The sequence below is a fragment of the Microbacterium sp. MYb54 genome (assembly GCF_002979515.1).
GTDB lineage: Bacteria > Actinomycetota > Actinomycetes > Actinomycetales > Microbacteriaceae > Microbacterium.
On sequence record NZ_PCPA01000003.1, the window covers coordinates 168526 to 226196 of the forward strand.

Genomic DNA, 57671 nt, shown 5'->3' on the forward strand with positions numbered 1-57671 from the left:
CTGAGAGTTGCAGTGCGGGCACGTGCATTCGGCGAGGGCGGCTCTGGAGCGGGGTGAGGGGCAGATGCACCGCTGATATCCCGGCATTAGATCGAACAAAACTTCTAATGTCTGCCTCGGTCGCGGTAAAATCAAGTATGTCGAAATTGACCGCATTGCACGAGGCGGTGTCCCGCCTCGATGAGGTGTGGTCTGATGCGGGTGACTCGGGAGAACTGTCGAGAGAGCAGCTGATCGCGGTGAGCGAATCGATCGGAGTGCTGCGGCGTCGGCTGGACGCTGTGCATGTCTCGGTGGCGGCGTGTATCTCTCGCGAGTCCCGCCCGAGCTCGGGGCCGAGAGCCTGGCCAAGCAGCAGGGCTTCCGCAATCCGGCGACGTTGATCGCGGCAGCCACGGGCGTGTCGACGGGCGATGCCTCGCGTCTCGTCAAGGTGGGCGAGGCAACGGCACCGCGTAGCGATCTCCTGGGCGCACGTCTGCCGGCGAAGTATCCGTTGGTGAGTGAGGCGCTCGATTCGGGTGCGCTCGGCGCCCCCGCAGCGGCGATGATCATCGCCGCGCTCGATCGGTGCCGCATCGTCGCCGGGGTGGAGCGCATCGCTGAAGGGGAGCGGATGCTGGCGGAGAAGGCGGCAGGATTGGCGCTCGATGACGTGCGCAAGCTCGTGGTCAGGGTGGAGGCGTGGCTCGATCCTGATGGTCTGGAGCCTCAGGAGGAAGACCGCCGCAACAAGCGCGTACTTTCGCTGTTCGAGCGGGATGGGATGGTGCATCTGAACGCGGTCCTCGATGTCGAGACCGCGGCACCGGTCGTGACGGCGATCCGGGGGTTCGTGACGGCGGCGTTCGCTGCGCGGAAAGACACTCCCGACGCGGATGCTCCGGATGCCGATCGGCGGACGGTCCCGATGATTCAGGCTGATGCCCTCGCGGTGTTCTGCGCGCACGTGCTCGGGTGCGAGCGGCGGGTTCCGGTGGCGGGCGCGACCGTGATCGTACGGATGAACCTCGACGATCTGGAGGCCGGCACCGGGTCAGCGACTGTGGACGGTGTCGATCAGCCGGTCAGTGTCGGAGCCGCGCGGTGGATGGCCGCCGGGGGCGGCGTGATTCCGTGTGTTCTCGGTGGGGACAGTGAGATTCTCGACTGGGGGCGGGAGAGACGGTTGTTCACCCGAGCCCAACGGTTGGCGTTGGTGGAGCGTGACGGGGGATGCGCGATGTGCGGATTGCCTCCGGAAATGACGAAGGCGCATCACATCCGGTGGTGGAAACGTGATCTTGGGCCGACGGATCTCTCCAATGGGGTGCTGTTGTGCGAGACATGTCATCACCGCATCCATGACAACGGGTGGGAGATCCGCATCGATGCTGCCGGGAGCGGGAGCGGGAGCGGGAGCGGAAGCGGGAGTGCGGCGCAGGTGTGGTTCATACCGCCGCGATACGTCGACCCTGAGCGGACCCCGAGGCTTGGCGGTCGCGCGCGCTTCGACATCGCGGCTTGACGTCACCACGGCCAGACGTCAGCGTAACCGGACGTCAGCACAGTCGGGCGTCAGCACAACCTGATGACCCGGCCGCGGATTCTCGACATCCGGATTCGGCACGGGTTCCCGCGACTTGTACGCTGGACGCATCCCCCGATTCACCCGGCAACTCGCGCGCCGGCGATCTCGGTGCGCGCTCACACATGCAAGGACGCAGATGAACGATTCCGCGGCACACCGCGACGACTGGACCGAGAGCGAAGAGCTGGCTGAGCGGATGATCCCGCTCATCGGGGCGCTCCGACGCGAACACGACGTGGTCACCTCCCTGCATGGACACCGGCTGCTCGGGCTGTCGGCGACCGGCCTCGTCGAGGTGCACGAACGTGTGGCCCAGCTCGGACACGAACGGCTCCCGATCGAAGACAGTCTCGCCGTGCTGGAAGCGATCCACTCGCTCTCTCCCGGTGCGTCCTCCCTCGACCTCGCACGCCTCGTGGCAGAGCACGCCGAGAGCGGCCAGTCGCTGGACACCTACCTCGCCGAGGCGCTCTCACCCGCGATGGGGGCTGTCGCCGCCGAGCCCACCGATGTCGTGCTCTACGGCTTCGGGCGCATCGGCCGCCTCCTGGCCCGTATCCTCATCGCCCACACCGGCGGCGGCAGCGGACTGCGGCTGCGCGCGATCGTCGTGCGTCGCGGCGCCGAGAACGACCTCGTCAAGCGCGCCTCTCTGCTGTTGCGCGACTCGGTGCACGGCCGCTTCGCCGGATCCGTCACGGTCGACGAAGAAGCCGAGCAGATCATCGCCAACGGCACCCGCATCCAGGTGATCTACTCCGACGACCCGGCGACCATCGACTACACCGCCCACGGCATCCACGACGCGATCGTCGTCGACAACACCGGACGCTGGCGCGACGAGGCCGGCCTCTCGCAGCACCTGCGGTCGAAGGGTGTCGCCCGCGTGCTGCTCACGGCGCCGGGGAAGAGCCCGCTGAAGAACATCGTCCACGGCATCAACGACGATCGCGTCGTCGAGAGCGACCGCATCCTCTCGGCCGCCTCCTGCACGACCAACGCGATCACCCCGGTGCTCGCGGCGATCGACGAGGCGTACGGCGTCGTGAAGGGACACGTCGAGACCGTGCACTCGTTCACGAACGACCAGAACCTGATCGACAACTTTCACAAGGGCGACCGGCGCGGACGCTCGGCCGTGCTCAACATGGTCATCACCGAGACCGGCGCCGCGAAGGCCGTCGCCAAGGCGCTCCCGCAGCTGGAGGGCAAGCTCACGGGCAGCTCGATCCGCGTGCCCACCCCCGACGTCTCGCTCGCGGTGCTGCACCTCACGATCGAACGCCCTGCGACCAAGGATCAGGTCAACGACTACCTGCGCCGCGTCTCGCTGCACTCGAAGCTGCGCCAGCAGATCGACTATGTCGAGAGCCCCGACGTCGTCTCGACCGATTTCGTCGGCTCGCACCGCGCGGGCATCGTCGACGGACTCGCCACGATCGCCGACGAAGACACCCTCATCCTGTACGTCTGGTACGACAACGAGTTCGGCTACTCGTGCCAGGTCATCCGCGTGCTCGAGGTCATGGCCGGCTCGCATCCGATCGTGCTCCCCGAGCGCCGCGAGGTGACCCTGCAGGGCTGAGCGCAGCCGTGCGCGGCGTCGGGGCGCCCGGCATGATGGGGTCATGAAGACTGCGACCCTGCTCGCCGAGCGTCTCCGATCGCACCGCCTCACCGCGCCGACGCGCACGGTGACGGATGCCGCGCACCACATGCTCGCCGTGCAGAGTCAAGACTTCACAGCCGGCCGGTGGGCCCTCGCCGTCCGCACCAAGGATCCGGTTCGACTGCGCGACGTCGATCGTGCCTTCGATCGTGGCGACATCGTGCGGGGCTGGACCATGCGCGGCACGCTGCACACCGTCCCGGCACGAGACCTCGGGTGGATGCTGCAGGTCACCGCGGGGCGGCAGCGCCAGCAGGCGGCCTCGCGGCACCGCGACCTCGGCATCGACGACGACATGATCGCCGCGACCGTCCGTGCCCTGACCCCCGCCCTGCACGACGGCGGACGCACCCGCGCCGAGGTGTTCGAAATCCTCCAGGGCATCGGCATCGACCCCGCAGGCCAGCGCGGCATCCATCTGCTCTTCACCCTCACGATCGACGGCCTGATCTGCCAGGGGCCCGTCGTGGCACGTGAGGGGATCGCACGCGAGCAGCGTTTCGTCCTCGTCGAAGACCACATCCCCGAACACGACCGCCCCGCCGACCCGCTCGCCGAGCTCTTCGTGCGCTACATCGACGGACACGGTCCGGCCGGTGTCGCCGACTTCGCCTGGTGGTCGGGGCTCACGCTCGGGCAGGCGCGCGAGGCGGCTGAACGTGCCGCTTCCCGGGTCGACGAAGTCGACGCCGGACTCTTCGCCGCGCTCCGACGCCCGCGACGCGCGACCGGTGCGGCATCCGCTCACGCCCTCGGTGCGTTCGACGAGTACTACATCTCCTACGCCGACCGCACGACCGTCTGCGCTCCGGAACATCTGGCAGCCGTCGGCCCAGGCAAGAACGGGATGGTGCGTCCGACCCTCATCGAGCGGGGACGGGTCATCGGCACCTGGTCGCATGCGAGCGCGACGAGGGATGCACCGCCCGCGCTGTTCGTCCAGTCCGAGGATCCTGCCGCCGTGGCCGCAGCCCTCGCCCGCTTCGCCCGGTTCACCGACGACTGAGCGGGAGCAGCAGCGTCAGTCATCGGCCGCTGCGACTACTCGCTCGCGTGACGCCCGAGGAAGTTGTAGACCTCGTTGTCGTCCACGCCGGGGAACGCACCGCGGGGGAGAGGGGAGAACATGTGCGTGTGCACGCGGGCGCTCGGCCAGGCCCGCCCGTTCCAGCGCTCCGTCAGCTCTTCCGAGGGGCGTCGGCAGCACGACTCGTCGGGGCAGGTCGACACGGCGCGGTCGTTCGTCTCACGTCCACGCCACCAGCGTGCATCGTCGAACGGAACCCCGACCGTGACCGAGAACTCCCCGTCGCTCGACGAGCCGGTCTGTGTCGAGCACCAGAACGTGCCGGACGGGGTGTCGGTGTACTGGTGGTGCTCGGTGGTGCGGTTCTGCTGCGTGAACGCGGCGCGGGCTTGGAACTTGCGGCACACCCGCTGGCCCTCGACGGCGCCGGTGACATCCATCGGCAGCGGCAGGTCGTCGTTCTCGTACACGCGGGTGATCGCGCCGGTGGAGTCCACGCGCAGGAAGTGCAGCGACATGCCGAGGTGCTGCGTGAGCAGGTTCGTCATCCGCATGCCCGCACCTTCGTGCGTCACGCCGAACGCGTCGCGGAAGTCTTCGACCGCGAGGTTGCGGTCCTTCTTGGCCTGCTGCAGGAACGCGACGGCCGCGGTCTCCGGCATCAGGCAGCAGGCGGCGAAGTAGTTGATCTCCAGGCGCTGCTGGAGGAAGTCGGCGTAGTCGGTCGGAGGCCGGTGCCCGAGGTACCGGTGAGCCATCGCCTGCAGCGCCATCGAGCGCAGACCGTGACCGCCGGGGATGGAGGCCGGCGGCAGGTAGATGCGTCCGTTCTCGAGGTCTGTGACCGAACGGGTGGAATGCGGGAGGTCGTTGACGTAGATCAGTTCGAAGCCCAGCTTCTCGGCCATGATGCTCACCGTGCGGTGGGTCAGCGCGCCCTGCACGTGCCCCGCGGCCTTGAGGTGCTTCTCCGCGAGCTTCTCGATCTCGGGGAGGTAGTTGTTCTGCGCGCGCATGCGCAGCCGCAGCTCGGTGTTCGCGCGCCGTGCTTCTTCCGGCGTCGCGATGGCTTCGCGCTCCCGACGTTCCAGCTCGCGGTGCAGGCCCAGGACCGACTCGATCGTCTCGTCGCTCATACCTTTGGTCACGCGCACCGGCGCGACGCCGAGCTGACGGAAGACCGGGCTCTCCTGTGCACGTTCGAGCGCGATCTCGAGTGCGGCGCGACGGTTCGGCGGCTCGCCGGAGATGAGATCGGTCACCTCGGTGCTCGTGGCGTGCGCGATCGCCTGCAGCAGTGAGAGCTTGGGTTCGCGCTTGCCGTTCTCGATCAGGCTCAGCTGCGAGCCCGCGACGCCGACGAGCGCACCGAGCTCGTCGAGGGTGAACCCGTTCTCGAGCCGGTGGTGACGGATGCGGTGGCCGAGAGTCGTGAGGTGGATGCCGGAGGACGCCATTCCTTGAGTGTAGCGAAAGAATCCATGTTCTTATCGCCCGTTTTGGCCGAAAGGCACCCTCGAACCGGAAGAAGATAGGTGCAACGCCCCACACTTCAAAGGAGCACCAGTCATGGCCATCGCCGAAGTCTTCACCCCTCGCACGTCTCCCGTCGCACCGACGCGTACGTTCGGCGCGACTCCGACGTATGACACCCCTGCCATGGCCGAGCTGGCCGCCTGGGTCGAGGAGATCCGCGAGCTCACCCAGCCCGACTCCGTGCACTGGGTCGACGGCTCGCGCGCCGAGAACGACTGGCTGCTTCGCGGACTCGTCGACGAGGGCAAGCTGATCAAGCTCAACCCCGAATGGCGTCCCGGTTCGTACCTGGCCCGTTCGCACCCCAGCGACGTCGCCCGCACCGAGGGGCGCACCTTCATCGCCTCCGAGCGCGAAGAGGATGCCGGTCCCACGAACAACTGGGCGGCCCCGGCCGAGATGCACCAGAAGATGGACGAGATCTTCGAGGGCTCGATGCGTGGCCGCACGATGTACGTCGTGCCGTTCTCGATGGGACGCGTCGGCGGCCCGCTCTCGCACATCGGAGTCCAGATCACCGACAGCGCCTACGCCGTCACCTCGATCGGCATCATGACCCGCGTCGGCGACGCCGTCACGCGTCAGATCGCCGAGGGCGCGCCGTGGGTCAAGACCGTGCACACAGTCGGCGCACCCCTCGCCCCGGGGGAGCAGGATGCCGAGTGGCCCTGCAACGACGACAAGTACATCGTGCACTTCCCCGAGACGCTCGAGGTCTACTCCTACGGTTCCGGCTACGGCGGCAACGCGATCCTCGCGAAGAAGTGCTTCGCGCTGCGCATCGCCTCGGTGATCGCCCGCGACGAGGGCTGGCTCGCCGAGCACATGCTGCTCATCCGAGTGATCGACCCGCAGGGAAAGGCGTACCACGTGGCCGCCGCGTTCCCGTCGGCCTGCGGCAAGACGAACCTCGCCATGCTGCGCCCGACCATCCCCGGCTGGCGGGTCGAGACCCTCGGCGACGACATCGCCTGGATCCGTCCGGGTGAAGACGGCCGCATGTGGGCGATCAACCCCGAGGCGGGCTTCTTCGGCGTCGCACCCGGCACCGGCGAGTCGACCAACGTCACCGCGGTCGAGACGCTGTGGGGCAACACGATCTTCACCAACGTCGCGCTCCGTCCGGACGGCGATGTGTGGTGGGAGGGGCTGACCGATGAGGCTCCCGCGAACCTGATCGACTGGGAGGGCAACGACTGGACTCCCGAGTCGGGCAGGCCCGCCGCGCACCCCAACTCCCGCTTCACGGTGTCGGCGGCGCAGTGCCCGCAGATCTCCGAGGACTGGGAAGAGGCCGTGCCGCTCGACGTCATCCTCTTCGGCGGACGCCGCGCGAGCAACGTGCCGCTCGTGGTCGAGGCCACCGACTGGACGCACGGCGTCTTCCTCGGATCGAACATCTCGTCCGAGCGCACCGCCGCCGCCGAAGGAACCGTCGGGGAGCTGCGCCGCGACCCGTTCGCGATGCTGCCCTTCTGCGGCTACAACATGGCCGACTACTTCGGTCACTGGCTGAAGGTCGGTCGCGGTCTGCGCTTCGACCGTGCACCGCGCATCTTCCAGGTGAACTGGTTCCGTCGCGGTGATGACGGCCGGTTCCTGTGGCCCGGCTTCGGCGACAACTCGCGTGTCGTCGACTGGATCATCCGCCGCATCGCGGGTGACGTGACAGCGGTCGACAGCCCGATCGGACGCCTGCCGCGCGTGGAAGACCTCAACCTCGACGGGCTCGACATCCCCGCTGCCGACCTCGACGAGCTGTTCTCGGTCGATGCCGAGGCGTGGAAGACCGAGGCCGACCTGACCGAGGAGTTCTACGACACTTTCGGCGACAAGGTTCCGGCGGCACTGCGCGCCGAGCTGGCCTCGCTGCGCTACCGCCTCGACAAGGCGTAGTTCCCCCAGACCGGTGCCGGTTCGGGGGAGCCGGCACCCTCACACCCGCGAAGGCGGGACATCAGAGACGAACCCATGGCTGAGTGGTCTCCGACGTCCCGCCTTCGTGTTGTCCGGGAACGGACGTGAATCAGGTGAGCAGCTGATGCCTGGCGAGGTCGCGGTACAGCGGCGTCGATTCCACGAGCTCCGCGTGGGTGCCCTGGCCGACCACGACGCCGTCCTGCAGCACCACGATCACATCGCTGTCGACCACCGTCGACAGGCGGTGGGCGATCACGATGAGCGTGCGGTCGGTAGACACCGCGTCGATCGCTTCGCGCATGCGCTGTTCATTGACGCCATCGAGCGACGACGTCGACTCGTCGAGCAGCAGGATCGGGGCGTCGGTGAGCAGCGCGCGGGCGATCGCGAGGCGCTGACGCTCGCCGCCTGACAGCATCACGCCGTCTTCGCCGACGGGGGCCTCGATGCCCAGCGGGTTGCGCTCGAGCACGTCGCCGAGGTTCACGGCGCGCAGCACGCGTTCGCAGTCGGCATCGGTCGCATCGGGCGAGGCGAGGCGCAGGTTCTCGGCGAGCGTGCCGGCGAGGGTGGGCGCATCCTGCTCGACGTAGCCGAAGTTGGCGCGCAGGTCGTCGCGCGGGTAGGTGCGCGCGTCGTGGCCGTGCAGCCGGATCGATCCGCCGGTCGGGTCGTAGAAGCGCTCGATCAGCGACAGGATCGTGCTCTTGCCCGCGCCGCTGGGGCCGACGAGGGCGACCCTGGCGCCGTGAGGCACGGCGAACGACACTCCGCGGAGCACCTCGTGGTCCTGCACCGTGGGCGCGGCATCCTCAGCAGACTCCAGGTGCGCATCAGCGAGGAGGTTCCGCGCTGCCTTCGCCGCCGCCTGCCGGGCGGCGACGACGTTCGCGGGGTAGTGGAAGTGCACGTCGCGGAACTCGATGGCCGGTGCATCGGGGGCTGCGTCTTCGTGGGGAAGCGACGCGGCGATCTTCTCGTCTTCCTGCGATTCGGTCGGCAGGTCGAGCACCTCCTGGATGCGGCCGAGTGCGCCGAGCGCCTGGTTCACCGAGGTGATCGCGCCGAAGGTGGTGGCGAGCGGCATCACGAGCAGGAACAGGAACATGATGAACGAGATGAGCGAGGCGATCGTGATCGCACCGGCTGCGACCCGGAAGCCGCCGACGCCGAGGACCACGAGCAGCGAAAGCTGCAGGGCGATGCCGGAGACGGGCACGACGAGGGACGAGATCTTGGCGATGCGCACGCCGATGCCGTAGGTCTCGGAGGCGAGCTCGGTCACCGCGGCGGCCTCGCGCTCGGTCGCTCCCGAGGCGCGGATCGTGCGGATCGAGCCGACCGCGCGTTCCACACCGGAGGCCAGCTCGCCGACCTTCTCCTGCTGCGCGGTCGACGCCGTGCGGATGCGTCCGCTCAGGAGCACGACGACAGTGACCGAGACGCCGATCACGACGACGATCAGCAGCAGCAGGACGGGGTCGATCACCAGCATCGCGATGAGGGCGCCGAGGAACAGGACGGCACTGCCGACGGCATCCGCCAGTCCCTGCGTGAGCACGGCGTACAGCAGTGTCGTGTCGGTGCCGACGCGCGAGACGAGGTCGCCGGTGCGCCGGGCGTCGAACTCCGAGGTGGGCAGGTGCAGGATGCGGGCGATCAGCTGGCGACGACTCGAGTAGACCACCGCCGTGCCTGTGCGCTGCAGCAGATAGTGCTGGAAGCCGGAGATGATCGACGACACGATCACGAAGCCGACCAGGAGCCAGACGAGGATCCCGATCCCGGTGTCGGATTGCACGGCTTCGATGACCTGGCCCACGAGCAGCGGCTGCACGAGCGAGGTCGCGGCGCCGATGACGCTGAGCACGGCGACCACGATGAGGGTGCGCTTGTGTTCGAACAGGAAGGGGAGGAGCTGGCGGAAGGTGGCGCGCGGGCCTTCAGGCTGTGCGCCACGTCCGCGGCGGCGTGCTGTCGCCGAACCGGACATGCGGGACCTCGATCTGGAGATGGTACTTCGACCGTACTTCGTTCGCGGTCGAATTCTATGGAGGGGCTGTATGCGGCCTAGGAGCGGCCGAATCGCCGGTGAGCCGCCTGCTTGCTCACGCCGAGGGCGCTGGCGATCGCCTGCCACGAGTAACCGAGGTTCCGGGCGCGACGGACGTTTCCTTCTTCGGCGCGGGCGACCTCCTTGCGCAGTTCGGCGAGCCGGTGCAGCGCGGCCAGGGGCTCGCTCCCGTCATCTTGTGCGATCGCGGTCGGCATTGTCATGATGCACCTCCTCCGTCAATAATCATTGACGGATGGGCGGTTGTCAATATCTGTTGACGTGACAGACTGGATGGATGCTGTCCGCCACCAAGCTCATCCCCGGCGATCGCGTCGCCATCCTCTCGCCCGCGTTCGCAGCTCCGGCGGTCGCACCCGCACTGCATGAACAGGCGCTGCGTCGCCTCACGGAGCTCACCGGACTGATCCCGGTGGAGTATCCGACCACGCGCGAGCTCGGGGCGACCCCGCAAGCGCGAGCGGCCGACGTGAACGCCGCGTTCGCCGATCCGAGCATCCGGGCGATCCTGGCCACGATCGGCGGGGACGACCAGATCCTCGTCGTCCCGCACCTCGACCCGGCGCTGCCGGCGGCCGACCCCAAGCCGTTCGTGGGGTACAGCGACAACACGAACATCCTGAACTGGCTCTGGAGCCTCGGGGTGCAGGGGTACTACGGAGGGTCGACCGCCGTGCACCTGGGCCCTGGGCCCGGCGTCGATGACCTGCACCTGCGGTCGCTGCGCGCGCTTCTGCTCGACGGCGGCGAGCTCGAGATCACCGAGCCGGGGGAGTCGGAAGACGTGGGGCGCCGCTGGAACGACCCCCGCTCACTGGTGGAGTTCGGCGAGCGCACCCCGACCGAACCCTGGACCTGGGCCGGGCCCGCACGACGGGTGGAAGGGGCGACCTGGGGCGGCTGCCTCGAGGTGATCGACGGGCTCGCCTTCGCCGACCGGCTCCCCGCGACCGAGGCGCTCGAGGGGGCGATCCTGCTGCTGGAGACGAGCGAGGAGCGTCCGCCCGCAGGCTGGGTGGCGCGGTGGCTGCGCGGGCTGGGCGAGCGTGGCATCCTCGGCGCGGTGGCGGCAGTGGTCGTCGCGCGTCCGCCTGTGAGCGATTTCGAGTTCCACCCGACACCCGCTGAGGCCGCCGCTCTCCGCGCGGCGCAGCGAGACGCGGTCATCGATGTCGTGGGCCGATACAACCCTGAAGCTGTGGTCTGCGTCGGTCCGCCGTTCGGGCACACCCGGCCGCAGTGGATCCTCCCCTACGGCGGCACGATGGTCGTCGACGGTGCCACTCGGACGATCGTCGCCGAGTACTGACCGACACGGGCGCCCTGAAACGCAGAGCGGCAGCATCCTCGTGGGGATGCTGCCGCTCTTGCTGGTCAGAGTTCGACGGCCGCCGCGACGCCGAGGTCGTCGTCGTAGTCGTTGTCCTTCGTCTCCGGACTCAGGAGCAGGGCGATGAATGTGAGCACGCCCATGGCCGACAGGTACAGCCCCACCAGCCAGGGAGCACCGTCTCCCAGTGACCACAGCCACAGAGCGATCAGCGGCGCGACAGCCGCGCCGAGGATCGACGACACGTTGTAGGCGATCGCCGACCCCGTGTAGCGGACGTTGGTCGGGAACAGCTCGGGCAGCAGGGCGCCCATCGGCCCGAATGTCACGCCCATCAGCATGAACCCGAACACGAGGAAGGCCTGTGCGAGTGCACCGGTGAACTTCGGATCGACGGCCGGGAGCAGGAACGTGTTGAACGTGAAGCCGAACACGATGATCGCCCCGGTCACCCACAGCAGCAGCTTCCGGCGTCCGATCGCATCGGCGATGGGTCCGGAGAGCAGCGTGAAGAGGCCGAAGAACACCACGCCGATGATCTGCATCAGCACGAAGTCGGTGTAACCGAAGCCGAGACCGGGGTAGAACTGCGCTGCGAACTTGATCGGGTCGAAGTCGGCGCCCGTCGCCTCGGCAGCGGCCTTCGCTGCTGCAGAGGCGGTCTCAAGCGTCGCTGGTTTGGTGCCGTAGGCGAGCGTGAAGTTCGTCATCAGGTAGAACAGCACGTACGTCGCCAGCATGATGAATGTGCCGAGGATGAGCTGCTTCCAGTGGTGACGGAACACGGTCGCGAGCGGGAGCTTGCGGATCACGCCCTTCGTCTCGGCCTTCTTGAAGGTGTCGGACTCGACGAGCTTGAGTCGCACCCACAGACCGATGATGACCATCACCGCGGAGAACAGGAACGGGATGCGCCAGCCCCAGGAGAGGAATGCCTCGGACTTCAGGACCGGGTTCTCGGCGTGCGGCAGCAACCAGTTGATCGCGAGGAAGAGGAAGTTGGCGATGATGAACCCGAGCGGTGCGCCCAGCTGCGGGAAGGTGCCGTACCAGGCGCGCTTGCCCTTCGGCGCGTTCTCGGTGGCCACCAGAGCAGCGCCCGACCACTCGCCGCCGAGCGCGAAGCCCTGAGCGAGGCGGAGGAACAGCAGCAGCAGGGCGGCCCACCATCCGATGTCCTGGTACGTCGGCAGCAGGCCGATCACGAAGGTCGCGATGCCCATCGTCAGCAGCGACGCCACGAGCGTGGCCTTGCGGCCGAACTTGTCGCCGAAGTGGCCGAAGACCACGGCGCCGATCGGACGGGCGACCATTGCGGCGCCGAACACCGCGAACGAGGAGAGGAGCGACGTGGTGTCGTCGCCGGTGGGGAAGAACAGCACCGGGAACACGAGCACGGCCGCTGTCGCATAGGCGTAGAAGTCGTAGAACTCGATCGTGGTGCCGACCAGGCTCGCGGTGATGACGCGCGAACGAGGATTCGCCGGCGCAGTGGCAGTACTCATGAAGCTCCTCCGATCAGCCCCCGATATCGCAGGGGACTCGGGCGAGTTTACGCCTTCCTGAGTGTTGCCTGTGTGCTCTTACTCTTCCGTGTCGCCGAGGGAGGGGATGGTGACGAACATCGCTCGGGGCTCCACGAGCTGCTCGAGTTCGAGGACGACGAGACGGTTTGTTCCTGCTCTCGTCGTGGGCGAGGGGACGTAAAGCGTGCGCTGTGGGCCGTTGCGCCAATACCGGCCGAGGAAGAAGCCGTTCACGAACGCGAAGCCCTTGCTCCAGGACCCCGCGTCGAGGAAGAGGTCAGCCGGTGCATCCAGGGCGAACTCGGCGGTCCATGCAGTCGGTCCGTTCCCCACGATCTCGTCGGTTGCGTCCGCGCCGATCTCCGTGGCGACATGTGTGGCGATTGCGGCGACGTCAAGCGGTGTCGAACTCCACCCCGACAGCGGAGCGCCGTCGAGTGTGACGGCACCGATCAGACCCTTCTCCTCGCCGAGGCGGTGGTCGTAGTTCACTCGCCCCTGATCCTCGACCAGGATGCTGAGGCTGAGGCCATCCGGGATCCGCATCGCTCGGTCGTGTCGGGTGCGGGAGAGCGTGCCGACCACGAGACCGTCGACGCTCACCCAAGCCAGGTCGCGCACCTCATCGACGACGAGGAGTCCGCCCTTCCCGCCCGGCAGGTCGGCGTCGTAGCGCACCAGGGCGCTCAGGTGCCCGAGCGCGTCGAAGGTGTCGGGCCGCGGGCTCACCGAGGCAGACCCCGCGACCTCGGTCCATGCCCCCGCCGAAGCGAGCGGAACCTCGAACGCCGGAGCAGCATCGGCCGCGGCTGGAAGCTCGTCGGGCACCGGAGCGTACTTGGCGATCACCTCGCGGAAGGCGAAGAACTTCTCCGTCGGATTCCCCGCCTCGTCGAGCGGGGCGTCGTAGTCGTAGGAGGTGACGAGCGGCAGATAGCGCCCCTTGTCGTTGGCGCCGTTGGTGAGCCCGAAGTTGGTGCCGCCGTGGAACATGTAGATGTTGACCGATGCCCCGGCTGCCAGGAGCTCGTCGAGGTCGGCTGCCGCGGTGGCGACGTCGGTCGTGTGGTGCACACCGCCCCACCAGTCGAACCAGCCGTCCCAGAACTCCGAGCACATCAGTGGCCCGGTCGGCTGGTGCCGGCGCAGCGTCGCGAGCCGTTCTGTGCTCCGGGAGCCGAAGGAACCGGTCTTGTGCAGCTCGGGGAGGCTCCCGTCGCTGAGCATCCGGTCGACAGGCTGATCCACGGTCGTGAGCGGCACCGTGATCCCGGCATCGCGCGTGGTGGCGACCAGCGCCTCGAGATAGGCCCGGTCGGAGCCGTAGGCGCCGTACTCGTTCTCGATCTGCACCAGCACGACCGGACCGCCGCGGTCGATCTGCCGCGGGGCGACGATGTCGTACACGCGGCGCAGGTAGGCGCTCACCTCCGCGAGGAACGACGGCGCAGACGAACGCAGCTCGTCCAGGCCGCCGGTCAGCCAGACCGGGAGCCCTCCGTTGTGCCACTCGGCGCAGATGTAGGGTCCGGGCCGCACGATGGCGTCGAGACCTTCCGCGTGCACGAGATCGAGGAAGCGCCCGAGATCGTTCCATCCGCTCGCGTCCCACTCGCCACGTCGGGGCTCGTGCGCGTTCCACGCGACGTAGGTCTCGATCGTGTTCAGGCCCATCAGCCGCGCTTTGCGGATGCGGTCCTGCCACTGGTCCGGATGCACGCGGAAGTAGTGGATGGCGCCGGAGATCACCTGGTGAGGCTGTCCGTCGCGGAGGAAGTCGGTGTCGCCGAGGGAGAAAGAGGTCACGGGGGAGTGCTTTCGATGAAGGCGGGCTGAGCCGGTCCCGACGGGGGACCGGGACCGACTCAGCCGCGGGTGTTACTTGTTGACGGTGAAGCCCTGCGAGTTGCCGTACTCGACCAGCGCGTCCTGCCAGGCGGTGAGGCCCTCGTTCAGGTCGGTGCCGTTCTGGTACGACTGGCCGACGGTGTCGCCGAAGATGCTGTTGCCGTACACCTGGTAGGGCAGGTAGCTCCAGCCCTCGACCACGTCATCGGCTGCGGCCGCGAGCACCTCGTTGATCTTCTGGCCGCCGAAGTACTCCGGGGCCTCCGCGAGGAACTCCTTGCTGGACAGCTCGGCGGTCGTGGACGGGAAGCCACCAGACTCGAGGGCGATCGAGATGCTCTCCTCGGAGTTGTTCAGCCACCAGAGGAAGCCGGCAGCGAGCTCCGGATTCTTGCTCTGCTTCGTCACGGCCTGGCCGCCACCGCCGTTCTCCGCGCTCGCCGGGGAGCCGTCGTAGGTCGGCATCGGCGCGACGCGCCAGTCGCCGGAGCCGTCGGGGGCGCCGGAGATGAGGTTCGCCGGCATCCACGCACCGATCACGAGGCTGGCGAGGCTGCCGTCGCCGAGGGCGCGGAACCACTCGTCGCTCCAGCTGCCGTAGGGAGCGATCAGGTCTTCCTCGACGAGGCGGTTCCAGTTCTCGGTCCACTTCGCAGAGCCGGCATCCTGCAGGTCGATCGTGACGTCGGTGCCGGAGGTCTCGAACGGCTTTCCGCCGGCCTGCCAGATCATCGAGGTCGCGAAGCCCGCATCCCCGGTGTCGTTGGTGATGTACGCGTCGGGGTTCGCCGCGTGGATCTTCTTGGCCGCCTCGTAGTACTCGTCCCACGTGGTGGGCACGGCGACACCCGCGGCGTCGAACACCGTCTTGTTGTAGAACAGCGCCATGGGGCCGGAGTCCTGCGGAAGGCCGTAGATCGCGTCGCCGTCGGTCACCGAGTTCCAGGTGGAGGCGGTGTAGTCGTCTTCGAAGTCGGCGAACCCGTACTGCGACAGGTCGGTGAACGCATCCGTCAGCGCGAACTGCGGGAAGGCGTAGTACTCGATCTGCACGACGTCGGGGGCGCCGGAGCCGGCCTTGATCGCGTTCTGCAGCTTGGTGTACTCCTCGTTGTTGGTGCCGGCGTTCACCAGCTTGACCTTGGCGTTCGGGTACTCCTTCTGGAAGGCCTCGACCTGGGCCTCGGCGGAGGGCGTCCACGACCAGTACGTGATCTCGCCACCCTTGTCGAGTGCGGCCTCGATCGAGTCGAACGAGCCGGAGCCCGCGCTGCCGCCGGAACCGGCGTCGCTGCCGGTGCCGCATCCGGCCAGCGCCAGCGCCGCCACGGTTCCTGCGGCGAGCACCACGAGGGTGCGCCGCGTCGGTGAGGGAAGGTGCTTCATTGCTGTGTCCTTTCGGGAGGTGCGATCCAGCGTCGGATCGCAGAGGTGATGCAGGAGAGGTGCGGGGAGCTACTGCTTGACGCTTCCCGCGGTGAGACCTGACTGCCAGAAGCGCTGCAGCAGCAGGAAGGCGATGACGATCGGGATGATCGTGAGCAGTGAGCCCATGATCACGAGGTTGTAGATCGGCTGGGATCCGGCGCCGATGGCCTGGGCGCTCCACTGGTTCAGACCCACGGTGAGGGGGTACCAGGCGGGGTCGGACAGCATGATCAGCGGCAGGAAGTAGTTGTTCCAGGTGGCGACGACCGTGAAGAGCGCGACCGTGACGATGCCGGGTGCCAGCAGCCGCATCGAGATCGTGAAGAAGGTGCGGAACTCGCCGGCGCCGTCGATGCGGGCGGCCTCGAGCAGCTCGGTCGGCACCGATTCGGAGGCGAACACCCAGATCAGGTACAGGCCGAAGGGGCTGATCAGCGAGGGGATGATCACGGCCCAGGGCGTATTGGTCAGACCCAGCTCGCTGAACAGCAGGAAGGTCGGGACCGCGAGGGCGGTACCCGGCACCGCCACCGCCCCGAGGACCACCGCGAACACCGCACGACGCCCGGGGAAGCGGAACTTCGCGAGTCCGTAGCCGGCCATGGTGGCCAGCAGTGTCGCGCCTCCCGCACCCACCACGACGTAGAGCAGCGTGTTGCCGAGCCAGCGAAGGAAGATGCCGTCGCGATACGAGAAGGTGGCGACGAGGTTGTCGAAGAACGCGAAGTCGTCGGCGAACCACAGTCCGAACGAGCTGAAGAGCCCCGCCTGCGTCTTGGTCGAGCTGAACAGCAGCCAGACCAGCGGCACGAGGGTGTACAGCGCGTAGACGATCATCACGATCAGCAACGTGTTGGACTTGCGCGGATTCATCGGATCGTGACGCGTGCGCGAGGAACGGGCGAGGGGGAGTGCCATGTCAGCGCACCTCAGACTTCGAGCCGCGCAGCTGCACGACATAGGCGATGACCGCGGTGATGACGCCCATGATGATGGCGATGGTCGCGGCGTAGTTGAACTGCTGCCCGGCGAACGACAGGTTGTACGCGTACATGTTCGGGGTGAAGAACGTGGTGATCACGTTCGGGGCGAGCGGGCGCAGGATGTTGGGTTCGTTGAAGAGCTGGAAGCTGCCGATGATCGAGAAGATCGTCGCGATCACGAGTGCGCCGCGCACGGACGGGATCTTGATCGAGAAGATCGTGCGCCATGCCCCGGCGCCGTCGAGAGATGCCGCCTCGTACATGTCGGTCGGAATCGTCTTGAGCGAGGAGTAGAAGATCAGCATGTTGTAGCCGACGAACTCCCACGTGACGATGTTGCCGATCGAGAGCAGCATCCACTCCTTGGCGAACGGGGTGATCGCATCGACGCCGAGGAAGTCGTTGATGTTGCTCGTGAGGCCGAACTGGTCGCCGTAGATGTAGCCCCACATCAGCACCGCCACCACGGCGGGCACGGCATAGGGCAGGAAGATCAGGATGCGGAAGAACGATGCTCCGCGCAGGCGGGCGCTGTCGAGGGCGAGGGCCGCACCGAGGGCGAGGAGCAGCATGATCGGCACCTGCACCACGAGGAAGATCAGCACGCGGCCGAACGCCTCCCAGAACTGCGGGTCGGTGAGCGCACGGACGTAGTTGTCCAGCCCGACGAACGCGGTCCCGCCGATGAGCTTCTCCTGGAAGAAGCTGAGGTAGAGCGCATAGGCGAGGGGTGTCAGGAACACCAGGGCGAAGACGACCATGAACGGGCCGACGAAGGCCCAGCCCTTCCAGTCGCGCTTGTCGCGGCGCCGGATGCCGCGGGCACCCAGGGCAGCGGGGATTTCAGTCGTCATCGACGAGTCCTTCTCAAGATCCGGGCGCATCGTGCGCCGTGTGTCAACGTCAACATATTGGATCGACTGGTAGTGTGTCAACGTCAACATATGAGGGGATGGGTGATCGTGATCCCAGAGCATCCGACAGAGGCGCCGACGCGTCGACGTGAGCCCTCGATGGAAGACGTCGCCCGTGAGGCGGGTGTTTCCGGCCAGACCGTTTCTCGCGTCGTCAACGCCAGAGGCTATGTCGGCGCCGCCACACGCGAGCGCGTCGAGGCGGCCATGCACAGCCTCGGGTACCGCCCCAACAGTGCTGCCCGCGCGTTGCGGTCAGGGCGCTTCCGCACGATCGGCGTCGTGATGTTCTCGTTCAGCTCGTACGGCAATCAGCGCACACTCGATGCGATCGCGGTGCGCGCCGCGCAGCTCGGCTACGCCCTCACCCTCATCCCCGTCGAATCGAGCGCCGGAGAGACCGTGGCAGGCGCGTTCCGACGGCTCGAAGAGCACGCGGTCGACGGCATCATCATCGTGATCGAGGCGCATCAGCTCGACGAGGCCGACATCGAGATCCCGGAGGCGCTTCCGGTCGTGTTCGTCGACTCGAACCGCGGCGAGACGCATCCGTTCGTCGACACCGATCAGGCCCAGGGCGCACGGCTCGCGACGGAGCACCTGCTCGAACTCGGCCACGACACGGTATGGCACGTCACCGGTCCCGCGCGCTCGTACTCCGCCGAGCGTCGCCGCGAGGCGTGGCGGGAGACCCTCGAGAAGCACGGGCGGGCGGTACCGGAGCCGCTCGCGGGGGATTGGACGGCGTCATCCGGCTACGAGGCCGGTGTCGAACTGCGGGAGATCGACGGAGTCACCGCCGTCTTCGCAGCGAACGACCAGATGGCGATCGGCGTTCTGCGCGCCTTCCGCGAGGTCGGGCGCGACGTGCCGGAAGACGTCAGCATCGTCGGGTTCGACGGTTTGCCCGATGCCGCACAGCTGTGGCCGCCGCTGACGACCGTGCAGCAGCATCCGGAACGCGTGGGGGCGCTCGCGGTCGACGCGCTGCTCGCCGAGCTCGACGGGGTCGAGCGTCAGCAGACACCGCTCGTGGGCACCGAGCTCATCGTGCGCGAGAGCACGGCGGCGCCGCGCAGGCGCTGAGTGCCGCGGAAGCGCTGAGTGCCGGGGAGTGCTGAGGCTCAGCGCCAGATGACGGCGAGGCCCGCGTTCAGGAGCGCCAGGATGCCGATCAGCCAGAACACTGCGGGCGGCACGGTCTCGCCGCGCTTCTGACGCGCGGAACCGATGCCCAGCAGGGCGCCGATGACGAGCAGAACCACCAGCTTGACGCCGATCTTGACGTAGTTCAGGTCGTACTCGATACCCCACGGTGCGGCGAGAGCGAGGCCAGCGACACCCGCGATGGCGAGGCCGTAGTCCATGATCTTCGTGATCTGGCGCTTGCCGCCGAACGCCTGCGCGGCCCAGGCGCCGAACAGCACGGCGAAGCCGATGAGGTGGATGAACACGACGACGTGGCGGAGAGTCTCCATGCACTCACCGTACGAGTGAGGTGAGGTCTGCCGCTAGCAAGGGCAGGCTGACCTCAGCCGCGCAGCTCCCGGGTCACGAGGGCCGTGCGCAGTGCAGCGTCGGCTGCCTCGGCACCCTTGTCCTCCTTGGAGCCTTCGAGACCCGCACGATCGAGGCCCTGCTGCTCGTCGTCGAGGGTGAGCACGCCGAATCCGACCGGCTTGCCGGCATCGAGGGCGACGCGGGTGAGGCCGTCGGTGGTCGCCGCCGACACGTACTCGAAGTGCGGGGTCCCGCCGCGGATGATCACGCCGAGAGCGACGACCGCGTCCGCTCCGCCGGCGAATGCCGCCTGCGCGGCGATCGCGAGCTCGAAGGATCCGGGCACTCGCACCAGGCGGTGGGTGGCCTGCGCCGCATCCAGCACCCGCTCCGCGCCGGCGATCAGGCCGTTCGAGATCGTCTCGTGCCAGGTGCCGGCGACGATGACGACGTTCAGCCCGCGTCCGTCGATGTTCCCGGTCTCGGGTGCTCCTGCGCCGCTCATTTCTCGTCCCTTCCGTGGGCGAGCGCCTCTGCGAGGGCCGCTTCGCCGATGATGTGACCCATCCGGTCACGCTTGGTCTCGAGGTACTGGTGGTTGTTCGGTCCGACGCCGACGATCAGCGGCACCTGCTCGATCACGTCGAGCCCGAGTTCGCGCAGCTGCTCGACCTTGTCGGTGTTGTTCGTGAGCAGACGCACCTTCGACACGCCCAGGTCGGCGAGGATCCCGGCAGCCGCGGCGTAGTCGCGGGCATCCGCCGGCAGTCCGAGCGCGAGGTTGGCGTCGACCGTGTCGAGCCCCTCCTCTTGCAGGCTGTAGGCGCGCAGCTTGTTGATGAGGCCGATTCCTCGTCCCTCGTGGCCGCGCATGTAGATCACGATGCCGTCCTCTTTCTCGATCGCGTCGAGCGCGGCGTCGAGCTGCGGCCCGCACTCGCACTTCAGCGAGCCGAACGCTTCGCCGGTGAGGCATTCGGAGTGCACGCGCACGAGAGCGGTGTCGCCGGGCTCGCCCGAGACGACCGCGATGTGGTCGGTGCCGGTGACGCGATCCTTGTAGGCGAGGAAGCGGAAGGTGCCGTGCGTTGTCGGCACGGTGGCGTCGGCGCGCAGGCTCACTCGGCGGCCGCGGTGCGCGCCGGATGTCGCGCCCTCCGGGTCGATCTCGTTGAGGTGGGCGATGAGCTGCTCGATGGTGATGACGGGCACGCCGTCGCGGGCGCCGAGTTCGAGCAGGCCAGGAAGACGCATCATGCTGCCGTCTTCGGCGACCACCTCGGCGATCGCACCGACCGGGTGGAGACCGGCGAGCTTCATGAGCTCGACAGCTGCCTCGGTGTGACCGCTGCGCTCACGCACGCCGCCGTCGACGGCGCGCAGCGGCAGCACGTGACCGGGGCGGATGACGCTCGTCGACGTCGAGTCCGGGTTCGCCAGCACGTTCAGCGTGTGGGCCCGATCGTGGGCGCTGATTCCGGTCGTGACGCCGTGGGCCGCATCGACGCTCACCGTGTAGGCGGTCGAACGGGCATCTTCGCTGGCGGCGACCATCGGCGGCAGATTCAGATGGTCGGCCAGGTCGGTGGGCATCGGGGCGCAGATGAACCCCGACGACCACCGCACCGTCCAGGCCACCCACTCCGGGGTCGCGAGCTCGGCCGACAGGATCACATCGCCCTCGTTCTCGCGGTTCTCGTCATCGGCGACGAGAACGGGACGCCCGGCGCGCAGCGCGTCCAGGGCCTCGGGGATCGTGGAAAGGCTCATCGCGAGCCTCCTTCCGGTGCGGCGCGGAACGCGAGCAGGCGCTCGACGTGACGGGCGAGGATGTCGGTCTCCAGGTTCACGCGGTCGCCGACCGCGCGCATGCCGAGGGTGGTCGCGGCGAGGGTCTCCGGGATCAGGGAGACCTCGAACCAGGGGGACGGGTCGGCGGGGGCGCTGACGGCGCTCACGGTCAGGGAGGTGCCGTCGACCGAGATCGAACCCTTGTCGACGACGAGCGGGGCGAGGTCGGTCGGCAGGCTGATGCGCAGCACGCTCCACTGCGCGCCCGGTCGCACCTCGAGCACGTCGCCGACGCCGTCGACATGGCCCTGCACGATGTGTCCGCCGAGCCGCGCGCCGACCGGCATCGCCTTCTCGATGTTCACTCGGGTGCCGATGGATGCCGACCCGATCGCGGCGACGTCGAGCGTCTGCTTCATCACGTCGGTGTCGAAGGTGTCGGAGGTCGAGCCGACCACTGTCAGGCAGACGCCCGAGACGGCGATGGACTCGCCGTGCACGGCATCCGCGGCGGCGCGAGGGGAGCGCACGGTCAGGCGCCAGCCGTCGCCCGCGGGTGCGATCGCGGTGATCTCGCCCATCTCCTCGATGATTCCGGTGAACATCAGGCGGCTCCTTCGTTCTGAGGATCTGTGTCGTTCTGAGGATCTGTGACTTGGACAGGGTGCGCGATCGCGAGCAGGTCGTCGCCGAGGGGCACCCACTCCTCGACGGTCAGGCGGCGTGCTTCGTCGATGGATCCGACCCCGATGTCGGTCAGGGCGAGTCGGCGCCCGCCGAGCAGCACAGGGGCGATGTAGGCGAGCACGCGGTCGGCGAGCCCCGCCTCGATGAAGGCGCTGGCGAGCGTCGGACCGCCCTCGACGAACAGGCTCTGCACACCGCGGGCGTGCAGGTCTGCCACGACCGCATGCAGGTCGTGGGTGTCGAAGAACAGCGGGGTGTGCGGATGCCGGTGCACCGCGGCATCCGCCGGAGTGGGCCGTGACCCGATGATCACCGGGATCGGCTGGTGCGGCAGCAGGGCGTCGCTGTCGCGCGCCGTGAGGGCAGGATCGTCGGCGAGGACGGTCCCGATGCCGACCGCGATGGCGTCGGCCTCCGCGCGGCGGCGGTGCACGTCGGCGCGGGCGGCCGGTCCCGTGATCCACTGGCTCGATCCGTCGTCGGCGGCCGCACGGCCGTCGAGGCTCTGGGCCCACTTGACCGTGATGTGCGGGCGCCCGAGACGCTGGGCCGTGAGCCAGCCGTCGATCAGAGCCTGCGCGGCATCCGCCTGCTCGCCGGCCTCGACGTCGACGCCGGCGGCACGCAGCCGTTCGGCGCCGCCGCCCGAGGCGACCCCTGGGTCATCGAGCGCGTAGACCACGCGCGAGACACCGGCTTCGATGAGCGCGACAGCGCAGGGTCCGGTACGTCCGGTGTGGTTGCAGGGCTCGAGGGTGACGACGGCTGTGGCACCGGTGGCAGCACCCGAGGCGAGCTTCGAGAGCGCGTCGACCTCCGCGTGCGGGGTGCCCGCGCCGTGGTGCCAGCCCTCCGCGAGGACCGTGCCGTCGGGGGAGAGGATGACCGCGCCGACCTGCGGGTTCGCCCCGCGCGGTCCGCGGGTGGCGAGCTGGAGCGCGCGGTCCATCGCGCTGCGCTCTGCCGCGTTCACTGCCATCCGTCGTCCTCCTCTGAGGCTCCAGGGGCGAGAGGGGGTGGCGGAACGGACGCACGTATGCGCCTCGTGCTGCCTCCCTTCCGGACTAGCGAGGTCTCCCTCACATCACCGTCGGTCCCGGAATTCCACCGGATCGGCATCCCGATCTCTCGAGACGCTCGCGGACTGTCACCGCCGGTTCGGATTCTCACCGACCCCGGAGCACGTTGTTGCTCTGAGTGTACTCAACGCGTCTGGACACATTTCATTCCAAGACATGGACAGGCAGCACGGAGAAGCGGTAGCCGTCACTTCAGCAGTCGCGAGAGCCGCCGGTCGGCGAGCACCTTGCCGCCGGTCTGGCAGGTGGGGCAGTACTCGAGCGAACGATCGGCGAAGAACACGCTGCGCACCGTGTCGCCGCACACCGGGCAGGCCTCTCCGCGGCGGGCATGCACCTGCATCCCACGGCGCTTGGCGTCTTTGAGATCGGCGGGCGGCTTGCCGGAGGCTTCGGCGACCGCCTCGGTCAGCGTCTCGCGCATGGCCTCGAACAGGCGGTCGATCTCCGCATCGTCGAGCTTTCCGGCGATCGCGTACGGCGACATGCGCGCGGCATGCAGGATCTCGTCGGAGTAGGCGTTGCCGATGCCCGCGATCACCGCCTGATCGCGAAGCAGCCCCTTGATCTGCATCCGCCGATCGTCGAGCAGCGCGGCGAACGCCTCGCGGGTGAACGAGGGGTCGAGCGGATCGGGACCGAGCCGGGTGATGCCCGGTACCTCCTGCGGATCGCGCACGACGTAGACGGCGAGCGATTTCTTGGTCCCCGCTTCGGTGAGGTCGAACCCGCTGCCGTCATCGAGAGCGATGCGCAGGGCGATGGGTGACTTGCCCGGCTTGATGAGCGTCGTGGGGAGCGTCTCGTACCAGCGCAGCCACCCGGCCTTCGCCAGGTGGAACACGAGGTGCAACTCGTCGCTGCAGGTGAGTACGACGAACTTGCCGAGACGCGCGGACGTGGTGATCGTGGCACCCTGCAGCGCGGTGATCTGCGGGTCGTAGGTCTTCAGCGCGGCGATCGCTGCGACGGTCGCCTTGGTGATGGTCCGACCCACGGCGCGCTCGCCGAGGAAGGCGGTGAGTCCCTGCACTTCCGGCATCTCGGGCATGCGTTCATCCTGCCATCCGCCGTCGACACTGGGCCAGCGGCAGCTCAGACGGCGCTGAGGAGAAGACGGATGCTGGCGGCGCGCAGATGCTCGACGGCCTCCAGGTCGCCACGAAGATACGCGATCAGGGCATTGAGGAAGATTCCGTCGAACAGTGCGTACGCCGAAGACGGATCGACGACGGGAGTGCGTCCTTCGAGGGCGGAGAAGCGCTCGACGACGGCCCACACCATGTCGCTGAGGAGGGCGTCGATCGCGATGATCGTGTCGCGGAAGCCTGCATCGAACAGCGCCTGGTTGCGCAGGTCGTACCAGAGCCGGTGCATGTCGGCCTCATCGCGCAGCGTCGCGGCCATCTCGGCGCCGAATCGTTCGGCCAGCTCGGATCCGGTCTGCGACGACTCCACGATCGGGTCGTAGCGACGCGCGCATTCCGACTTGTACTGCCAGATCGCTTGACCGATCAGGTCGTCCTTGTCCTCGAAGTAATAGTGCAGGAGTCCGTGGGAGAGCTCGGTATGGGCGGCGACATCACGCAGGCCGGTGCGGGCGAAGCCGCGTTCGGCGATCGCGGTCAGCGCGGCATCGGCGAGCTCGCGCCGACGGGCGGCGAACTTGTCGGTCCCTGCCTTCTCCGCGCGCGTCACGACATCGCTCATCAGGCCTCCTCCGGTCGGGATGTGAAGCGATCATACGCCCTGTGAGCACCGGAGATCGACTGATTTGAACAGTCGTCCAAGTTTTCCTTGTCAAGTGTCCAGTTTTCTGATCTGCTGTCCCCATCGCTTTCAACGACGAAAGGAACAGATCGACATGACCACTGATCTCACGGGGACTCGGGCCCTGATCACCGGCGGCGCGAAGGGGTTGGGGTTGCGCACCGCGCAGCTGCTCGCCGAGAGGGGAGCATCCGTCGTCCTGGCCGACGTCGACGCGACTGCCGGCGCCGCCGCCGCAGCGGCACTGACCGCCGACGGGCGCAACGCGAGCTTCGTCGCCCTCGACGTCACCGACGACGCTTCCTGGAGTCGTGCGATGGAGCAGGTCCGCACGGATCTCGGCGGCCTGGACGCTCTCGTCAACAACGCCGGCATCGAGATCTCCGACCTGTTCGTCGATCTCGACCCCGCGAACCTGCGCAAGATCCTGGATGTGAACGTGCTCGGCACCGCACTCGGTGTGAAGCACGCCTTCCGTGGGATGCGGCAGGACGACGGCACGGGAACCGGCGGGGCGATCGTGAACATCGCCTCGGTCGCCGCGACGATCGCGTTCCCCGGAATCGCGGCCTACTCCGCATCGAAGTCCGCCGTCGAGCGACTGACCAAGGTCGCGGCCGCGGAATCGGGGCGGCTCGGCTACGGCGTCCGCGTCAACACGGTGTGTCCCGGGCTCGTCCCGAACGCGATGGGAGCCCAGCTCGCCGGCGACATGGAGCGCCTCGGACTGTTCCCCTCTGCGCAGGATGCGGTCACCGCGGTCGTCGGGCTCACCCCGTCGGGGCGGCTTGCGACCGAAGACGACATCGCAGCGGGCATCGCCTTCCTGCTGTCGTCGGATGCGGCATTCGTCAACGGAACGACGCTGTCGATCGACGGCGCGATGGGGATGTGAGGGGAACATCATGGGTACGGACAAGCCTGTCGTCGTCTACGGCGTGAGCGGATACACCGGCCGACTGATCTGCGAGTACCTGCGGGAGCTGGGGGTGCCGTTCGTGGCCGCCGGCCGCGACGCGGATCGAGTGCGCGAGGTCGTCGAGAAGATCCCGGGGATCGAGACGGCCGACTACGAGATCATCGGAGTGGAGAACACCGCGGCCGCGCTGGTCGAGGCCTTCGACGGTGCGAAGGTCATCTGCAACACCGCAGGGCCCTTCATCAAGTTCGGCCCCGAGGTCGTCGAGGCCGCGTTGCAGATCGGCGCCGACTATCTCGACACCACCGGGGAGCAGGATTGGGTGCTGTCGGCGCGCGACCGCTGGGGTGCGCAGTTCGCCGCGAAGAACATCCTGCTCGCGCCCGGTGTCGCGCACATGTACACGACGAGCGAGATCGCGGCCAACATCGCACTCGAGCCGGGCGGGTACGACTCGCTCGACATCCTCGTCTTCTGGAAGGGGCTGCCGACCTTCGCCTCCACCCAGACGATCTTCACGATCCTCAAAGCGGACTGGTTCTACCTGGAGCAGAATCAGCTCGTTCCCTGGGACCATCTGTCCGCGTTCGACGTGACCGTTCCCGGCTACCACGAGCAGGCAGTCGCCGTGCCGTGGGGCGGGATGTCGCATCCGATCTGGTTCCAGAACGACCCGCGGGTGTCGAGCGTCCGGGCGATCGGCGGGGTGCTCAACCGCGCGATCATGGAGAACGTCGGGCAGACGGTGCAGATGTTCGAGGAGCAGATCCGTCCGCTCGAGCCGGAAGCCCAGGAGAAGGCCCTCGCCGACATCGCGGCAGGACTCCAGGCGAGCATGCCGCCGCGCGAGAACCCACGGGTCAACCGCTCGGTCGACTCGGTGCACGCCTCTGGTCCGCTCGGTCGCTCGCACGTGGTCATCCACGGCAACAGCAACTACAAGCAGACGGGTCTCCTGCAGGCGTTCGCGGCGTTCTCACTGATGCAGCAGCGACCGCATCGGGTGGGCTTCGCCTCGGCCTGCCAGGCGTTCGGACACCGTGAGCTGCTCGGACAGCTGCGGGCATTCGGACTCGTCGCCGAACCCGTGATCACGCGGGTCTGAACCCGCCTCGATCACCCCAGAGGGGTGCCGCGTCCCCTGCGCGGCACCCCGTCCTCCATCCGTTCGCCACCCGCCGGAACACCCGGGAGTAGTCATGCACTTCGCCACGCTTCCCTCCACCCGCGCTGTCGAAGCGCCATCCGCCCCGAGCCTTCGCGACGATGCGGTCGCCCTCACCAACGCCGACCTGCTCGCCCGGGTGGAAGCCGCAGCCGGTGCGCTGTACGACCACGGCATCCGGGCCGGCAGCGTCGTCGCCCTCGCTCTGCCCAACCGCGTCGAGCTGATCGTCGCACTCTTCGCGGCGTGGCGGCTCGGCGCAGCGGTCACCCCCATCAACCCGGTGCTCGGTCCGACCGAAGCCATGTATCAGGTGGCCGACGCAGGTGCGGCTGTTGTCGTCATGGAAGAGGGAGCACCGGATCTCGGTGTGCCGAGGATGCTCGTCTCCGACCTGGCCGACGGTGGCGGCGCACCCGAACCCGCTGCTCTCGATGCAGACGACCTCGCGCTGCTCATCTACACGAGCGGAACCACCGGCAGCCCCAAGGGCGTCATGCTCACGCACGCCAACCTCGACGCGATGACCGCTTCGTTCGCGGAGTGGTTCGAGCTCGGTCCCGATGACCACAGTCTGCTGGTGCTCCCGCTCTTCCATGCGAACGGCATCGTGCTGGGCACTCTGTCGGCGCTGCGCGCCGGCGGGCAGGTCAGCATCACCGGAAGGTTCTCGCGCGACCGGTTCTTCGCCGACGTCGAACGGCTGCGTCCCACCTACTTCTCGGCGGTGCCGGCGATCTACGCGCTGCTCTCGTCGCTCCCTGAGGACGTGCGCCCGGACACCTCTTCGCTGCGATTCGCCGTGTGCGGTGCAGCGCCGATGCCCGCCGAATTGATCGAACGGTTCGAACGCCGCTTCGGGGTCACGATCGTCGAGGGCTACGGGCTCTCCGAGACGACGTGTGCGTCGACGATCAATCCGCTCCGCGGCGTGCGAAAGCCGGGGACCGTCGGCCTTCCGCTGCCAGGGCAGCAGGTCGCGGTCATCGCCGGCGACGGCCGGCAGGTGCCTGTCGGAGAGGTGGGCGAAGTCGTCATCGCAGGTCCCGTCGTCATGGCCGGCTACCTCGGCCGACCAGAGGAGACCGCGAAGACGATCGTCGACGGCTGGCTGCGCACCGGTGACCTCGGACGCTTCGATGCGGACGGCTATCTGCAGATCGTCGACCGCATCAAGGACATGATCATCCGTGGGGGTGAGAACCTCTACCCCAAAGAGATCGAGAACGCGCTCTACACGCACGACGATGTGCGCGAGGCCGCAGTGGTCGGGGCGCCCGATCCGGTGCTGGGCGAGGTGCCGGTCGCATTCGTGTCGCTGCGTCCTGGTGCGACGGTGTCCACCGAACTGCTGGCGAGCCACGTCCGCGGCATCCTTTCTGCTTTCAAGTGCCCGACGCACATCGCCGTCCTCGAGGAGCTGCCGAAGAATCCGGTCGGCAAGATCGACAAGCCCACGCTCCGCCGCGGCCTGCAGGTCGTCTCGTGAGCGTCGTCGTGGCCGGTGTCGGGATGATCCCCTTCGTCACACCTTCCCGCACCGAGACCTACGACGTGATGGGGGAGCGCGCGATCCGCGCCGCGCTGGCGGATGCCGGGATCGGCCTCGAGTCGGTCGGCGCCGTGTATGCGGGATACGTCTACGCCGATACGGCCGCAGGGCAGACCGCGGTGTACGGGGTCGGGACGACCGGGGTTCCGGTGTTCAACGTCAACAACTACTGCGCGAGCGGGTCGAGCGCGCTGTGGCTCGGAAGGCAGGCGATCCTCTCGGGCGCGGCCGACTGCGTGCTCGTGGTCGGCTTCGAGCAGATGGCGCGTGGCGCGATCGGCAGCATGTACGGCGACCGGCCGGATTCTCTCTGGCGGTTCACCGAGTCGCGACGGCTGCACCGGCCGGAGTCGGATGCTCCGCCGGCGGCACAGTTCTTCGGCGACGCGGGGACGGCCTATGCCGAGAAGTACGGCATGGACCCAGCGGTGTTCGCACAGATCACCGTGAAGTCCCGCCGGCACGCCGCCGCCAACCCCTATGCCGTGTTCCGTGATCCGGTGACGGTGGAAGAGGTGCTCGCCTCGCCGGCGGTGCACGGCCCGCTCACGCGGTTGCAGTGCTGCCCGCCCACCTGTGGCGCGGGAGCGGCGGTCCTGTGCACCGAGGACTTCGCGCGGACGCACGGCATCGACCCATCGGTTCGCATTCGAGCGCAGGCCATGACGAGCGACCGTGCAGACACGTTCGAGGGAGACGCCATGGCCCTGGTCGGAGCGTCGATCGCGCAGCGCGCCGCGGATGCCGTGTACGAGCAGTCGGGGGTCGACCCGCGCGATCTGCGGGTCGTGGAACTGCACGACTGCTTCACGACGAACGAGGTGCTCGCCTACGAGGCGCTGCGACTCACTCCCGAGGGGACGAGCGAGCGCTTCATCCTCGCGGGCGACAACACCTATGGCGGACGGGTCGTCACCAATCCGTCAGGCGGGCTGCTGTCGAAGGGGCATCCGCTGGGTGCGACAGGTCTCGCGCAGTGCGCTGAGCTGGTCTGGCAGCTGCGTGGAACGGCAGGCGAGCGTCAGGTGGAGGACGTGACGCTCGCGCTGCAGCACAACCTGGGTCTCGGCAGCGCGTGTGTCGTGACCCTGTACGAGCGGATCGGAGGCGGTCAGGGCTGAGCGCCCTGACCGCGCCCTCAGCCCTCGAGGATCGGCCAGTCGACCGGCGTGCGGTCATCCGTCGGCAGCAGCCCGGCCATCCATCCGTCGTCGCGGCCACGCGGACTCGTGAGGGCCTGGCGCTGGAGGCCCTCATAGCGGAAGCCGAGGGCACGGGCGGCGCGCGCAGAGGGGATGTTCCCCGCCACGGCCTGCCACCGGATTCGCGCGAGTCCGAGCCCTGTGAAACCCCAGTCGATCACGGCGCGGGCGGCCTCGAGAAGGTACCCCTTGCCGCGGGCGTCGGCTGTGACCCAGTAGCCCAGCTCCGCGTGCCTTCCGGTGAAGTGATCGCCGATGTTGTGAAGACCGATCATGCCGATGAGGACGCCGTCGGCGTGCAGGCCCCACACGTACTCCGAGTCGTCAGCCCACGAGCCGGTCACGAGACGCACGAACGACTCGGCATCGCCGCGCGTGTACGGGCTCGGGACAGTCGTCCACCGCGGGATCTCCGGGTCCTGGCACGCGTTCGCGATCGCATCGACATCCGCCTCGGATGGTGCGCGCAGCACGAGTCGTTCGGTGGTCAGGGTGACGGATTCCATCCCGACAGAGTAGTGAGCCCGAAGCGGAGACGACGGGCGCGGGCCGGAGTGTCCGTGGGCGCGACTAGTCTTATCCGGTGACTGTTCCGGGGATTCTGCGCGCCTTGGAAGAGGCGTCTCTGTACCGTGACGCCCTCAGCTGGGCGCACACCGACGCCGACCTCGGCCTGGTCGACGGACTCGACGCACCGGCGCTCGCCGGTCTGCTCGAGAATCGGACCGCGGCGGGACACCCGGCGGCCCTCCTCGCCGTCGTACCCACGGGTCGACGAGCCGAGAGCCTCGCGCTGGCGATGCAGGCCTATCTGCCCGACGCCGACATCCTCACCTTCCCGGCGTGGGAGACCCTTCCGCACGAGCGGCTCAGTCCGAGCCCCGACACGGTCGGTCAGCGCCTGCAGACGCTCCGTCGGATCGCGGACTGGTCGGGCGATCATCCCCTCGTCGTCATCGCCTCGGTGCGGGCAGCACTGCAGCCGATCGCGGGGAACCTGGGCGAGATCGCCCCTCTCGAACTCGCGTCGGGTAGCCGGGGCCACGAGCTCGACCGTGTCGTCGAGCAACTGGTCGAGCGGGCGTACTCCCGGGTCGACATGGTGTCGCGGCGTGGCGAGTTCGCGGTGCGCGGCGGCATCCTCGATGTCTTCCCGCCGGTCTCGGAGCACCCGTACCGCGTGGAGTTCTTCGGCGACGAGATCGATCAGATCCGTGCCTTCTCGGTCGCAGATCAGCGGTCGCTCCCCGGCGATGTCTCGGGTGTCGACCTCCCTCCGACGCGCGAACTGCTGCTCACGGCCGACGTCCGCGATCGCGCGCGTGCGCTCGTCGGCACGTTCCCGGCGATCTCCGGCATGCTCGAGAAGATGGCCGAGGGCATCCCGGTCGAGGGAATGGAATCGCTGCTGCCCGCGGTGGCCGGACCGCTCAAGTCCCTTGCCGAGTATCTGCCTGCCGGCAGCGCCACGGCCGTCGTCGACCCCGAGCGCTCGACAGCGCGCGCCATCACCCTGCGCGAGACGAACCGCGAGTTCCTCGACGCCGCCTGGAGCGCGGCCACATCCGGCGCCTCCGCTCCCATCGACCTCGGTGCCGGCGATTTCCTGACGATCGCCGAGCTGCGTGAGGTGGTGCGCGACCGCGGAGGTGTGTGGTGGCGGCTGAGTCCGTTCGGCGCGGGGCTCGGCGAGGGCGATGTCGATGCCGCGAACCTCGGCGCCGCCGTCATCCCCTCCTTCCACGGCAACGTCGACGGGGCGATCTCCTTCGTCGAGGCGAAGGTGACCGACGGCTGGCGGGTGGTGGTGATCGCGGCCGGTCACGGTCTGGTCGACCGGGCTCGCGATGTGCTCGCCGACCGCGGCCTTGCCGCACGAGTCGTCGAGACATTGACCGACGCACCGGAGGGCGGTGTCGCGACGCTGGTCACCGGATCGGTCGAGGCCGGCTTCCAGGTGGCGGAGGCGAAGCTCGCCGTCCTCACCGACAACGAGTTCTACGGCCGCACGATCGGCGGCGACCAGCGTGTCGTCAAGAAGCTCGCGTCCCGTCGCAAGAACGTCGTCGACCCGCTGCAACTCAAGCAGGGTGACTTCGTCGTGCACGCGACCCACGGCATCGGCCGCTTCGTCGAGATGACTCAGCGCGAGGTGTCCACCGGCGGCCGCAACGCCACCAAGTCGATCCGCGACTACCTCGTGCTCGAGTACGCGCCTTCCAAGCGCGGCTATCCGGGCGACAAGCTGTTCGTGCCGACCGATCAGCTCGACGCCCTCTCGAAGTACGTCGGCGGCGAGGCCCCGACGCTCTCGAAGATGGGCGGCAGCGACTGGTCGCAGGCCAAGGGCAAGGCCCGCAAGGCCGTTCGGGACATCGCCGTCGAGCTCGTGAAGCTCTACTCCGCCCGCATGAGCGCGAAGGGCCATGCTTTCGGACCGGACACCCCATGGCAGCGCGAGCTGGAGGAGGCCTTCCCGTTCGCCGAGACGCCCGATCAGCTGCAGACCATCGACGAGATCAAGGCCGACATGGAGCGGCCCATCCCGATGGACCGGCTGCTCTCCGGTGACGTCGGCTTCGGCAAGACCGAGGTCGCCGTGCGCGCGGCCTTCAAGGCGATCCAGGACGGCAAGCAGGTCGCGATGCTCGTGCCGACGACGCTGCTCGTGAAGCAGCACCTCGAGACGTTCACCGAGCGCTTCGCCGGCTTCCCGGTGAAGGTGAAGCCGCTGTCGCGCTTCCAGACCGACAAAGAGGCGCGGCTCACCCTCCAGGGGCTCCTGGAGGGATCGGTCGACATGGTGATCGGCACCCATCGCATCCTCACCGACCAGGTCATCTTCAAAGACCTCGGTCTGATGATCATCGATGAGGAGCAGCGGTTCGGCGTCGAGCACAAGGACACGCTCAAGAAGATGAAGACCAACGTCGACATCCTCGCCATGAGCGCGACGCCCATCCCGCGCACGCTCGAGATGGCGGTGACGGGCATCAGGGAGATGTCGACCCTCGCGACCCCGCCGGAGGACCGGCACCCGATCCTCTCGTTCGTCGGACCCCGCAGCGACAAGCAGATGACCGCGGCGATCCGTCGTGAGATCCTGCGCGAGGGGCAGATCTTCTTCGTCCACAACCGCGTGCAGTCGATCCAGCGCGTGGCGAGTGAGTTGGCCGAGCTCGTGCCGGAGGCCCGAATCGCCGTCGCACACGGGCAGATGGGCGAGCACCAGCTCGAGCAGGTCGTCGACGACTTCTGGGAGCGCAAGTTCGACGTGCTCGTCTCGACGACGATCATCGAGACGGGCCTCGACATCGCCAACGCGAACACGATCATCATCGACCGTGCAGACAAGTACGGCCTCAGCCAGCTGCACCAGCTGCGCGGCCGCGTCGGTCGTGGCCGCGAGCGCGCCTACGCGTACTTCCTGTACGACGAGATGAAGCCGCTCTCGGAGACCGCGGCCGACCGTCTGCAGACGATCGCGGTCAACAACGAACTGGGCTCGGGCATGCAGGTGGCCCTGAAAGACCTCGAACTGCGCGGCGCGGGAAACATGCTGGGTGCAGAGCAGGCCGGTCACATCGCCGGTGTGGGCTTCGACCTCTATCTGCGCATGATCGGCGAGGCCGTCGCGACCTTCCGCGGCGACGAGGTCGAGACCGGGCAGGAGCTGCGACTCGAGCTGCCGCTGGATGCCCGCATCCCCGAGTACTACATCGACAGCGAGCGACTGCGTCTGGAGGCATACCAGAAGCTCTCGGCGGCTTCGGCGGCGACGGCGAAGGACGACGCGATCGACCTGGTGATCGAGGAGCTCATCGACCGGTACGGCACTCCGCCCGAAGAGGTCGAGGGGCTGTTGGCGATCTCGCGTCTGCGCCGCCGTGCCGCCAGAGCAGGGCTGACGGATGTCGTGGTGATGGGCTCGAACCTGCGCATCGCGCCGGCACATCTCGAAGACTCGATCAAGGTGCGGTTGCAGCGGCTGTACCCGAAGGCGAAGCTCGTCGCCGGGGGAGAGGCGCTGGTCGTGCCGATGCCCACCATCCCCGCCGCGGTCGGCGTCGGTCTCGAGCCGTTGACCGACGCTACGCTGCTCGAGTGGGTCGGCCAGCTCTTCACCGCGATCTTCCCCGAGCCGGTGAAGGCCGAGTAGCGCGCGGCGGCAGTCGCAGGACTAGTCTGGCCGCATGTTGTACGAGCACCTCGGGGCTCGGCCCCGCGTCCATGACACCGCCGTCATCGCCCCCACCGCCGTCGTCTCCGGCGACGTGGAGATCGGCCCGGGCTGCCAGGTGCTGCACGGCGCCGTGATCACCGCCGAAGGAGGGGCGATCACCCTCGGCGAGCACGTCATCGTGATGGAGAACGCCCTCATCAGGGCGACCGCGGCCAACGCGGTGCACATCGGTGCGCACACCCTGATCGGCACGCTCTCGAGCATCGCCGGCGCGACGGTGGGCGAGGAGACGTTCCTCGCCTCGGGGTCGCGGCTCTTCAACGGCTCCCTGATCGGACCACGCTGCGAGATCCGCGTCAACGCGATCGTGCTCCGCCGCGCGGTGCTGCCGGAGGGCACCGTCGTGCCGATCGGGTGGGTAGCCGTGGGAGATCCGGCGAAGCTGTACTCCCCGGATCGCGAACAGGAGATCGCGGCGGCACAGCCCGACCTCGACTTCCCGGGGCACGTGTTCGGCGTCGACCGGGACACCCCCGATCTGATGGTGCAGCTGACCGAGCGCTACGGCACCTCGCTCGCGCGGCATGCGCACGACGTGAGCGTCGACTCGGGCCTCGACCAGACGCACCACCGGTAGCGCCACGGGTGACGATCGGCGCAGCAACCGACGCACCCATCTTCGAATCGCGTGTGCTTTTGAATTGTTAAATGCGCATTTCGTGCCAGATTCGCCGTAGCGCTGACGATTACCTCCGGTCCATACTGTTGCTCAGCGTCGGACGACCCGAAGTCCGACCCATGCGCTGTCCCCTGAGGAGTACCCATGGCCACGAAGACGAAGCCGCTCGCGCAAGGTGGAGGAACGCTCAGACGAAATCTCGGGCTGTGGGCGATCGTCGGGCTCGGGCTCGGTTACATGACGCCGACGGTCGTGTTCGACACCTTCGGCATGGTCGCCCGCGACACCGACAACGTGGTCCCTGCCGCCTACGCCGTCGCTCTGGTCGTGATGGTGTTCACCGCGATCAGTTACGGCAAGATCTCCCGTGCGATCCCGAGCGCCGGATCCGCATACACCTACGTGCGGGAGTCGATCCACCCGAACCTGGGCTTCATGGTCGGGTGGACCTCGCTGATCGACTACGTGCTGCTGCCGATGGTGAACTGCCTCATCATCCGCAGCTACCTGGAGGCGCTCTTCCCCGAGATCCCGGGCTGGATCTGGGTGGTGCTGTACTGCATCCTCGTCACGAGCGTCATCTACCTGACCATGCGTGGCACCTCGAACATGAACATGATCCTGCTGGTGTTCTCGATCGTCGTGATGGCGGTGTTCGTCGTGATGGTGGTCGCGCAGCTCATGCGCGGAGAGGGGGCAGGCACGATCGCCTCGATGACGCCGTTCTTCCACGACGGCGCGACGATGAGCGCGGTGCTGATGGGCGCGACGATCGTCTGCTTCTCGTTCATCGGATTCGACGCCGTCACGATGTACGCGGAGGAGGCGAAGGATCCGAAGATCATGCCGAAGGCCATCCTCCTCACGGTGCTGCTGGGCGGGGCGATCTTCTTGATCTCCGGGTACCTCACGCAACTGCGCTTCCCCGACTGGAACGAGTTCGCACCAGGTGGCGACATGCAGTTCGTGGAGGATTCGACCCTGCCCGTCATCGGAGAACTGGTCGGCGGGCCCGTGCTGATGGCCGTGCTGACGGCCGCGGGGTTCTGCGCGACACTCGCCTCGGGTCTCGCCTCGCACGCGTCGGTGTCGCGGATGCTGCTGGTGATGGGGCGCAACAACGTGCTTCCGCAGAAGGCGTTCGGGTACATCAACCCGCGCACCCACACTCCGACGTTCAACATCGTGCTGGTCGGTGCGATCTCGCTGTTGGCGATCCCGTTCACGCTCGAACTGATCGCGGCGTGGATCAACTTCGGCGCGCTGATCGCATTCACGTTCGTCAACATCTCGGTGATCGCATGGTTCGCGATCCGCAAGGGGCGCCGCAAGACCCCCGGCGACATCTTCAACTTCATCGTGATGCCGGGGATCGGCATGATCCTCACGGGGCTGCTCTGGGCGAACCTGCACGAGGACGCCCTGCGCGGTGGCTTGGTGTGGACGGCGATCGGGCTGATCTACCTCGCCATCATCACGAAGGGCTTCCGCAAGAAGGTCGTCGCCTTCGATGAGAACCAGGCGGTGACCGGATACAACAAGGTGGTCAAGGTGCCCGTCGACGAGAGCTAACACCGCTGCACACGACGAGAGCCGCCTCCCGGGAAGGGAGGCGGCTCTCGTGCGTCTGTTCAGGGATCAGATGACACCCTGGGCGAGCATGGCCGCTGCGACGCGCTCGAAGCCCGCGATGTTGGCGCCCGCGACGTAGTCACCGGCGACGTCGTGACGCTCTGCCGCGTCGAATGCGGCGTCGTGGATGTCGGCCATGATCTCGCGCAGCTTGTTCTCGCTGTCGCCGAAGCTCCAGCGCTGGCGGGAGGCGTTCTGGCTCATCTCGAGGGCAGACGTCGCGACACCACCGGCGTTCGCGGCCTTGCCCGGGGCGAACAGCACGCCCGCCTTCTGGAAGGCGTCGACCGCATCCGGCACGCAGGGCATGTTCGCGCCCTCCGAGACGGCACGCACACCGTTCGCGATCAGTGCCTCGGCATCGGCGAGGCTGACCTCGTTCTGCGTGGCGGAGGGCACCGCGATGTCGACCGGGACCTCCCAGACGCTGCCGCCCTCGACGAAGTGGGCGCTCGGGCGGCGGTTGGCATACTCCACGATGCGGGCGCGCTCGACCTCTTTGATCTGACGCAGCAGGTCGACGTCGATGCCGGCGTCGTCGACGACGTAGCCGGAGGAGTCGGATGCCGTCACCGCGGTCGCGCCGAGCTGGGTGGCCTTCTGGATCGCGTAGATCGCGACGTTGCCGGAGCCCGAGATGCCGACGCGCTTGCCCGCGAGGGAGTCGCTGTGCACGGCGAGCATCTCCTGCGCGAAGAACACCGCGCCGTAACCGGTGGCCTCGGTGCGCACCTCGGCGCCGCCCCAGCCCGTGCCCTTGCCGGTGAACATGCCGGACTCGTGACGGTTGGTGACCTTGCGGTACTGGCCGAACAGGTAGCCGATCTCGCGGCCGCCGACGCCGATGTCGCCCGCGGGAACGTCGGTGTGCTCGCCGAGGTGGCGGTACAGCTCGTTCATGAACGACTGGCAGAAGCGCATGACCTCGGCGTCGGACTTGCCGTGCGGGTCGAAGTCGGAGCCGCCCTTGCCGCCGCCGATGCCCTGACCGGTGAGCGCGTTCTTGAAGATCTGCTCGAAGCCGAGGAACTTGATGATGGAGAGGTTCACCGAGGGGTGGAAGCGCAGCCCGCCCTTGTACGGACCGAGCACCGAGGAGAACTGGATGCGGTAGCCGCGGTTGACCTGGAGCTTGCCCGAGTCGTCGATCCACGGCACGCGGAACAGGATCTGGCGCTCGGGCTCGACGAGCCGCTCGAGGATGCCACCGTCGACATACTCCGGGTGCTTCTCCAGGACAGGCGCGATCGAGTGCAGAACCTCGTGGACGGCCTGGTGGAACTCCGGCTCGTAGGGGCTGCGAGAGAGCACCGTGTCGAAGACGGGCTGCACCGAGGCTGCGAGCGGATGGAAATCGGCGGGAGTCTTAGCGGTCACGCGGAAGGAGCTTTCTGGTGGGGGATGGTGTTGCAGGCGATCGTGTCGCGTGAGGCTGTGCCGGATCCGGCAGAGATTTCACTCTAGTGGGCACCGAAAGGGTCGATTCCCGCTCGGTCGGGCGCGGGCGGTCACCCGGTGTTCTGAAGACCTGCGGCCACGCCGCTGACCGAGAGCAGCAGCAGTCGCTGCTGTTCCGCATCGGCGCCCGAGCCCGTCGCGCCGCCTTCGGCCGACCGCAGCGCCCGGAGAGCGCGGAGCTGCAGCAGCGAGAGAGCGTCGACATACGGGCTGCGCAACTGCACGGCGCGCTGCAGGACGGGCTTGTTCTCGAGGAGGCGCTCGCCGCCGGTGAGCCGGATCACCCAGCGTCGCGTGCTCGCGAGTTCGTCGAGCACGAGCTGCGCCAGGTCGTCGCGGTCGCCGAGCGCCAGGTACTGGCGGGCGATGCGCTCATCGGTCTTGGCGAGGCTCATCGCGACGTTGTCGATCATGGTGCGAAGAAGCGGCCACTCCTGGTACGCCTCGACGAGCAGCTCTTCGTCGCCCACAGCATCCAGGGCGGTGCCGAGACCGAACCAGCCGGCGAGGTTGATGCGGGCCTGTGTCCACGCGAACACCCACGGGATCGCCCGCAGGTCTTCCAGCGACTCGACCGACAGCCCACGACGGGCGGGGCGGGAACCGAGCGCGAGCAGCCCGATCTCCTCCATCGGCGTCACGGTGGCGAACCAGGGAGCGAAGCCCTCCGCCTTCACGAGCGAGAAGAACCGTTCGCGGGACGCGGCATCCATGATGGATGCGACCTCGGCGTAGCGGGCGGCTGCACGACTCGTGCGCTCCTCCTCGGTGGGGGAGGATGCGAGCAGCGTCGCCGCGGCGACCTGATCGATGTGCCGCATCGCGATCGCCGGCTCGCCGTAGCGGGCGAAGATGACCTCGCCCTGCTCGGTGAGCTTGAACCGGCCGTCGACCGAGTGCGGCGGCTGCGCGAGGATCGCAGAGTTTGCGGGGCCGCCGCCGCGTCCGAGTGCGCCGCCACGACCGTGGAAGAGCGTCAGCTCGATGTCGGACTCCTTGGCCCACCGTGCGATCTTCTCCTGCGCCTCGTACAGCGCGAGGTTCGCGGCCACCGGGCCGACATCCTTCGACGAGTCGGAGTAGCCGAGCATGACCTCGAGCCGGTTGCCGGTCGCGGCCATGCGGGCCCGATACTCCGGGAAGGTCACCGCCTCGGCGAGGATCTCGGGTGCCGCCTGGAGGTCGGCGAACGTCTCGAACAGGGGGACGACGTCGAGCACCGGTGCGTCGTCCCCGAGCGCGTGCCTCGCGAGACGGTGCACGTTCGCGAGGTCGGAAGCGGCCTGGGTGAACGACACCACGTAGCGGCCGGCGGCCTGAAGTCCACGGTCACGCTGGATGTCGGCGATGACACGGAAGAGCTCGAGCACCTCTTCGGTCTGCGCGCTGATCGCCGCACCGCTCTCCAGCTCGGCGAGGGCCTTCGCGTGCACCTGGGAGTGCTGGCGCACCTCGAGTTCGGTGAGGTGGAAGCCGTAGGTCTCGACCTGCCAGATCAGGTGCTGCACGCCGCCGAACGCATGCCGCTTCGCTCCGGCGTCCGCGAGCGACGACTGCACTGCGCGGAGATCGGCGAGCAGCTCCTCGGGACGTGAATAGGCCTGTGCGCCGTCATCACCGTGGCGCGTGGCGGCGACGCGACGCGCCAGCACCAGCAGCACGCGACGGTGCGGCTCATCGGGCGAGCGGGTGGCGAGCTCGGCGGCAAGCTCCGGCTCCGCCGCGACGAACCGCTCCCAGAGGGCTGTGACCTCGACGCTCGGCGGAGTGTCGTCGGAGGCGAGCGTGAGGGTCCGGCCGATGCGCTCCAGGGCGCGTTCGAGGCCGCGCAGCACGTGGTCGGCCGCGATCTGCGACGCCTCGCGGGTGACCGATGCCGTGACGAACGGGTTGCCGTCGCGGTCGCCGCCCACCCAGGAGCCGATCCGCACGAAGGCGGGAACCATCGGGGCGCTCGATCCGGAGTCCTCGCCGCGGAGCGCGTCGTCGATGCGGCGGTACACGTGCGGCACCGTGGTGAAGAGCGTCTCGTCGAACACACCCATCACGGTGCGGACCTCGTCGGTCGGAGACGGCTTCTGCGACCGCAGCGGCGCCGTGCGCCAGAGCGTGTCGATCTCCTCCAGCATCCGCCGGCGGGCGCGGTGCTCCTCCGAGCCGCCCTCGCTCGCCGCATCGTGCTGTGTGAGCAGTTCGGAAAGACGACGGATGCTCGACGACACCGCGCGGCGGCGGGCCTCGGTCGGGTGCGCGGTGAAGACCGGGTGGAAGCGGAGGCCCTCCAAACGGCGGCGGGCCTCGTCGTCGCCGACCTCGGTGCGCAGCCGCGCGTACGCGGTCGCGACGGTGTCGGCGGCATCCTCGCGGCCCGGCTGCCCCGCACGCTCGCGCAGCACGCGCACGCGCTGGTGCTCCTCGGCGAGGTTCACGAGGTGGAAGTAGCAGGTGAACGCGCGTGCGACCTCGTCGGCGCGAGCGACGGTGAACGACTCGGCGATGGCCGCTGCGCGCTCGAAAGCGTCGGGGGTCTCCTGGTCATACGCCTGGATCGTCGCGAGCCGCAGTCGCTCGACGTCTTCGAAGAGTCCGTCGCCGCCGGCTTCGCGCAGGACCTGGCCGAGCAGATGGCCGAGCATGCGGACGTCGGTGCGCATGGCATCGGGGATGCCCTGGCCTGCTTCGAAGCGGCCGATCACGCGGATGGCCTCGGTGTTCGTGGGCTCGGAGAAGGAGTGTGCGGGGGTCACCCTTCGAGAGTATCCCTCGTGGAAGGGGTGTCCTGCACGCATGACAGACGCTTCGCCGACGAGCAGGAGACGGGGGAGGCGCGGAGAAACGCGGCGACCTACGATGGGGGGAATGCGCATCTCAGCGAACCCCCTCCGCGGGCAGCAGTTCCCCGCAGTCCTCCTCCTCATCGCAGCGGGGCTCGGACTGCTCTTCGCGAACCTGCCGACGCACGACGCGCTCGCCGCGTTCCTCGATTTCCACATCGCGGTGCCTGGAACCGACCTCGATCTGTCGATCGCGCACTGGGTGTCCGACGGGCTTCTCGCCGTCTTCTTCCTCGTCGTGGCCATCGAGCTGCGCCATGAGCTGACCCACGGCGAGCTCGATTCTCCGCGCAAGGCCATGCAGCCCGCGATCGCGGCGGCCGGAGGAGTGCTCGTCCCGATCGCCGTGTATCTGTTGATCGCCGGAGGTGACAGCTCCACAGCCTCGGGGTGGCCGATCCCGACGGCGACCGACATCGCGTTCGCCCTCGGTGTGCTCGCGATGTTCGGAAAGGGCCTCCCGTCCCGCGTGCGGGTGTTCCTGCTCGCGCTCGCGATCCTCGACGACATCATCGGCATCATCTTCATCGCTGTTCTCTTCGCCGACGATGTGCAGTGGGTGCAGTTCGCCCTCGCGATCGTCGGCGTGGCCGTGTTCTGGGCGCTCAGCCGGCTCCTGCATGCGAGGGGGCACCCGCTGATCGCAGTGGCGATGGTCGTGGTGGGTGCCGTCACTTGGGGTCTGGTCGCCTCCTCCGGCATCCACGCCACGATCGCCGGCGTGCTGCTGGGACTCGTGATGTCGCCCGTTCCGGCTGGGCGCACCAGGCACGCGCTGGAACCGACCGTGAACGGCGTGATCCTCCCGGTCTTCGCGTTCGTCGCGGCGTTCGTGGTGATCCCCGCTGTGTCGATCACGCAGCTGTCGCCGGCGTTCTGGGCGATCGTCGTCGCGCTGCCGGTCGGAAAGATCATCGGCATCTCGCTGTTCGGCTGGCTCGCGATGCGCATCCGCCCGAAGGGGACGGAACCCGCCCTGCCGTTCGCCGACATCCTCGCGGCCGGTGCGCTCGGCGGCATCGGCTTCACGGTCTCGTTGCTGCTGGCCAACCTCGCCTTCGCGAGCGACGGCGGCATCCGGGATCAGGCGATCCTCGGTGTGCTCGTGGGCTCTCTGATCGCGCTCGTCGTCTCCGCGTTCTTCGTGTCGCTCCGTGCGCGCTGGTACCGTCGGGTCGCATCCGCGTCGTCGTGAGCGGTCCGTCCGGTTCCCCGCCCATCCAAGGAGGAAGCGTGAGCTCTCAGCCCGAGCCCGGCACGTCGGCGGACGATCCGCTCCGCATCGCCGCCGACACCATGCACGCGGTCAGAGAACGCTGCGTGTGGTCGCAGCAGATCACGCATCGCGACCTCGTTCCCTACCTGATCGAGGAGTCGCACGAGGTGATCGACGCCGTCGAGACCGGCACTCGTGACGACCTGCGAGAAGAGCTGGGCGACCTGCTGTGGCAGGTGCTGTTCCACTCGGCGATCGCGGCGCAGGACCCCGACGATCCGTTCGACATCGACGATGTGGCTCTGACGCTCACCGAGAAGATGGTGCGCCGGCATCCGCATGTGTTCGCGGGCGAGGTGGCCGAGACACCCGAGCAGGTGCTCGTGCACTGGAACGCCGCGAAGGCCGCGGAGAAGCGCACCCGTCGCAGCGTGCTCGACGGCGTGCCGCGGGGGATGCCCGCGCTCGCGCTCGCGCAGAAGGTCGCGGGCCGTGCTGCAGGGGCCGGGGTGACGGTCGAACCGGCGCCCGCTCCTGCGTCGGAAGCAGAACTCGGCGACGCGCTCCTCGCGCTCGTGGCGACCGCGCGTGCCGAGGGCTGGGACGCCGAACGGGCGTTGCGTGAGCGGCTGCGCGTTCTGGAAGACGACGTTCGGGCTGCCGAAGCCGCATCCTGACGCCCGGCACGACGGCGCCGGCAGACCTGGGAAGATGGAACCGTGGCTACCGTGAACCCGCCGCGCGGCATGCGCGACATCCTCCCCGCCGACAAGGCCCACCGTGAGCGTGTGCTCTCCGTCATCCGCGACCGCTATCGCGCGCATGGATTCGACGAGATCGAGACACCGGTCGTCGAGGAGTACGACCGCCTGCATGCCGGCATCGGTGGCGACAACGAGAAGCTGTCGTACAACATCCTGCGCCGTGGCCTCGACGCCGACGCCATCCGCGCTGCCGCCGAAGACCCGGCTGCGCTCTCGGACCTCGGTCTGCGCTACGACCTGACCGTGCCGCTCGCGCGCTTCTACGCGAGCAACCGCGGCCAGCTCCCCACCGTCTTCCGCTCGATCCAGATCGGTCCGGTCTGGCGTGCCGAGCGCCCGCAGAAGGGCCGCTACCGCCAGTTCGTGCAGTGCGACATCGACATCATGGGCGACGACTCGTCACGCGCCGAGGCCGAGCTGATGGTCGCCTCGCTCGATGCGGTCGACGCGCTGGGCCTCGAGGGCGCGACCGTGCGCATCAACGACCGCCGCGTGCTGGATTGGATGCTCGACAGCTTCGGGTTCACCACCGAGGAGCGCCCCGGTGTGCTCATCACGATCGACAAGCTCGACAAGATCGGGCCAGAGGGCGTGGCGACCGAGCTGCGTGAGCGCAGTGCTTCCGCTGCGGCCGCCGACGCATTCGAGGCCTTCCTGCGTCGCCCGCAGACCATGGAGTACAACCCGTACGGTGAGCGGCAGATCCGCAAGGCGCTGCCCGACGGCGCTCCCGCTGAGCTCATCGAGCACCTGGTCGGCATCGGCGAGGCCGTGGCCGCAGGGCGAGGTCAGTCCGACATCCCGCTGGTCTTCGACCCGTTCCTCGTGCGCGGCATGGGCTACTACACCGGCACGATCTTCGAGCTCGCGCACCCCTCCGTCGGCTACTCGCTCGGGGGCGGCGGACGCTACGACGGCATGATCGGCCGGTTCCTCGGGCAGCAGGTTCCTGCCGTGGGCTTCTCGCTCGGGTTCGAGCGCCTGGTCGACCTGATCGCGGATGAGGCCGATGCCGGGGCACAGGCGGTCGTGCTCATCCACGATGCCGATGTTCCGGTGCACCAGCTGGTCCAGCACAAGGCGGCGCTCATCGCGGGCGGCGCCAGGGTGCGGCTCGAGAGACGCACCAAGAACGTCAAGGCGCTGCTCGAGCGTTCGGCCGCCGACGGCTACACGGCATTCGCGACCGTCTCGGCCGATACCGGCGAACTGGAGCTCAAGCCGCTGAGCTGAGCTGAGCTGAGCTGAGCGGAGCGGCCGCGGCTCGTTCACGCCGCGTTCACGGTGACGGGGTGGAATCGGGGCGTGAGTCGCATCCGCATCCCGGTCCTCGTGGGGGTGGCGCTCGTCGCCTTCCTCGGTGGCGTCCGTCTCGTGCTCGTGAAGCAGGCCGCGCTCGCGCGACGCCGGATCGGGAAGCCGCTGGGGGAGGAGTCCCTCGACGCGGATCGCCTCTGGCGGCGAGCTCTCGACGGCGAGCCGCTCGAACTGCTTCTGCTCGGTGATTCGATCGCCGCAGGCCTCGGGGCCGAGCGCCGCAAGGAGACGCTCGGCGGTCGTCTGGCGAAGGCGACAGGACGCCGGATGCATCGGCCGGTGCGGCTGCGCACGGCGGCCGTGGTCGGAGCGGAGTCACCCGATCTGCCGAGCCAGCTCGACGCCCTGCCTGCGGAGTATCAGCCGCACGCGGCGGTGATCATCGTCGGAGGAAACGATGTGACGCACCGGCTGCCCGTGGCACTGTCCGCTCAGCATCTGCACGAGACGATCCGCAGGCTCCGGGAGAGGGGCGCTGAAGTCGTCGTGGGTACCTGCCCCGACCTCGGCGCGCTGCGCGCAGTGCCGCAGCCGCTTCGTCGGATCGCGTCCAGCCTGTCCCGCCGTCTCGCCGAGATCCAGGACGAGACAGCGCGACAGGCGGGCGCCGAGCCGGTCGACCTGCGTCGTGCGGTGGGGCCGATGTTCTTCGACGAGCCGGAGGCGATGTTCAGTCTCGACCGCTTCCACCCGAGTGCGCTGGGCTATCGCCGCACGGCCGAGGCACTGTTGCCGGCGGTGTGCCGTGCGGCGGAGAGATCGCTCAGCTCGCGCCGTCGGCAGGTGCAGCGCTGAACGACGCCGCCCATTCCGCGACCCGACGGCTGCTCTCCTCGTCGGAGATGTCCTCGACACGCGTCATGACCGACCAGCGCACCCCGAACGGATCGCGGATGCTGGCGAAGCGGTCGCCCGAGACGAAGGGCGCGGGGGCTTCGCGCACGGTGGCGCCCGCAGCGACGGCCTTCTCGACGACCGCATCGACGTCGGAGACGTACAGGCCCATCGAGTAGCAGTCGTCGTCGCCTGCGGGGGAGGGCACGAGGTGGTACTCGGGGTTCGGCTCTCCGAGCTGGAGCAGGCCGAGCCCGAAGTCGAGGTCGGCGTGTGCGACCACTCCGCCGAACTCGGTCACGTCGATGACCCGGGCGCCGAAGACGTCGCGGTAGAACTCGATCGCCTGCTTCGCGTCGGGGATCGCCAGGAAGGGGGTGAGCGAGGTGGCGCTGTTCGGGCGGCCGTTCGTCGTGTACGTCCCGTTCGCACCGGTCGTCGGGGCGTCTGTCGTGCTGTCGTCGTTGCTCATGCCGCCACGCTAGGCCGGGTGGGATGGCCGTCGCTTGAAGATCCGCGACAACCACGCGATGTCGGAGCCGGAGCCTACGCTGGGCGCATGGTGAACCCGACCCGTGGCGTGCTGTATCCCGCACGCCTGCCGCAGTTCCACCGACTGCCGGCGCCGTGGGCGGTCACCGAGCTGGTCGCGTGGTTCTGGATCCCGGAGTGGGAGATCGAGCCGGGGCGCTCATCACGCCAGGAGATCGTCGCGTACCCGGCGCTCAACCTCGTCGTCGATGGAGATGCCGTGACGCTGTCGGGCGCGACGACGAGGATGTCTCACCGCGACCTGCGAGGGAGCGGATGGGCGGTCGGGGCGCTGCTGCGTCCGGCTGCTGTCGCTGCCCTGATCGACGACCCCGCCTCGCTGGTCGACGGCGAGCGGGTGCTCGACGACGGCATCACCGAGCTCCGTGATGCCGTCGCCTCGGCGATGGGCTCGGGTGAGCGGCACCGAGAGCGGGCGGTCGCTGCCTTCTCCGGCTGGCTCGAGAAGCGCGTGGGACGGGCCCGGGAGTCCGCCCTCCAGGCCAACGCTGTCATGGACGTTCTGATGGGTGGCGGCGCGGCGCTCACCTCCGAAGAGGCCGCCACGCGGCTGGCCGTCTCGGTGCGCACTCTGCAGCGGATGACGCACCGCCACGTCGGGCTGTCGCCGGCAGCGATGATCCGGAGGAGGCGGCTGCAAGAGGCGGCGCAGCGGGTGCGTGAGGAGCCGGAGGCCGACCTGGCCTCGATCGCCGCCGAACTCGGCTACGCGGATCATGCCCACCTCACGCGCGACTTCCAGGCTGTCCTCGGCATCGCACCGCGCACGTACCGCTCCGAGGTGAGCGGCTGAGCCAGACCCGCGCGTGCGCCAGACCCGGGCGAGCGTCAACCCGCGCGAGCGTCAACCCGCGCGAGCGTCAGACCCGCGTGAACCGCAGCCGCAGCATCCGGTATCCGATGCCGATCAGCACCACGGCGGTGCCGACCAGCGAGGCGAGCACGGGCAGGGTGTTCACCAGCACCAGGCATCCCACGGCTCCGAGCACCTGCAGCGCCCGCGGGTAGCGGCGGGCGGGCCCCGTCTGACGGAAGGCGGCCGCGTTTGCGATGAGGTAGTAGAGCAACACGCCGAAGGATGAGAAGCCGATGGCGTCGCGCAGGTCGGCGAGGAGCACGATGGCGATGACGATCAGCGCGATCGCGATCTCGGCACGCTGCGGCACCTGGTGGCGACGGTCGATCTGCGCGAGGAATCGGGGCACGTCACCCTCGCGAGCCATGGCCAGGGTCGTGCGGCCGATTCCCGTCAGCAGCGCCAGCAGAGCGCCGAGCGAAGCCGCAGCCGCGGCCACGCGGAGGATCGGAGCCCACGCCGATGCGCCGGCGGCCGTGAGCAGGTCGACCAGCGGAGCCGTCGAACCGATCACGTCGGCGCCGAGCACCAGCACGACGGCGAGCCCCACCAGCGTGTACACGACCACCGCGCCGCCCAGGGCGATGACGATGGCGCGCGGAATGGTGCGCGCCGGGTCGACGACCTCTTCGCCCATCGTCGCGATGCGTGCGTAGCCGGCGAACGCGAAGAACAGCAGCCCTGCGCCCTGGAGCACTCCGTAGGCCGTTGCATCCGGCAAGGGGGTCGGCGTGGCCGTCGGGGCTGCGCCCAGTCCGAAGCCGACCGCGATCGCGAGTCCGAGCAGCGAGCACACCACCAGGATGCGGGTGACCAGGGCGGTGCGGGTCACGCCGAAGCAGTTCACGACGGCGAGAAGCACGACCGCCGAGACGGCGACGGGCAGCTGCCAGCCGGCCGGTGCTGCATACGCGGCGAAGGTCATCGCCATCGCGGCGCAGCTCGCGATCTTGCCGATCACGAAACTCCATCCCGCGATGAAGCCCCACCAGGGGCCGATCTCCGCGCGGGCGTAGGCGTACGTGCCACCGGCGACGGGGTGTGCGGCGGCGAGCTGCGCCGAGGAGGTGGCGTTGCAGTACGCGACGACGGCGGCGATCGCGAGGGCGATGAGGATGCCGCTCCCTGCGACGCCGATCGCGGGAGCCCACACCGCGAACACACCGGCGCCGACCATCGAGCCGAGGCCGATGGCGACCGCGTCTGCGAGTGTCAGTCGACGGGCGAGGGGCATCCCGTCATCGTGGCATGCGACGGTGAACGGCGGGTGACCCGGCCCTCTCCCGCGCGGGCACGGACACCTGCGCGGGGAGTGTGAGGGTGGCAGGCCGCGAGCCTCCGAGGTGCACGATCTGGTCGCTGGGGATCAGGCGCGAGTGGTCGCGCACCGGATCGTCGGTCCCGGAATTGCGCAGATGAAGAGGATGCGCGCCGGACGAGACCTGCACACGCAGCCGCGACCCGGCGGCGAAGCGGTGGGCCAGAGGGGCGAGTTCGAGCCGGATCCGGCCGGCCGCGTCGGTTATCGCCCCGTCGGGAGAGAGCCGTCGGTACCCGTCGCTGAGCGCCCGGGAGACGCCCCGGGCATCCACTTCGCAGAGACGCACGAACAGGTCGGCGCGGGGGTTCGACGACCCGAACGAGAGTGCGATCTCGGGCGCCCCGATCACGACGAGATCTTCCGGGAGCGGATCTCCGGTGAAGACGAGCACGTCGTTCCGGCGTTCACGGGCGCTTTGCTTGCGTCGCCCCGCGGAGAACGGATTGAGGGTGCGACCACCGGCATCCGGGGTCGGATCCGCCGGATCGTAGCGATACGTGAGATCGGCCGCGGGGGTCTCGGTGCCGGTCGGGTCCAATCGCCCGTCTGCGGTGAGTTCCAGGGTCATCGTCGTGTGTGGCGGAGGCCAGCTCGCCAGCTCGCGCCAGCCACTGCCGCCGGTCACGTCGATCCGCGCGCCGTCCGTCGGCGCGTCACCGGTGAACGACCTGAGTGCCTCGCGGACGCCGATCACCGTGATCTCCGGGGCACCGTGCACCCAGTCGCCGATGATGAGGCGCACCGGACGGCCGGCGTCGTGGAGGGCGGCGTAGTCCGTGAGCTGACCGACCAGGAACAGGTCCTGCCATCCCGCGACCAGGGTGACGGGCGGGATGGTGTCGACGTCCTGTGCGAAGTGCATGGGCTCCCACCAGGGGTCGCCCTTGTCGCTGTGCTCGACCCAGTCGCGGAAGAACTGCGGGTCGGCGCCGCGTGCCACACGCACAGCATCCGCGGGCGGAACCGCGAGCGCGCCCCGACGGAACCCGCCGCGGGCGCGCAGCAGCGCCCACGCCTTCGACGGCAGCGACCGCTCTTGAATGTCGAGCGCGTAGGCCCACGTGAGCGGGGTGTCGATCGAGAATCCGCCGCCCGGGTAGAGGATCGCGTCGTCGAAGTTTCGCGCGGAGATCGCGATGCCCATGGCATCGGGGCGCTCGTCGCCGTCGCAGTAGGCCCATTGGGTCACGCCGAAGTAGCTTCCGCCCCAGGAGTGGACGCGCCCCGTCGCCCACGACTGCGCGCGCAGCCACCGCATCGTCGCCTGTCCGTCGGCGACCTCGTCGTGCAATGGGTCGAATGCGCCGGACGACCCGAACGTGCCGCGGCAGCTCTGCACCACCACGTGGTGCCCGCGTTCGGCGAGGAACAGCGCTACTCCGGCGATCCCGTCACGTCCGTACGGGGTCCGGATCAGCACGGTGTGCCCGCCGGATCCCTCCGCATGCCAGTGGTCGGTGAGGAGGGTGGCGCCGTCGTCTGCTGCGACCCGGATGTCGGCCGTGCGCGTGACGTTCCGGTGCGTCCGCCGCGGCATGTCGGCGGCTCGGGTCAGGCGCCGGTACTCGCGGCGGGCTGCGCCTGAGAGGCGGGGAGCATCGGTCATCGCACGCCCTTCACTCTGGTGACCGCGAATGCGGCGATCACGGCCATCACGACCGCGCCGATGTAGAGGGCCGCGAAGTTCTCACCTGTCGGCGAGCCTATGCGGGTGGCGAAGAATCCGAAAACGGGCACGAGGATGCCCGGCAGCAGATAGGCGAGTGCCACGATACCGAGGTCCTTGCCGGCATCGTCGACGGAGGGGAGGCACTCTGTCATCAGAGCGACGTCGGCGGCGATGTAGGCGCCTTGCCCGGCTCCGACGATCGCGATCCCGACGAGGAAGAACGCGATGTCGCCGAACGAGATCGCCAGCACCAGGCCTCCCGCGCTCGCGAGCGCGCCGATGATGACGCTCGGCTTGCGACGGCCCGTGCGATCGGAGATCACCCCGAACACGAACGCCATCACCAGGTTCATCAGGGTGAAGGCCGCCGTCGCCTGGGTCTGCACCGCGGCGATCTCGGTCGGGTCGTCGATGTCGAAACGGCCCGAGATGGTCAGGTAGAGGTAGCTCGTGACCGACACGATCGACGCGGTCATGAAGAACCGGCATACCCACGCCCAGGCGAAGTCGGGGTAGCGGCGCGGGCTCAGCCAGAACGTGGCCAGGACGCCGCTCCAGTCCATCGGCGCCGCGGGTTCCCGACGTCGGATGTCCTTCAGCGTGAAGAAGAGAGTGATCGCCAGGAGCACGGAGAGCCCGCCCGGGATCAGGAACATGCCGACCTGGCCGGTCGGGGCGACGATGCCGGCGAGGGAGACGCCGCCGAGGATCCCGATCGCGGTGGCGGCACCCGTGACGGCCGACATGATGGCGCGGATGCTGCGGCGGATCTGGTCGGCGAACAGAGTGTGGACGGTCATCGACACCGCGCCCCAGCCCACGAGGACCAGGATCGTGCCGACGCCCAGCACGAGGAGGGAAGGGGCAGTGGCCTGCACCCCGTATCCGGCCAGGGCGATCAGCGAGCCGGAGAGGATCCAGGGGCGGCGGATGCCGAGCTTCGACATCGAGCGGTCGCTGAGCCGGCCGAAGATCGGCGTCGTGATGAGGATGGCCGCGCCGCCGAGCGTGAGGATGATGCTCAGGTTGCCTGTCGCCTGATCGGGATCCCACTCCTTGAGGAGCTGGGGGATCGCCACACTGGCGACGCCCTGGGCGATGCCGGATCCGAGCCAGGCGAGCACGAAGGCGATCCAGAACCAGCGGGTCTGGCGCTGGCCGGGGATCGCGTCGGCGGTGAGCGGGGGAGCGGGGTCGGCGGGGAAAACAGGATCGACTGCGTGGGTGGACATCATCGTCTCCGGGTCTCGGTCGGGGTTCGGGCTGGTCACGGGTGCGCGCCGGCGGTCGTCACCGGATCGGCATTCGGGTGGCTGGTCGTGCGGTAGGCGTCGGCGAGCTCCGAGACGAAGACGTCACGCCATTCCCGTGCGCCCTGCCAACGGCCGGTGAGTCCGGGAGAGGCGTGATCGTGGCCGGGGCCGATGCACAGCACGACGGGGACTCCCGCCGCACGCAACGCATCGGCATAAGCGGTGGCGCCGTCCCGGAGCGGATCGAACTCGGCGGCGAGGATCAGTGCGGGAGCGAGTCCTCGGTGATCCGGCGCGTCCAGCGGAGAGGCGTCCGCGAGGGGAGCTCCGGCGCGATAGACCTCGGCGAGGTGCTCGACACCCTCCCTCTCCGCGGCGCCGAGGTACCGGTGCATCGATGAGCCGACGATGCGCAGCGCGGCAGGGAGCACTTCGAGCGCCTGGTGGTGCAGAGACGTTCCGGAGTCGCGTTCGCGCAGGGCGACGGAGGCCGCGATCGTCGCCCCCGCGGAGTTGCCGCCGATGCCCAGCCGATCTGCGTCGATGGCGAGTTCGTCGGCACGCTCGCGCAGATCCTCCAATGCCGCGACGGCGTCGTCGACCGGAGCGGGGAACGGATGCTCGGGCGCCAGCCGGTACTCCAGCGACACGATCTGCACGCCGGAGCGCAGCGCGCGATCTGCGCAGAGACGGTCGTTGAGGAGCTCGTCGATCGTGCCGCCGGTCCAACCCCCTCCGTGCAGCCACAGCATCGTCGGCAGTGCGCCGGTCGCAGACTCGGGTCGATATCGACGCGCACGCAGCGGACCCGCGCCGCCGGCGAGCATGAGGTCGTCGATCTCCACGCCTGCGGGAGCCGGTGCGGTGAACTCGACGGCCAGGAGGTCGCTCAATTCCCGTTGCGCGCGGCGGCGCACTCCCAGGTCGGGGGAGTCGAGGTCGGGAAGTTTTGCGGAGAGCTCACGGATGCGCTCGATCCACTCCAGAATCTGCGGACTCAACGGCGGCAGACCCTGTTGCAGCCCGCTCATGCCCCAGCTCCTTCGTGAAGCGTGCGCAGCTCGGAGACGACGAGGCGATGTGCGGTATCGGCCGCTGGCACGTATCCGGTCGAACCGAGCGATCCGTGTGTCTGTCCGATGAAGCGCATCGCCGTCACCGGCACCCCCGCGGCGGAGAGCGCCCGTGCGTAGGCTTCTCCGTCGCCGCGCAGGGGGTCGAGCTCGGAGGTGAGGATCACCGCGGGCGGAAGCCCTTCGTGGGTCACGGCCAGCAACGGTGAGGCATACGGTCCGCGCGCCGCCGCGGAGTCAGCCCCGACGTACTGCCGCACCAGGTTGCGGCCGACCGCGCGCACGATGACTCCTGGCATCCGGGCATCGATCCCGCTCATGTCGGCGTGTCCCATCGTCAAGTCCAGTGCGGGGTTCTCCAGCAGTTGCAGGGCGATCAGGTGTGCAGAGCGATCGCGGTTCATGAGTGTCACGGCGGCGGCGAGGTCACCTCCTGACGAGGCTCCCCCCACGGCCATCCGATCGCGCGAAGCCCCCAGCTCTTCGGCGTGGGCGTGCGCCCATTCGAACGCCGACCAGCACTGCTCCGGCTGGGTGGGGAAGCGCTCCTCCGGCGCGTGGGCGTAGTCGGCCGCGACGATGATGATTCCCGCGTCCCGTGCTCTGGCTCGGAACCGGGCGTCCCACGAGACCCAGTCGATCCCGGCGATCGTGAATCCACCGCCGTAGAAGTACACCAGCACGGGGAGACCCGACCCTGGTGGCGTGCGCTCCTCGCTGGGCCAGTACACGCGGACGCGCACGTCGGGGTGCCCGTCGACCGCAACGATGTGCTCCTCGGTGGCAGTGGGGAGCGGAGTGATCCCGAGCGCGGCACTCACCGCGTCGTCGTTCTCAGCCGCGACCCGGCGGCGCCCTGCGGGGTCTGCGGGTTCCGTGGCGAGCAACGGTGCGACCCGCTCCTCCCACGCTGCGACCGCGTTGTCGAGCGCCGGGCGCCGGAATCGGGACCGTGGTGTCGGCATCGGGCATCTCCTTCGATGGGTTACGCACCGGTGAATTCCCACAGTGCGAGTTCCGCCCTAGTCTGGACAATCGAAGAACTTCGATGAAGAAGGAAGTCCGATCATGCGTGCACGACCGGGACGGGTCACCATCTACGACGTCGCGGAGCGCGCCGAAGTGAGCATCTCCACCGTTTCACTGGCGGTCAGCGCTCCGCACCGGGTGCGCCCCGAGACCCGCGAACGCATCGTCGCCGCGGCCACCGCGCTCGGGTATCGCATGACACAGGGGCGGCGCGTGGGGGCCGCGCGCATCGCGGTCGCCGCACCGTTCACGACCTACCCGTCGTATCTGCGCCGCCTGTCCGGCATGCTCCGTCGAACGAGGGACGCGGCGGTCGATATCATCCCCTACGACCTCGATTCCGCGGCCGCGGCGGATGAGCCGCTGCTCGATGTGCTGCCCACTCGCACGGATGCCACCGGCCTCGTGGTGATGGGGGTTCCGCTCGGCGGTGCGGCGCGCAGAGCGAGCAGAGCGGCGCGCATCCCGGTCGTCTACGTCGACGTGGTGCCGACACGGTCCGATGCGGGCGGTCCGGTCGTCCTCGTCGACGACCGCGACGGCGGGTCGCAGATCGGCCGCCATCTCGCGGGACTCGGCCATCGCCGGGTCCTGTTCGTGCATGAGCCGCAGCGCTCGCCGGCATACGTGTCGGCGGGGATGCTCCGCATCGACGGGCTGACGCAGCACGTGGCGATGACGGATCTGGCGGTCGCTGATCCCGCTTCGGTCGATGGTCGCGTGATCGCCGCAGCCCGAGCTGCAGGTGCGACGGCGATCGTTGCGAACCATGACCAGTTCGCCGCCGCGGTGCTGTCGGCGCTACGTGCGGATCCTGGCACCGCCCCGCTCGCGGTCGTCGGCTACGACGACGGTGAGGTCGCCGCAGCGCTCGACCTCACGACCGTGCGGCAGCCGTTCGAGGAGAGCGGGCGCACGGCCCTCGAACTCGTCCTCGGACTGGTGTCGGGCGCATCGACCGCACACGACACCGTGCGACTCGCCCCGACCCTGATCGCGAGGTCGTCGACGCTCGCGCCAGGGTGACGAAGCGTCGTTCGGCCGTCGCCTATGCTTGCTTCCACGCCTGACCTCGTGTGGTGAAACCATGAGGGAAGGATGATCCAGATGGATACCGGGGGGTGTCTTCATGTCGGAAGTACAGGTGTTCTATGACGAATTGCAGTCGTCGGCCTCAGACCTCGCCGATGCCGCGTTCGTCCTGCAGACGGATGCATCGAATCTCGTCGGCGGTGATGCCGGAGTTCTCCGAACCGCGGATACCCGCTGGAGAAGATCACCGGCGCCCGGGGGGACGCTGCGGCGATCCTGTCGGTGATCGGCCCGGACGTCGCGCTCGCGCAGACGCTCGCCGAAGCCCTGACGGCGTACGCGCAGGCGCACGACGCGCACGCCCAGAAGGCGAACGCGCTGATCGAGGAGATCGAGAGTGCGCACGCCCAGCACGAGACGCTGGGAAGGGCCGCTGACAGTGCCGGGCGCGGTGCGCTGGCCGCGTCGAGGCTCGACGACCCCGCAGCCCTGGAGAAGGCGGAAGGCGAGGCGACGGCACAGATCGGAGCGCGCGATCGGGCCGAGGAGGAGCTGAACGAGCTCTGGAGCGAGTACGAACGACACTTCGGGGCCTGGGAAGAGGCCTACGACGCCGCAGTGCGGGCATTGGTCCCGTCGGAGAGCGTGCCGGTGACCCTCGAAGCGCGGGACTTCCTCGATGCGCTCCTGTCCGCCGACACCCCGGAGGACGTGCTGCTCCTGTGGCTGTCGCGGCCGGAGTTGCAAGACGAGGTGATCGATGCGTACCCCGAGATCGTGGGCGCGATGGACGGGATTCCCGCCCTCGTTCGCGTGGCTGCAAACCGCTTGAACGCGCCCGACTGGATCGCGGAGGCCGAAGCGGACCTCGCCGTCGAAGGGATCTCGGATGAGCGCGCGGCCTTCCTGCGCAGCGAGATCGCCTACCTGAAGCAGGCGCTGAGCGATGATGCTCCCGTGCAGCTCTATCTCTACGATCGCGATTCCTCGCGGATCGTCGAGATGATCGGAACCCCCTCGCCCGAGACGGAGAAGGTGATTACGTATGTGCCCGGAACCTTCACGAGTCTCGGGGATTTCTACCGGGGTGGCGCGCAGCAGATCGCTGGATACCTCGCGGACCAGGTGCCCGGCACGGTCGCGTTCGTCTACAAGGACGGGCCGTTCCCGGGTGAGAACACCGACGTCGGCGGTATCGACATGTTCCGCATCGGCGAGGCGAACGATGAGGATCGCGCGCTCGCGGCAGGGCGACAGCTCGCGCGGTTCGAGGCGGGCATGCGCGCGGACCCGCTCCTCGGGGCGGCGGAGCAGGATGCTCTCGGACACAGCTGGGGGCTGTCGAACGTCACGAGCTCCGAGGTCGCTGGGGCAGACTACGACAAGGTGATCTCGCTCTCGGGGGCCGGGATGCCCGAAGCGTGGAAGCCCGGGCAGGACACGACGTACACCGACCTCTCCTACAACGACATCCTGCAATCCGGGCAGGGGCTCGGGATCGTGTGGGACGGGAACAATCCACGGGAGCACCCGGCTTTCGAGCACGGCGAATACTACGAAGGGCCGCATGATGACGAACTGGCAGAGTCGGCAGCAGAGGCCGAAGCCGTGGCGGCCAGCGGGTACCCAGCGGTGTACTTCCCGGTCGATGACATTGGCGTGCTGATGGACAATCACAATCTGATCGCCACCAACACAACGGCAAACGACAAGGCGCTGAATGCGATGCTGAATCTGGTGGCTGGAGAATGAGGGCGCGATGGGGTCTCATCGCCGTGGGTCTGAGCTGTGTCTTCGCGTTATCGGGCTGTGCACCCGCACCTGACCGAACAAACGAGGAGAGTAACGTGACGCTGGAAGAGGCTAAGGCTGAGGCGCAAGCGGCGGAGTTGGAGCTCGCGTCATTGATTCCTGAGGACGTCGTCGCCAGCATCGAGCAGAAGCCGGACGGAACGCTGTTCTCCTGTGACGAAGAACGGCACCGGTGGAAGGGATCGACGACGGTGGTGCTCGTCCCGGAAGCTGATACGACTGCGGTGGTGAAGCAGTTGGAATCAGTTGTGAGAGATGAAGGCCGGTTCTCCGTCGAATCCTGGGTCGATGTCACTGACACGTACAGCGTGCAGTTGACGCTGCCTGGTTCGGTGGAGAACTACATCTTCAGCGAGGGAGAGCCGCACACGATCCGCATCGCGTCGGGTTCGGTCTGCTTCACGTTGCCGGAGGGCGTCTATCCGGGCGGCAAGTTCTGACGACCGCCCCGCCTACACCTCCACGGCCCTCGATCAACCACGCGAGGCCGTGACCCGCTTCTTCTCCCGGATGTAGACCTCGCGGCGTACCTTCGCCACGACGTCGCCCTCCCGGTCGGTGATGACGGTCTCGAACCACTCGAGCACTTTGGCTCCGCCGCGTGCGCGCTCACGGATCTCCTCGGCCTTCTCCTTCGACACCTCGAACTCGGCAGTGAGCACGCCACGGCCGGGCTTGAGGAACTCGATCTCGCCGCGGGTGTCCCACACGACGTGGTCGCGTCCGAGCTGGTGCATCACGAGCATGAAGAAGTACGGGTCGGTCATCGCCGACATCGAACCGCCGAACGCGGTCTTGACGTAGTTGCGGGTGAAGGCGTTCACATGAAGCTCGACCGTGGCGTGGGTCCAATCCTCACTGAAGCGGCGGATGCGGATGCCGCTGAAGAGGTTGGGGATCCACAGGCTCATGCCGATCGCGAGACGGCGGGGAGTGATGCGCATCACGCCAGTGTGGAGGAACGAGCAGAGAGCGACAAAGACGTCTGGAGGGTTGGCACAGTTATTATAGTTCGCATAGAATAAGTAGCGATTCCACGAGAGGAGGGTCGGATGCTCATCCGTGTCGATCCCGACAGCCCCCGCGCTCTGTACGACCAGGTGGCGGCCTCCATTCGCTCCGACATCCTCGCCGGGGTCCTCGCCCCCGGTGACCGCCTTCCCGCGGCACGCGATGTCGCCGAAGCGCTGGACATCAACCAGCACACCGTCCTGCACGCCTACCAGCGGCTGCGCGACGAGGGCCTCGTGGATCTTCGACGCGGCAGGGGAGCGGTCATCGCGGCCTCGGCAGCGCCCCTCGCCGAGCTCGCACACGATATCGATGGGCTGGTGCGACGCGCGGCCGCCCTCGGCGTCTCCGCCGACACGCTCGCCGGCATCATCCAGTCGCACCGCGACGACCGAACCGAACCGACCCGCTCCGAGACCCGCGAGGAGGACTCGCCATGACCACCCACGACCTCACCCGCACCCCTCCGCAGCTGCTGAGGCGCGCGCGGCTGACCTTCTTCCTCGTCGCGGTGATCGTGCCGATCGTGATCACCGCCATCGCTGTCGTGGTCCTCCTCACCTGGCTGCCCACGCTGCCGCAGCAGGTCGCGACCCACTGGGGTGTGAGTGGCGCCGATGGCTTCGGGCCACCCTCCACGTATCTCTGGCTCCTCATCGGGATCGGACTCGGACTGCCCGTGCTGATGGCGATCGTGACGCTCGCCTCGGTCGGTGCGCACTGGGGCGGCGCGGCCCGACTGATGGGCGCGCTCGCCGCCGGCATGTCCGTCTTCGCCGCCGTCATGAGCCTCGGCTCGCTCGCGATCCAGCGCGATCTGACCGACATCTCCGATGCGCCGGGGATCGGAGGGGTCATGGCCCTGTCCTTCGCCGGACTCGTTGCGGTCGGCGGCATCGTCTGGGCGGTGCAGCCCCGCGTGCGACCGGAGCAGGGACGCACGCTCGAGCCTCGGTACGCCGTGCATATCGCCAAGGGTGAACGTGTCGTGTGGGTCGCGACGACGACGATGCCGCGCGGCGCGCTCGCCTTCCTGCTCTTCGTGCTCCTCGGTCTCGTCGCGCTCGCCGCGTACATGCTCGTCGCCGGTGTCGAGGGCGGATGGATCGTCGCGCTGGTCGTGGTTGTCGTGGGCTTCGCCCTCGCAGCGACCGCCTCCTTCCGCGTCACGATCACCCCTGCAGGATTTTCCGCTCGGGCCCTGCTGGGTTGGCCGCGCATCCGGATTCCGCTCGACGAGGTGGAATCGGCACGTGCTGTGGATATCTCCCCGTTCGGCGAGTTCGGCGGCTGGGGATGGCGCATCGCCGTCGACGGGCGCACGGGCATCGTCATGCGCCGCGGCTCCGCGATCGAGGTCTCCCGTCAGGGCCGGCGGCCGTTCATCGTGACGATCGACGGTGCGGAAGAAGCCGCAGCGCTGCTGCAGGCCTATGTCGACCGCTCGCGAACGCCGGGCACTCCTTCGACCGACTCCGGAAAGGCGACCTCATGAACGACCAGACCCCGCACGCGCGCCGCGTGCCGTGGACCGCGGTGATCGTCTTCGTGGCGGTCTCCTTCGCCCTCGCCTGGCTGGTGGCCCTGCCGCTGTGGCTGGGCGACGGCCTCGCCGAGCCGATGTCGGTCTTCCTGCTGCCGGTGATGATGTTCACA

49 protein-coding genes and 1 riboswitch (1 of these 50 running past the window's edge) are annotated in these 57671 nt (G+C 68.5%); of the genes, 24 read left to right on the forward strand and 25 right to left on the reverse strand.

The window, feature by feature from the left end; all coding sequences use genetic code 11:
• The first annotated feature begins 301 nt into the window (after window positions 1-301).
• The 3 genes from CQ040_RS05010 to CQ040_RS05020 all read left to right on the forward strand — a co-directional run bounded on the left by CQ040_RS05010 (window position 302) and on the right by CQ040_RS05020 (window position 4245).
• Window positions 302-1507 (forward strand): HNH endonuclease signature motif containing protein, encoded by a 1206-nt coding sequence (locus CQ040_RS05010; RefSeq protein WP_258131426.1) that lies wholly within the window; start codon window positions 302-304, stop codon window positions 1505-1507.
• A gap of 199 nt (window positions 1508-1706) precedes the next feature.
• A complete protein-coding gene (locus tag CQ040_RS05015; RefSeq protein ID WP_105526706.1) occupies window positions 1707-3155 on the forward strand; it encodes a glyceraldehyde-3-phosphate dehydrogenase in 1449 nt (482 codons plus the stop codon).
• Window positions 3156-3198: 43 nt separating this feature from the next.
• Window positions 3199-4245 carry a winged helix DNA-binding domain-containing protein gene (locus tag CQ040_RS05020; protein ID WP_105526705.1) on the forward strand — a complete coding sequence of 349 codons (1047 nt, stop codon included), beginning with the start codon at window positions 3199-3201 and terminating at the stop codon, window positions 4243-4245.
• Between the two features lie 35 nt (window positions 4246-4280).
• Here the strand turns inward: CQ040_RS05020 and CQ040_RS05025 are convergent, their stop codons facing one another.
• On the reverse strand, window positions 4281-5723 hold the full coding sequence (locus CQ040_RS05025) for a helix-turn-helix transcriptional regulator (protein ID WP_028503744.1): 1443 nt from the start codon (window positions 5721-5723) through the stop codon (window positions 4281-4283).
• A gap of 112 nt (window positions 5724-5835) precedes the next feature.
• Here CQ040_RS05025 and CQ040_RS05030 point away from each other — a divergent pair, with 112 nt between their 5' ends.
• Entirely contained in the window at window positions 5836-7698 is a 1863-nt protein-coding gene (locus CQ040_RS05030) for a phosphoenolpyruvate carboxykinase (GTP) (protein ID WP_105526704.1), read from the forward strand.
• A gap of 130 nt (window positions 7699-7828) precedes the next feature.
• Here CQ040_RS05030 and CQ040_RS05035 read toward each other — a convergent pair whose 3' ends face one another.
• Window positions 7829-9715 carry an ABC transporter ATP-binding protein gene (locus CQ040_RS05035; RefSeq protein WP_105526703.1) on the reverse strand — a complete coding sequence of 629 codons (1887 nt, stop codon included), beginning with the start codon at window positions 9713-9715 and terminating at the stop codon, window positions 7829-7831.
• Between the two features lie 77 nt (window positions 9716-9792).
• Window positions 9793-9999: a transcriptional regulator gene (locus tag CQ040_RS05040; RefSeq protein WP_105526702.1), complete on the reverse strand. Its 207-nt coding sequence runs from the start codon at window positions 9997-9999 to the stop codon at window positions 9793-9795.
• A gap of 74 nt (window positions 10000-10073) precedes the next feature.
• Between CQ040_RS05040 and CQ040_RS05045 the strand changes: the two genes are divergently transcribed.
• Window positions 10074-11105: an LD-carboxypeptidase gene (locus CQ040_RS05045; RefSeq protein ID WP_105526701.1), complete on the forward strand. Its 1032-nt coding sequence runs from the start codon at window positions 10074-10076 to the stop codon at window positions 11103-11105.
• A gap of 65 nt (window positions 11106-11170) precedes the next feature.
• Here CQ040_RS05045 and CQ040_RS05050 read toward each other — a convergent pair whose 3' ends face one another.
• The 5 genes from CQ040_RS05050 to CQ040_RS05070 all read right to left on the reverse strand — a co-directional run bounded on the left by CQ040_RS05050 (window position 11171) and on the right by CQ040_RS05070 (window position 17765).
• Window positions 11171-12631 (reverse strand): MFS transporter, encoded by a 1461-nt coding sequence (locus CQ040_RS05050; RefSeq protein ID WP_105526700.1) that lies wholly within the window; start codon window positions 12629-12631, stop codon window positions 11171-11173.
• Between the two features lie 78 nt (window positions 12632-12709).
• On the reverse strand, window positions 12710-14458 hold the full coding sequence (locus CQ040_RS05055) for a beta-galactosidase family protein (protein ID WP_105526699.1): 1749 nt from the start codon (window positions 14456-14458) through the stop codon (window positions 12710-12712).
• A gap of 72 nt (window positions 14459-14530) precedes the next feature.
• Complete coding sequence (locus CQ040_RS05060; protein WP_105526698.1) at window positions 14531-15886, reverse strand: ABC transporter substrate-binding protein; 1356 nt, start codon at window positions 15884-15886, stop codon at window positions 14531-14533.
• Window positions 15887-15955: 69 nt separating this feature from the next.
• Window positions 15956-16801, reverse strand: coding sequence for a carbohydrate ABC transporter permease (locus CQ040_RS05065; protein ID WP_028503759.1), 846 nt, complete (start codon window positions 16799-16801; stop codon window positions 15956-15958).
• A gap of 46 nt (window positions 16802-16847) precedes the next feature.
• Entirely contained in the window at window positions 16848-17765 is a 918-nt protein-coding gene (locus CQ040_RS05070) for a carbohydrate ABC transporter permease (RefSeq protein WP_105526742.1), read from the reverse strand.
• Between the two features lie 159 nt (window positions 17766-17924).
• On the opposite strand from CQ040_RS05070, the gene CQ040_RS05075 reads away from it, so the two are divergent.
• Complete coding sequence (locus tag CQ040_RS05075) at window positions 17925-18911, forward strand: LacI family DNA-binding transcriptional regulator (RefSeq protein WP_105526741.1); 987 nt, start codon at window positions 17925-17927, stop codon at window positions 18909-18911.
• 38 nt (window positions 18912-18949) lie between these two features.
• Here the strand turns inward: CQ040_RS05075 and CQ040_RS05080 are convergent, their stop codons facing one another.
• From CQ040_RS05080 to CQ040_RS05110, 7 genes are all read right to left on the reverse strand, one after another.
• Window positions 18950-19303, reverse strand: coding sequence for a Fe-S protein (locus CQ040_RS05080; RefSeq protein ID WP_105526697.1), 354 nt, complete (start codon window positions 19301-19303; stop codon window positions 18950-18952).
• A 53-nt stretch (window positions 19304-19356) separates the two neighbouring features.
• Window positions 19357-19830 carry a 6,7-dimethyl-8-ribityllumazine synthase gene (ribH, locus tag CQ040_RS05085; RefSeq protein ID WP_028503763.1) on the reverse strand — a complete coding sequence of 158 codons (474 nt, stop codon included), beginning with the start codon at window positions 19828-19830 and terminating at the stop codon, window positions 19357-19359.
• Window positions 19827-21095 (reverse strand): GTP cyclohydrolase II, encoded by a 1269-nt coding sequence (ribA, locus tag CQ040_RS05090; protein WP_105526696.1) that lies wholly within the window; start codon window positions 21093-21095, stop codon window positions 19827-19829. Before ribA ends, ribH begins: the two co-directional genes overlap by 4 nt.
• The gene (locus tag CQ040_RS05095; protein ID WP_105526695.1) at window positions 21092-21721 is read right to left on the reverse strand and encodes a riboflavin synthase; all 630 of its coding nucleotides are present in this window, start codon (window positions 21719-21721) and stop codon (window positions 21092-21094) included. Before CQ040_RS05095 ends, ribA begins: the two co-directional genes overlap by 4 nt.
• Complete coding sequence (gene ribD / locus CQ040_RS05100) at window positions 21721-22782, reverse strand: bifunctional diaminohydroxyphosphoribosylaminopyrimidine deaminase/5-amino-6-(5-phosphoribosylamino)uracil reductase RibD (RefSeq protein WP_105526694.1); 1062 nt, start codon at window positions 22780-22782, stop codon at window positions 21721-21723. Before ribD ends, CQ040_RS05095 begins: the two co-directional genes overlap by 1 nt.
• A 63-nt stretch (window positions 22783-22845) precedes the next feature.
• Window positions 22846-22990: riboswitch (FMN riboswitch) on the reverse strand.
• 79 nt (window positions 22991-23069) lie between these two features.
• A complete protein-coding gene (locus CQ040_RS05105; RefSeq protein ID WP_105526693.1) occupies window positions 23070-23933 on the reverse strand; it encodes an Fpg/Nei family DNA glycosylase in 864 nt (287 codons plus the stop codon).
• 44 nt (window positions 23934-23977) lie between these two features.
• Window positions 23978-24592, reverse strand: a complete 615-nt coding sequence (locus CQ040_RS05110; RefSeq protein ID WP_105526692.1) for a TetR/AcrR family transcriptional regulator — start codon at window positions 24590-24592, stop codon at window positions 23978-23980.
• 154 nt (window positions 24593-24746) lie between these two features.
• On the opposite strand from CQ040_RS05110, the gene CQ040_RS05115 reads away from it, so the two are divergent.
• The 4 genes from CQ040_RS05115 to CQ040_RS05130 all read left to right on the forward strand — a co-directional run bounded on the left by CQ040_RS05115 (window position 24747) and on the right by CQ040_RS05130 (window position 29409).
• The gene (locus CQ040_RS05115) at window positions 24747-25547 is read left to right on the forward strand and encodes an SDR family NAD(P)-dependent oxidoreductase (protein WP_105526691.1); all 801 of its coding nucleotides are present in this window, start codon (window positions 24747-24749) and stop codon (window positions 25545-25547) included.
• Window positions 25548-25557: 10 nt separating this feature from the next.
• A complete protein-coding gene (locus CQ040_RS05120) occupies window positions 25558-26676 on the forward strand; it encodes a DUF5938 domain-containing protein (RefSeq protein ID WP_105526690.1) in 1119 nt (372 codons plus the stop codon).
• A gap of 94 nt (window positions 26677-26770) precedes the next feature.
• Window positions 26771-28225 carry a class I adenylate-forming enzyme family protein gene (locus CQ040_RS05125; RefSeq protein ID WP_105526689.1) on the forward strand — a complete coding sequence of 485 codons (1455 nt, stop codon included), beginning with the start codon at window positions 26771-26773 and terminating at the stop codon, window positions 28223-28225.
• Complete coding sequence (locus tag CQ040_RS05130) at window positions 28222-29409, forward strand: lipid-transfer protein (protein ID WP_219844704.1); 1188 nt, start codon at window positions 28222-28224, stop codon at window positions 29407-29409. Before CQ040_RS05125 ends, CQ040_RS05130 begins: the two co-directional genes overlap by 4 nt.
• Window positions 29410-29426: 17 nt before the next feature.
• On the opposite strand, the gene CQ040_RS05135 is transcribed toward CQ040_RS05130, so the two are convergent.
• Window positions 29427-29996, reverse strand: coding sequence for a GNAT family N-acetyltransferase (locus tag CQ040_RS05135; protein WP_105526688.1), 570 nt, complete (start codon window positions 29994-29996; stop codon window positions 29427-29429).
• A 77-nt stretch (window positions 29997-30073) separates the two neighbouring features.
• On the opposite strand from CQ040_RS05135, the gene mfd reads away from it, so the two are divergent.
• The 3 genes from mfd (at window position 30074) to CQ040_RS05150 (ending at window position 35924) form a co-directional block, all read left to right on the forward strand.
• A complete protein-coding gene (gene mfd, locus CQ040_RS05140; protein ID WP_105526687.1) occupies window positions 30074-33649 on the forward strand; it encodes a transcription-repair coupling factor in 3576 nt (1191 codons plus the stop codon).
• A gap of 34 nt (window positions 33650-33683) precedes the next feature.
• Complete coding sequence (locus CQ040_RS05145; RefSeq protein ID WP_105526686.1) at window positions 33684-34310, forward strand: gamma carbonic anhydrase family protein; 627 nt, start codon at window positions 33684-33686, stop codon at window positions 34308-34310.
• Window positions 34311-34496: 186 nt separating this feature from the next.
• Window positions 34497-35924, forward strand: a complete 1428-nt coding sequence (locus CQ040_RS05150; protein ID WP_258131428.1) for an APC family permease — start codon at window positions 34497-34499, stop codon at window positions 35922-35924.
• 66 nt (window positions 35925-35990) lie between these two features.
• Here CQ040_RS05150 and gdhA read toward each other — a convergent pair whose 3' ends face one another.
• Together gdhA and CQ040_RS05160 are read right to left on the reverse strand one after the other, a co-directional pair.
• A complete protein-coding gene (gene gdhA / locus CQ040_RS05155) occupies window positions 35991-37361 on the reverse strand; it encodes an NADP-specific glutamate dehydrogenase (RefSeq protein WP_105526685.1) in 1371 nt (456 codons plus the stop codon).
• Between the two features lie 131 nt (window positions 37362-37492).
• On the reverse strand, window positions 37493-40189 hold the full coding sequence (locus CQ040_RS05160) for a phosphoenolpyruvate carboxylase (RefSeq protein ID WP_105526684.1): 2697 nt from the start codon (window positions 40187-40189) through the stop codon (window positions 37493-37495).
• Between the two features lie 112 nt (window positions 40190-40301).
• Here CQ040_RS05160 and nhaA point away from each other — a divergent pair, with 112 nt between their 5' ends.
• The 4 genes from nhaA (at window position 40302) to CQ040_RS05180 (ending at window position 44368) form a co-directional block, all read left to right on the forward strand.
• Window positions 40302-41471, forward strand: coding sequence for a Na+/H+ antiporter NhaA (gene nhaA, locus CQ040_RS05165; RefSeq protein WP_105526683.1), 1170 nt, complete (start codon window positions 40302-40304; stop codon window positions 41469-41471).
• 101 nt (window positions 41472-41572) lie between these two features.
• Window positions 41573-42169 (forward strand): MazG family protein, encoded by a 597-nt coding sequence (locus CQ040_RS05170; RefSeq protein ID WP_258131431.1) that lies wholly within the window; start codon window positions 41573-41575, stop codon window positions 42167-42169.
• A gap of 69 nt (window positions 42170-42238) precedes the next feature.
• Window positions 42239-43489, forward strand: coding sequence for a histidine--tRNA ligase (gene hisS / locus CQ040_RS05175; RefSeq protein ID WP_219844708.1), 1251 nt, complete (start codon window positions 42239-42241; stop codon window positions 43487-43489).
• Window positions 43490-43561: 72 nt separating this feature from the next.
• Complete coding sequence (locus CQ040_RS05180) at window positions 43562-44368, forward strand: SGNH/GDSL hydrolase family protein (RefSeq protein WP_105526680.1); 807 nt, start codon at window positions 43562-43564, stop codon at window positions 44366-44368.
• Here the strand turns inward: CQ040_RS05180 and CQ040_RS05185 are convergent.
• On the reverse strand, window positions 44337-44879 hold the full coding sequence (locus tag CQ040_RS05185) for a glyoxalase/bleomycin resistance/extradiol dioxygenase family protein (protein WP_105526679.1): 543 nt from the start codon (window positions 44877-44879) through the stop codon (window positions 44337-44339). The genes CQ040_RS05180 and CQ040_RS05185 overlap by 32 nt on opposite strands.
• Before the next feature lie 87 nt (window positions 44880-44966).
• Here CQ040_RS05185 and CQ040_RS05190 point away from each other — a divergent pair, with 87 nt between their 5' ends.
• Entirely contained in the window at window positions 44967-45752 is a 786-nt protein-coding gene (locus CQ040_RS05190) for a helix-turn-helix domain-containing protein (RefSeq protein ID WP_105526678.1), read from the forward strand.
• 67 nt (window positions 45753-45819) lie between these two features.
• Here CQ040_RS05190 and CQ040_RS05195 read toward each other — a convergent pair whose 3' ends face one another.
• Genes CQ040_RS05195 through CQ040_RS05215 form a run of 5 tightly spaced genes read right to left on the reverse strand, consistent with a single transcriptional unit; the run spans window position 45820 to window position 52096 of the window.
• A complete protein-coding gene (locus tag CQ040_RS05195) occupies window positions 45820-47049 on the reverse strand; it encodes an APC family permease (RefSeq protein ID WP_105526677.1) in 1230 nt (409 codons plus the stop codon).
• 4 nt (window positions 47050-47053) lie between these two features.
• Window positions 47054-48742, reverse strand: coding sequence for a CocE/NonD family hydrolase (locus CQ040_RS05200; protein ID WP_105526676.1), 1689 nt, complete (start codon window positions 48740-48742; stop codon window positions 47054-47056).
• The gene (locus CQ040_RS05205; protein WP_105526739.1) at window positions 48739-50037 is read right to left on the reverse strand and encodes an MFS transporter; all 1299 of its coding nucleotides are present in this window, start codon (window positions 50035-50037) and stop codon (window positions 48739-48741) included. Before CQ040_RS05205 ends, CQ040_RS05200 begins: the two co-directional genes overlap by 4 nt.
• A 35-nt stretch (window positions 50038-50072) precedes the next feature.
• Window positions 50073-51089: an alpha/beta hydrolase gene (locus CQ040_RS05210; protein ID WP_105526675.1), complete on the reverse strand. Its 1017-nt coding sequence runs from the start codon at window positions 51087-51089 to the stop codon at window positions 50073-50075.
• On the reverse strand, window positions 51086-52096 hold the full coding sequence (locus tag CQ040_RS05215) for an alpha/beta hydrolase (RefSeq protein ID WP_105526674.1): 1011 nt from the start codon (window positions 52094-52096) through the stop codon (window positions 51086-51088). Before CQ040_RS05215 ends, CQ040_RS05210 begins: the two co-directional genes overlap by 4 nt.
• 103 nt (window positions 52097-52199) lie before the next feature.
• Between CQ040_RS05215 and CQ040_RS05220 the strand changes: the two genes are divergently transcribed.
• The 3 genes from CQ040_RS05220 to CQ040_RS05235 all read left to right on the forward strand — a co-directional run bounded on the left by CQ040_RS05220 (window position 52200) and on the right by CQ040_RS05235 (window position 55444).
• On the forward strand, window positions 52200-53186 hold the full coding sequence (locus CQ040_RS05220) for a LacI family DNA-binding transcriptional regulator (RefSeq protein WP_105526673.1): 987 nt from the start codon (window positions 52200-52202) through the stop codon (window positions 53184-53186).
• Between the two features lie 288 nt (window positions 53187-53474).
• Entirely contained in the window at window positions 53475-54944 is a 1470-nt protein-coding gene (locus CQ040_RS05230) for a hypothetical protein (RefSeq protein ID WP_105526671.1), read from the forward strand.
• Between the two features lie 95 nt (window positions 54945-55039).
• Window positions 55040-55444, forward strand: coding sequence for a hypothetical protein (locus tag CQ040_RS05235; RefSeq protein WP_105526670.1), 405 nt, complete (start codon window positions 55040-55042; stop codon window positions 55442-55444).
• A gap of 33 nt (window positions 55445-55477) precedes the next feature.
• Here the strand turns inward: CQ040_RS05235 and CQ040_RS05240 are convergent, their stop codons facing one another.
• Window positions 55478-55948 (reverse strand): PaaI family thioesterase, encoded by a 471-nt coding sequence (locus tag CQ040_RS05240; protein ID WP_105526669.1) that lies wholly within the window; start codon window positions 55946-55948, stop codon window positions 55478-55480.
• A 108-nt stretch (window positions 55949-56056) separates the two neighbouring features.
• Between CQ040_RS05240 and CQ040_RS05245 the strand changes: the two genes are divergently transcribed.
• The 3 genes in view from CQ040_RS05245 to CQ040_RS05255 are tightly spaced (each overlapping or abutting the next) and all read left to right on the forward strand, a layout consistent with a single transcriptional unit that may run on beyond the window.
• The gene (locus tag CQ040_RS05245; RefSeq protein WP_105526668.1) at window positions 56057-56455 is read left to right on the forward strand and encodes a GntR family transcriptional regulator; all 399 of its coding nucleotides are present in this window, start codon (window positions 56057-56059) and stop codon (window positions 56453-56455) included.
• A complete protein-coding gene (locus CQ040_RS05250; RefSeq protein ID WP_105526667.1) occupies window positions 56452-57510 on the forward strand; it encodes a DUF1648 domain-containing protein in 1059 nt (352 codons plus the stop codon). Before CQ040_RS05245 ends, CQ040_RS05250 begins: the two co-directional genes overlap by 4 nt.
• On the forward strand, window positions 57507-57671 hold the beginning of the coding sequence (locus CQ040_RS05255) for a CPBP family intramembrane glutamic endopeptidase (protein WP_105526666.1). The gene runs 786 nt beyond the window's last position; the window shows 165 of its 951 coding nt (coding positions 1-165); its start codon is at window positions 57507-57509; its stop codon lies off the right edge, out of view. Before CQ040_RS05250 ends, CQ040_RS05255 begins: the two co-directional genes overlap by 4 nt.

Coding starts and splice junctions, on each gene's coding strand:
- CQ040_RS05015 (WP_105526706.1), top strand. CDS start 1,707: ATGAACGATTCCGCGGCACACCGCGACGACTGGACCGAGAGCGAAGAG.
- CQ040_RS05020 (WP_105526705.1), top strand. CDS start 3,199: ATGAAGACTGCGACCCTGCTCGCCGAGCGTCTCCGATCGCACCGCCTC.
- CQ040_RS05025 (WP_028503744.1), bottom strand. CDS start 5,723: ATGGCGTCCTCCGGCATCCACCTCACGACTCTCGGCCACCGCATCCGT.
- CQ040_RS05030 (WP_105526704.1), top strand. CDS start 5,836: ATGGCCATCGCCGAAGTCTTCACCCCTCGCACGTCTCCCGTCGCACCG.
- CQ040_RS05035 (WP_105526703.1), bottom strand. CDS start 9,715: ATGTCCGGTTCGGCGACAGCACGCCGCCGCGGACGTGGCGCACAGCCT.
- CQ040_RS05040 (WP_105526702.1), bottom strand. CDS start 9,999: ATGACAATGCCGACCGCGATCGCACAAGATGACGGGAGCGAGCCCCTG.
- CQ040_RS05045 (WP_105526701.1), top strand. CDS start 10,074: ATGCTGTCCGCCACCAAGCTCATCCCCGGCGATCGCGTCGCCATCCTC.
- CQ040_RS05050 (WP_105526700.1), bottom strand. CDS start 12,631: ATGAGTACTGCCACTGCGCCGGCGAATCCTCGTTCGCGCGTCATCACC.
- CQ040_RS05060 (WP_105526698.1), bottom strand. CDS start 15,886: ATGAAGCACCTTCCCTCACCGACGCGGCGCACCCTCGTGGTGCTCGCC.
- CQ040_RS05065 (WP_028503759.1), bottom strand. CDS start 16,801: ATGAATCCGCGCAAGTCCAACACGTTGCTGATCGTGATGATCGTCTAC.
- CQ040_RS05070 (WP_105526742.1), bottom strand. CDS start 17,765: ATGACGACTGAAATCCCCGCTGCCCTGGGTGCCCGCGGCATCCGGCGC.
- CQ040_RS05075 (WP_105526741.1), top strand. CDS start 17,925: ATGGAAGACGTCGCCCGTGAGGCGGGTGTTTCCGGCCAGACCGTTTCT.
- CQ040_RS05080 (WP_105526697.1), bottom strand. CDS start 19,303: ATGGAGACTCTCCGCCACGTCGTCGTGTTCATCCACCTCATCGGCTTC.
- ribH (WP_028503763.1), bottom strand. CDS start 19,830: ATGAGCGGCGCAGGAGCACCCGAGACCGGGAACATCGACGGACGCGGG.
- ribA (WP_105526696.1), bottom strand. CDS start 21,095: ATGAGCCTTTCCACGATCCCCGAGGCCCTGGACGCGCTGCGCGCCGGG.
- CQ040_RS05095 (WP_105526695.1), bottom strand. CDS start 21,721: ATGTTCACCGGAATCATCGAGGAGATGGGCGAGATCACCGCGATCGCA.
- ribD (WP_105526694.1), bottom strand. CDS start 22,782: ATGGCAGTGAACGCGGCAGAGCGCAGCGCGATGGACCGCGCGCTCCAG.
- CQ040_RS05105 (WP_105526693.1), bottom strand. CDS start 23,933: ATGCCCGAGATGCCGGAAGTGCAGGGACTCACCGCCTTCCTCGGCGAG.
- CQ040_RS05110 (WP_105526692.1), bottom strand. CDS start 24,592: ATGAGCGATGTCGTGACGCGCGCGGAGAAGGCAGGGACCGACAAGTTC.
- CQ040_RS05115 (WP_105526691.1), top strand. CDS start 24,747: ATGACCACTGATCTCACGGGGACTCGGGCCCTGATCACCGGCGGCGCG.
- CQ040_RS05120 (WP_105526690.1), top strand. CDS start 25,558: ATGGGTACGGACAAGCCTGTCGTCGTCTACGGCGTGAGCGGATACACC.
- CQ040_RS05125 (WP_105526689.1), top strand. CDS start 26,771: ATGCACTTCGCCACGCTTCCCTCCACCCGCGCTGTCGAAGCGCCATCC.
- CQ040_RS05135 (WP_105526688.1), bottom strand. CDS start 29,996: ATGGAATCCGTCACCCTGACCACCGAACGACTCGTGCTGCGCGCACCA.
- CQ040_RS05145 (WP_105526686.1), top strand. CDS start 33,684: ATGTTGTACGAGCACCTCGGGGCTCGGCCCCGCGTCCATGACACCGCC.
- CQ040_RS05150 (WP_258131428.1), top strand. CDS start 34,497: ATGGCCACGAAGACGAAGCCGCTCGCGCAAGGTGGAGGAACGCTCAGA.
- nhaA (WP_105526683.1), top strand. CDS start 40,302: ATGCGCATCTCAGCGAACCCCCTCCGCGGGCAGCAGTTCCCCGCAGTC.
- CQ040_RS05170 (WP_258131431.1), top strand. CDS start 41,573: ATGCACGCGGTCAGAGAACGCTGCGTGTGGTCGCAGCAGATCACGCAT.
- hisS (WP_219844708.1), top strand. CDS start 42,239: ATGCGCGACATCCTCCCCGCCGACAAGGCCCACCGTGAGCGTGTGCTC.
- CQ040_RS05185 (WP_105526679.1), bottom strand. CDS start 44,879: ATGAGCAACGACGACAGCACGACAGACGCCCCGACGACCGGTGCGAAC.
- CQ040_RS05190 (WP_105526678.1), top strand. CDS start 44,967: ATGGTGAACCCGACCCGTGGCGTGCTGTATCCCGCACGCCTGCCGCAG.
- CQ040_RS05195 (WP_105526677.1), bottom strand. CDS start 47,049: ATGCCCCTCGCCCGTCGACTGACACTCGCAGACGCGGTCGCCATCGGC.
- CQ040_RS05200 (WP_105526676.1), bottom strand. CDS start 48,742: ATGACCGATGCTCCCCGCCTCTCAGGCGCAGCCCGCCGCGAGTACCGG.
- CQ040_RS05205 (WP_105526739.1), bottom strand. CDS start 50,037: ATGTCCACCCACGCAGTCGATCCTGTTTTCCCCGCCGACCCCGCTCCC.
- CQ040_RS05210 (WP_105526675.1), bottom strand. CDS start 51,089: ATGAGCGGGCTGCAACAGGGTCTGCCGCCGTTGAGTCCGCAGATTCTG.
- CQ040_RS05215 (WP_105526674.1), bottom strand. CDS start 52,096: ATGCCGACACCACGGTCCCGATTCCGGCGCCCGGCGCTCGACAACGCG.
- CQ040_RS05220 (WP_105526673.1), top strand. CDS start 52,200: ATGCGTGCACGACCGGGACGGGTCACCATCTACGACGTCGCGGAGCGC.
- CQ040_RS05240 (WP_105526669.1), bottom strand. CDS start 55,948: ATGCGCATCACTCCCCGCCGTCTCGCGATCGGCATGAGCCTGTGGATC.
- CQ040_RS05245 (WP_105526668.1), top strand. CDS start 56,057: ATGCTCATCCGTGTCGATCCCGACAGCCCCCGCGCTCTGTACGACCAG.
- CQ040_RS05250 (WP_105526667.1), top strand. CDS start 56,452: ATGACCACCCACGACCTCACCCGCACCCCTCCGCAGCTGCTGAGGCGC.